We start from the raw sequence: 54,426 nt of genomic DNA, 5'->3' as shown, positions 1-54,426 counted from the left end.
CACGCAACAGACAATCTAGACGCACACCATCCCTCAACCCGCCACACCCCCCCAAAACGGAAGAGCCCGTAACTGCAACCGATCTCGACGGTGGGAGCGGTGGGAAGCGACTCAGCCAACCCGGCTGCGCACCCAGTCGAAGACATCCGTGGCCTCGCTGCGCCCACCGGGCCGCAGCAGCAGGAAGAAGGTGGCATGGGCCATGGCGTCCCGAATCGGCACGACGACGCGGTCCGAAGCGAGCGCCGACAGGGCAGGCGCGTCGGAGACGAAGTGGGGCAGCGGAGAACTCTTGACCAGTTGTTCGAAAACGCCGCGGTCCTCCTGCACCACGAACTGGGAGTGGGGCAGGTAGCGGTCACAGCGCTCGCGCCAGAAGCCGATGTCTGCCAGGAGCAGGAAGGTCTCGCCGTCCAGCTCCGCGGCCGTCACCTGCTCGCGGTTCGCGAGCGCGTGCTCAGCGGGCAGGGCGACGGCGAGGTTCTCCACCATGAGCCGGGCCGAGCGCACGCTCGGCAGCGGATGGGGACGCAGCGAGATGCCCAGGTCCAGCTCGCCGCTCACAACGCCCTCCTCGACCTCCTCCCTGCCGAGACTCTGCGAGGTGAGCACCAGGCCGGGGAAGCGTTCGATGATCAGCGAGGTCAGCCGCCACAGCGGCGCGGGTGCGACCGCACCCACGCGCAGCGCCCGGGTGCGGCGGGCGACGTCGTCGAGGGCGGTGCGCATGGCCTGCTCCTCGCGCAGGATCCGCCCGGCATGCTCCAGAGCCACACGGCCCGCCTCGTTGAGCACCAGGCGGCGCCCCGGGCGGTCGAAGAGCGACTGGCCGAGCTCTGCCTCCAGACGCTGCAGCGAGCGGCTGAGGGCCGGCTGGGACAGGTGCAGGGTGCGCGCGGCGGCGCTGAGGGTGCCCTCCCGCGCGATCGCCTCCAGCTGGCGCAGCTGCTCGAAATCCACCAGTCCCCTCCCTCTGCTTATGCACGTAGCGCATCAAGAGTTCCGATATTGGCATTTTACATCCGCGCCCCTGGGGCGAAGACTTATGCACAGCGGGACGGCATTGAGCTGGTCCCGAAGCAAGTCCCAGGAGCGCATCAATGACCACCATCCCGTCCTTCACCATGAACAACGGCATCGACATCCCGGCGCTGGGCTACGGCGTCTTCCAGATGACCTCCGACCAGGTGCGCGAGCACCTGCCGCAGGCCCTCGAGCTGGGCTACCGGCACATCGACACGGCTAACGCCTACTTCAACGAGGTCGCCGTCGGCGAGGTGGTGCGCGATGCGATCGCCGCAGGCACCGTGAAGCGTGAGGACCTGTTCATCACCACCAAGTTGTTCCCGCAGTCCTACCCCTACGCGCAGGCCGTCAAGGACATCGACGCCACCCTGGAGCGCCTGGCTCTGGACTACGTTGATCTGCTGCTGTTCCACCAGCCCTACGGCGAGTACACCTCCGGTTGGAAGGCCATGGAGGAGGCCGTGGCCGCGGGCAAGGTGCGCTCCATCGGCCTGTCCAACTTCCCCATCGCCAAGTTCCAGGAGATCCTGGACGTCGCCGGCATCAAGCCGGTCGTCAACCAGGTGGAGGCCCACCCGCGCTGGAACCAGCACGAGCTGAAGGCGCAGATGGACCGGGCCGCCGGGGCCGAGGTCCTGGTGGAGGCCTGGTACCCGCTCGGCCACGGTGACAAGACCCTGTTGGAAGAGCCCGCGATCACCGCGGCCGCACAACGCACGGGCGCCACTGCCGCCCAGGTGATCCTGGCCTGGCACCTGGCGGAGAAGAACATCACCTTCCCCAAGACCCTCAACCCCGCCCACATGGCCGATAACCTCGCCGCCCTCGACGTGAAGTTGACGGAGGCGGAGATCGCTGCGATCAACGAGATCCCGCAGGCCCCCTACTACGTGATCCCGGACGAGCCGCCCGCCTTCACGACGACGGTCATGGACTACTCCCAGCAGGCCTGACCCGTCCGAGCCTGGCCGGTCGTCACGGCGTCGGCCAACCGCCGAGATCGGCCCCCCAACCACTCAAGACCCGCATCAGGAGAGAAACCCATGACCACCACCGTCCCCACCAAGACCCTCAACAACGGCGTCGAGATGCCCGTGCTCGGCTACGGCGTCTTCCAGACCCCGCCCGATGAGACCGAGCGCTGCGTGAGCGAGGCCCTCGAGGTCGGCTACCGGCTCATCGACACCGCCCAGGCCTACGGCAACGAGGAGGGCGTCGGCGCGGCCGTCGCGAAGAGCGGCCTGCCGCGCGACGAGGTGTTCATCACCTCCAAGATCTGGGTGTCCAACATGAACTACGAGCGCGCCACCGCCTCCATCGACGAGTCGCTGGAAAAGCTCGGCACCGACCACATTGACCTGATGCTGCTGCACCAGGCGATGGGCGACTACCCGGGCGCCTACCGGGCCATGGAGGACGCCTACAAGGCTGGCAAGCTGCGCGCCATCGGCGTGTCCAACTTCTACCCCGAGCGCCTGGTGGATGTGGCCGCGCTGGCCGAGATCACGCCGGCGGTCAACCAGATCGAGACGCACCCCTTCCGCCAGCAGGACGCCGCGCACGCGGTCATGGCCGAACTCGGCGTGGTGCACGAGGCGTGGGCGCCCTTCGCCGAGGGGCAGAACAACATCTTCGCCAACCCGGTCCTCGCCGAGATCGGCGCCAAGTACGGCAAGAAGCCCGGGCAGGTGATCCTGCGGGCGCTGATCCAGAAGGACGTCGTGGTCATCCCGAAGTCCACGCACCGCAACCGCATGGAGGAGAACTTCGACGTCTTCGACTTCGAACTGACCGAGGAGGACCTGGCGACCTTCTCCGCCCTGGACGACGGCACGCTGCCGCGCATCTTCGACCACTACGACCCGAAGGTCGTGGGCTGGCTGCTGCGCGACATGGTCAAGCAGCAGATCGGCGGCGGCTCGCTGTACTGAGCCCCTCCCCGGTCCCGTTCTGGCGGCCAGGGACCGCCCGGCCCGGGCCATTCCGCTTCCTTTCCACACCGATCCTTCATTACATCCAAAGAACCCATGACCACCATTGACGAACTGAAACAGTCCTATCTGCCCTTCGGCGAGGAGAACACCCGCTTCGCGGCGCACTTCAGCGGCAAGAGCTACCTGGGCGTACTCACCCTCGAACAGGTCCCGGCCTTCACCGTCTCCTTCGAGGCCGGCTGCCGCAACGACTGGCACATCCACCAGGCCACCTCCGGCGGGGGTCAGATCCTCATCGCCACCGCCGGCCGCGGCTGGTACCAGGCGTGGGGCGAGCCGGCCCGTGAGCTGAAGCCCGGCGACGTCGTCAACATCCCCGCCGGTCTCAAGCACTGGCACGGCGCCGCCGCCGACACGGCCTTCCAGCACATCGCCCTGGAGGTCCCCGGCGAGGGCACCGTCACTGAGTGGTGCGAGCCCGTCTCCGACGCCGATTACCGGGCATTGGCCTGAAATACCCATTAAACCCACTTCACTACTCGCAGGAGGAACCACCCACCATGGCTGAGAAGCAGACCGCCGGCCGCGACCGCCTGGGCGACCTGGCCCCGCAGTTCGCCGCTCTCAACGACGACGTGCTCTTCGGGGAGGTCTGGGCGCGCGAGGAGCAGCTCAGCGCCCGCGACCGCTCCATGATCACCATCGCCGCGCTCTTCTCCGCGGGACTGTACCCCCAGTTGAAGAGCCACCTCGCGCTCGGCAAGGCCCACGGCATCACCAAGGAGGAGGCCGTGGAGATCGTCACCCAGTTGGCCTTCTACTGCGGCTGGCCCAAGGCCTGGAGCACCTTCCCCATGATCGACGAGATCTGGGGCGACGACGAGGCCTGAGCCCCGCGAGCCCGGCACAGGCCACGGGGCTGCCGGCCAGGCGGCCCCGGTTCATCCACCACCGACCAGACAGGCACATCCTCACCAATGAGCAACCCCATCGTCATCGCCCGCCAGGGCGCCTTCCAGGCGGGCGGAACCGTCCAGACCGCCCCCGGCACCTTCGACGCGGTCACCGGCCAGCTGGCCGAGGCCGGGCAGACCCGCCACTCGGACCACGCGCACGTCTTCTACCAACTGCCCGAGGACGCCAACGGCCACAAACTGGTCTTCCTGCACGGATTCGGCCAGTCCTTCTCAGGTTGGCAGTCCACCCCGGACGGCCGCGAGGGCTGGGCAGACTTCTTCCTGCGCCGTGGCTACGGCATCTACCTGGTCGACCAGCCGCGCCGCGGGCAGGCCGGCCAGTCCTCCGTGCCGGTGGAGATCACGGCCACCCCGGACGACCAGAACTGGTTCACCCAGTTCCGCATGGGGCGCTGGCCCGAGTTCGCCGAGGGCATCCAGCTGCCCACCGACGACGAGTCCATGGACCAGTTCTTCCGCCAGATGACACCCGACACCGGCGAGTTCGACATCCCGGTCATCACGGATGCCCTGGTCGCCGTGCTGGAGAAGTCCGGTCCGGCCACCTTTGTCACCCACTCGCAGGGCGGTATCCCCGGCTGGTTCATCGCCGCCGCGAGCCCGAACATCGAGTCCGTCGTGGCCATCGAGCCCGGCAGCTTCCTGTTCCCGGAGGACGAGTGCCCGGAGCCGATCACCACCGAGTATCCGGTGGCGGCGGCCGGCATCCCGGTCCCGGCGGAGCAGTTCGAGGCGCTGACACGGTTCCCGATCCGCGTCTACTACGGGGACTACATTCCCGCCGAGGGCGTGGACGAGGAGGTGCCCGCCAACCAGTTCTGGCGCGGCGTCCTGGCGATCGCCCGCGAGTTCGAGCGGGTCGTGAACGCCCATGGCGGCGACTGCGAGGTCGTTGTGCTGCCGGAAGAGGGCATCCGCGGCAACGATCACTTCATGTTCCAGGACCGCAACTCCGATGAGATCGCCGCGCATATCCACGCCTGGCTCGACTCGAAGGGGCTGGCCTGACCGCCCTCGTCCGGCCGGGATCCGCTGATGCTGACGCGCCGGAGGCTCTGCCGCACCGCCGCAACCGTGGTGGCCGCACTGGCGGCCACCACGGGCTGCTCGCGTACGACGCCATCGGCCGCGCGGACGGCGGCGGCCAGCGCGACGGACACGGCAGGCGCAGGAGGTGACTGGGCCGTGAACAGCAGCACGCTCATCACGGATGTCATCGACAACCCGCTGTTGGAGGACTACGGGCGCTTCCTGTTCCCCATCACCTTCAACACGCCCCAGCCGGGCGACACGCTGGCAGACGTGCCCGACCTGCTCACCTGGTACTCCCATGTAGACACCGCCACCACGGTCGACGTCATAGGCGACCTACTGGAGCGCCGGGCGGGTGGGGAGACGGTCTTCTACAGCATCTACACCGAGGCCGAGCGGGCGAGCGACCCCAGCCTTGAGGACACCGGCCTGTTCGTCTTCCCCGCCCGGGGAGCGGCGGAGGGCACCCGGCCGCGCGTGGCCGTCTGCAACGCCGGTGGGGGCTTCGCCTACGTGGCCTCCATCCACGACTCCATGCCGCACGCCCTGTGGCTGTCCCGCCACGGCTACACGGCCTTCACGTTGCAGTACCGGCCGAACGCCCAGACCGGCTGCGAGGACCTGGCCCGGGCCATCTCCTTCATCCATGCCCACGCCGATGAGCTCGGTGTGAACCCGGAGGGCTACTCGCTTTGGGGCGGCTCTGCGGGTGCGCGCCTGGCCGCCTATCTGGGGTCCTACGGCCCCGCCCGATTCGGGGGCGACGACGTGCCCGGCCCCGGCGCCGTCGTCATGCAGTACACGGGGCACTCGGACCTTTCGGGCGCGGAGCCGGCGACCTTCGCCTGCGTGGGCACGGCGGACGGCATCGCGTCCTGGCGGACCATGCAGGCCCGCACGGACGCCATCGCGGCCGCGGGCACCCCCACCGAGTTCCACGCCTACGACGGCCTGCCGCACGGCTTCGGGCTCGGCATCGGGACCGTCGCCGAGGGCTGGATCGAGGACGCCGCCGCCTTCTGGCAGGCGCAAATCGACGCGTCCGCCGCCGGACGGGGCTGAGCCTCACCCCGGGTGAGGTGGCCCGAGTCAACAGGAGACGAAGACATGAGGAAAGGAATGATGCACGCCATGACCCGACGCACCTTCGGCCGCGGAGCCGGCCTGCTGGCCGCCGCCGGCGCCCTAAGCGCCTGCACGGGCAACCGGGACGGCGGCGGCACCGTCGGCCCCTCCGCCGACCTCGCCGCGGTACGCGACTACGTCAAGCTGGACTCCTCCCCCACCTTCAGCGGCGTCGACTTCGATCATGTCAGTCCCGACCCCGCCACCGTCGAGGGAACCGTGGCGACGGCGACGGTCGACCCGGCCCGCAGCCAGTGCCTGTTCCTGTGGGAGGAGGCGGGCGCGCCCGCCACCACCGCCCCCAGCGGTTCGGGTTACGACCCGGCCAGTTTCCGCCCCACGGTGACGAGCGTGCCCGCGGCCGGGGACACGGTCAGGGGCGCCGTGCTGCTGTGCGCCGGCGGCGCCTTCGCCCTGCGCGGGGACAACTCCGACTGCTACCCGACCGCCGCGGAGCTTTCCGCACGCGGGTATCACTGCTTCGTGGTCGACTACCGGGTGCGGCCGTACACGCAGGCCGAGGCCGGGGTGGACCTGGCCCGCGCCATCCGCTTCGTGCGCGCCCACGCCGACGACTACGGCCTGCCCAGCCCGCAGCACATCGCCCTGGGCGGCTACTCCGCCGGCGGCATCCTGTGCGGGGAGACGATCCTGAACTGGTCGGGAAGCACCTCCCCCGCCGAACTCGACGCCGACTACAGGCCGGACGCACTCGACTCCGTGAGCGCCGACGCCACCGCGACGGCGATGATCTACTCCTTCTACGGGCGATTGTCGGTGGCCGAGCTCGCCCCGGACCGCCTGACCGGCGTGGTGCCGACCTACTACTGCTATGGCACCCGCGACCCGTTCTACGACCAGTTCGAGGCGCAGGTGGAGGTCATGGCCGCCCGGGGAGCCACGGTCCACGCCCGCGTGCTCGACGGCTGGCCCCACGGCTTCGGCGCCGAGGGCGGCTGGATCGAGGAGTACGACGACTTCATGCAGCGGGCCTTCGCGGACGCCTGACCGCCCTCAGCGCTATAAGCGCGGCCGCCTCCGACATCACCGAACAACCACGAACCACACATTTCCACAGAACTCTGCAGAAGGAACACTGCCATGTCCGACACCCGCACCGTCCTCGTCATCGGCGCCACCGGCCAGGTGGGCCGCGTCGTCGTCGCGGAGGCCCTGGCCCGGGGGCTGAGCGTCCGGGCCCAGTCCCGCAACGCCGCCCGGGCCGCCCGCTCCCTGCCCGCCGGGGCCGATATCGTCGAGGCCTCCCCCACCGATGCCGCCTCACTGGCCGCGGTCCTGGACGGCGTCGACGTCGTCATCCTCACCCACGGCGGGGATGCCGACCTGGAGCACAACTATTACGCCGTCATCCCCGCACTGTTGGAGGCCCTGACCGATCGGCCGGAGGTCTACATCAGCCTGATGACCTCCATGTACATCTCCCACCCGTCCGGCGAGTCCTGGGACTGGAAGCGCCGCGCCGAGCGGCTGGTGCGCGCCTCCGGGCACCCGTACACGATCGTCCGGCCCGGCTGGTTCGACTACCAGGGACCTGACGACACCCAGATCGACCTGCGCCAGGGCGACCTCGTGGAGGGGCAGCCCGGCGTGGACCGCCACCACATCGCCCAGGTGCTTATCGAGGGCGCCCTGAACCCCTCCGGAGAGCACCGCACCGTGGAGGTCTTCTCCCGGCCGGGCGCACCGGTCACCGACTTCGAGGCGCTGTTCGCCGCGACTCAGCCGGACACCGAGGCGGGCCGCGGCGCGCTCGACCAGGACCTCGTGCCGCTCGCCGATGAGCCCGCCCGCGTGCAGGCCGACATCGACCGCCTCGACGCCTGACCGCACGATCCAACCAACTCCGAGGAACGAGACTCCCATGATCCTCTTCGTCAACGGCAGCCCGCACCGCGACGGGCGCACCGCCCAGATGGCGGCCGACCTGCTCGCCGGTCTCGACTACGAGACTCTCGACCTGGTCGACTACCGCATCGAGCCCCTGTACTCCGAGCGCGCGGTCGGCGACCAGTTCGAGCAGGTGCTGGCACGGCTCCTGGATGCGGACGTCATCGTGCTCGGCACGCCCGTGTACTGGCACTCGCTCGGTGCCCTGCCCCGCACCCTCCTTGAGCGCATGTATGGAGCACCGTCGGTCGAGCTGGCTGGCCGGAGGCTCGCCTTCTTCACCCAGGGTGACCAGCCTCGCGCGGAGCCCGGGATGGGTGCGACGACGTACACGATCACCCGCTTCGCGGGCCTTTACGGCCTAGACCTGATTGGGACCGCCTTCGGCGCGGGCGACCTGCCGGCCCTGCGCAAAGCCATAGAGGCGGCAGTATGAGTAGCCGAACGCAAAGCAGGGAGTATGCCGACTCTTCCGGGGCGGCCCTGTACTGAGCGCCCGGCAGGCCGCCCGTTATGCCCCACTGGCGGGCGGCCTGCAACCACGGCGAGCGCCTACCGCGGCAGCGACCGGGTGAGACCGGTCAGATAGATCTCGACGAAGTCCGCGAGTTCGCCGCAGAATCCGCCCTCGGGCAGAGGCATGCCGGCGGCCTGCATCGCCTGCATCTGGGTCGGGGCCCCGTGCAGGTGACCATGCAGGGCGGCGGCGTGATAGACGAGCGCCCGATACGCCGTCGATGCGGCTTCCACGCCCAGGCCGGGTACCTGCCGCTGGACGACGGCGATTGCGCCTTGGACGTCCGTCTCGAGATCACGCTTGAAGGCGGTCAGCACGTCCAGGGGCACGTTCGTCTCGATGACGGAGGTGAGCAGCGTTTGGTAGCGCAGGTAGTCGTGGTGTCGATCCGTCACCTCGGCCCACCGGCGCGCGAACTCGGCAACGGGCAGTGGCTCGGCCGTCACGGCGGGCGCCGGAAAGGCACGGGCGATCGCTCGAACATAAGCGGCACTGCGGTCCCGGTACAGGTCCAGGAAGATCTCTTCCTTGGTGTGCGCGTAGCGGTAGAGATTTCCGCGGGACCACCCGAGCTCCTTGGCAATGGAGGCGAGCGTGACGCCATGAAACCCCTGAGCGGCGAAGAGGCGGTCGGTGGCGGCCTTGATCTCCTCCAGACGCTCGGCCTTGTGCTCGGCGCTGTAGGCACGCTGATAGTCGGCCATACCCCTCCTCGCTGCTCCTTGCCCGTTCACAGCCCCGGGTCATCCGTTGCTGCCATCACACTATCCGGGCTTGTCCCGCATTGACAAGTGACGGTCCGTCACGTAGCTTTCTTCTACGACAAGTGACGAACCGTCACTTGTGACTATGTTCCGCTACTCGAAACGGAGACAACTTTGGACACCCAGAAGGTCGTCTTCACCAACAAGGACCTGAACCTGCGCCTGGCGGGCCTGCTCCGCCTGCCCACCGACTTCGACCTGAGCCGGAACTACCCCGCCATCGTCGTCACCGGCCCGATGCTCTCCGTCAAGGAGCAGGCGCAGAGCGTGTACGCCGAACGGCTGACCGAGCTCGGCTACGTCACCCTCGTCTTCGACGGCGCCTACTTCGGCGAGAGCGAGGGCACCCCGCGCCAGCAGGAACTGCCCGACGTCAAGGAGACCGATATCGAGGGCGCAGTCGACTTCCTCCAGTCCCTGCCCTTCGTCGACGACGACCGCATCGGCGGCCTGGGCATCTGCGGCTCTGGCTCCTACATGTCGGTGGCCGGGGTCAAGGAGCCGCGACTGAAGGCGATCACCGCCATCGTCCCCGCCATCTCCGACATCTCCACCTCCGCCATGGCCGGCTTCTTCAAGCCCGAGGACGAGGTACGGGCCGCGAAGGCCGCCTACGAGAGCGGCGAGGGCGAACTGGAGCACCTGAACTTCATGCCGCGCGCCTTCGATGAGGGCGCCGCCTACTACTACACCGCCCGCGGCACGCACCCGCGCTGGAGCAACGACGTCGTCGCCTGGAGCCAACTCGAGCTGGTCTCCTACAACGTGCCCGAGATCATGAAGGACATGACCAAGCCCTACCTGGTCGTCACCGGCGAGAACGCCTGGAGCCGCCAGGCCTCCACCGAGGTCTTCGAGGCGGTGCCGGGCGAGAACAAGCAGATGCACGTCATCGGCGAGGCCGGCCACTTCGACATGTACGACCTGGCCCCCTACGTCTCCAAGGCCTTCGGCTTCATCGAGCCCTTCTTCGCCGAGAACCTGTGACGGTCTCGAGGTGAGCCATCAGGCGGAGACGGCGCCATGCCGCTGAAGCGACGGATGCTGCTGCGCTCCGCCGTCGGGGTGATCTCACCGCTGCTCCTGCTTTCGCTCGCGGACTGCGCGGGCAGAAGCAGGAGCAGCACCGTATCGGCCGAGCCCTCCGATGAATCCAGCGCAGGAGAGGAGCCACCGAGTATGTCGACGCCGCAACACGGCGGATCGACTCCCATCCCGACCGACGGAGCCCTGGGGACCCTGGTGGAGGGAACCATGGTCGATCGCGGCTTCGTCGTCGACGACTTGCTGCAGGGCTCCCCTGCAAGCGATATCCACTTCAGCCTGCACGTCCCGGACTCCTACGACGGCGACACACCTTTCGCCCTGTACGTCGCCTGCCCCGGCTGGGGGGGGGGCCTGTGGTTCCAGGGCGTGGGCGCTCACCTGGGCGAGGACTTCGCCTTCGTCGCCAACGACTACGTGCCGGACATGATCATCGCCTCCCCGCAGTTGGAGGACTGGGGTGAGACCTCCGCCCGCCAATGCATCGCCCTGACCCGCTGGCTGATGTCCGCCTACAACATCGACGCCTCACGCGTGTACCTGTCCGGCTACTCCGGCGGCGGCGAGACGATCTCACTCGTGATGGGTCTGGAGCCCGCCCTGTACCGGCGGGCCCTGCATCTATGCTCCCAGTGGGACGGCGACCTGGATGCCCTGGCGGCCTCGCGCGTGCCCATGCGCATGTCCACCGGGGCCAATGACGACTACTACGGCTCCGCACCGGTGAGCCGCACCTACGCCCAGCTGCGGGAGAAGTACCTGGCCGCGGGCCTGAGTCAGGAGGGGATCGACGAGCTGGTCGTGCTGGACGTGAAGCCGGACGAGTACTTCGAGGGCCACACGGACTTCTACGGCGAGCACGGCGGCGGGCTCGAGCTCTTCCCGCACGACGCCGAGGTCATGGGCTGGTTGTTCCAGTAGCCCACGTAGGGCGCGCCACCTATAGGGTTGTGCCGACGGCCGCCGTCGAGCAGCGGCGTCTTGAAAACGGAGGGGACGAGAATGCGTACGCGGCACCTGGGAACTCTGGAGGTATCCGAGATCGGCATGGGTTGCATGGGCCTGTCCCACGGCTACGGGCACATCCCGCCGGAGGCGGAGTCGGTCGCGGCGATCCGCGCCGCTCATGACGCCGGCTGCACCTTCTTCGACACCGCCGAGGCCTACGGACCGAACCTCGATCCGGCCAACCGGGGCCACAATGAGCGCATCGTCGGCAAGGCGGTCGCCCCCTTCCGGGACGACGTCGTCCTGGCCACCAAGCTGCATCTGCCGACCGAGGAAGTGCGGGCCGACGGCGTGGTGGACACGCTGCGCCACCACCTGGTGGCCTCCCTGGCGCGCCTGGGTACCGACTGCGTCGACCTGTACTACCTGCACCGTGTCAACCCCGAGGTGCCGGTTGAGGAGGTGGCCGACGGCATGGGCCGTCTCATCCAGGAGGGGCTGATTCGCGGCTGGGGCCTGTCCCAGGTGGATGTGCCGGTCATCCGCGCCGCCCACGATGTGACACCCGTGACCGCCGTGCAGAACATCTACTCCATGGTTGAGCGCGGCATTGAGGCGGAGGTTCTGCCGTACTGCGCCGAGCAGGGTATCGGCGTCGTCCCCTTCTCCCCCATCGCCTCCGGGCTGCTGTCCGGGAAGGTCACCACGGCCACACAGTTCGAGGAGCACGACGACGTGCGCAACCTGGTGCCGCAGCTGCGGCCCGAGAACCTGGCCGCCAACCGGCCGATCGTGGACCTGCTGGCACGCTTCGCCGCAGAGAAGGGCGCCACCAGCGCCCAGATCAGCCTGGCGTGGATGCTCGCGAAGTGGCCGCATGTGGTGCCGATTCCGGGTTCGAAGCGCAAGGAGCGGATCCTGGAGAACCTCGGCGCCGCGGATGTCTCGCTCACAGGCGCGGAGCTGGACCGGCTGGAGGCGGCGCTGGACGCCGTCGAGGTTCACGGGCACCGCGGCTTCGACGAGTCCGAGGGGCGCAGTTTTCTACGCGGCTCTCGCTGAGGCCGACGGCGCCCTACTACACCGAGGAGAATCCGTGCACTACCTGATCGACGAGTCACTGACTCCGTGCGCCCCGGAGGATCTGCGCAACACGGACAGACAGTTCGTCGCCGTGCTGACTCCCGATCAGTGGACCCAGCGCCGCAGCACCTTCGAGCTGGGCATCGACATCGACCCCGACCCCGACGTCGCCCTGGGCACTCAGGCCGAGGTCAACTACGACGCGATCACCGGCACGATCTTCATCCCGGATCGCACGTCGCCCGATGCTCCGGAAAAGCGCTTCGCCTTCGCGCTGGACGAGAAGGGCGTGGTCCTCATCGACGCCCAGGAGACGGCCGCGGGACTCGTGGCGGCCATCGCCGCCGCACGTCGCTGGCGTCGACCGGGGCTGGAGCGTTTCCTGGCCGACTTCCTCATGCAGATCATCAAGGACGACGCGGCCCTCCTGCGCGGCTACGAGCGCGAACTCGACCGCATGGAGGACGCGATTCTGGCAGACACGGCCGCGGGCGCCTCGGAGCGCATCAACGATATGCGCTCCGAACTACGCGACCTCGACACCCACTACAACGACCTCATGGACCTGACCCAGGTCCTAGAGGAGAACGAGAACGGCTTCTTCCGCGAGGAGGACCTGCGGTACTTCCGCACGGTCTACGGCCGACTCGACAAGCTGCGCGATCAGGCGTCCTCCCTGCGCGACCAGGCCCTCCAGATGCGTGACCTGTACAAGATGCACCTGGACGTGCGGCAAAACCACATTATGGCGGCGCTCACGATCGTCACCGCGATTTTCGCGCCGCTGACGCTCATCGTCGGCTGGTACGGGATGAACTTCGAGCACATGCCCGAGCTCGCGTGGCCGTGGAGCTATCCGGCCGTCGCGGTCCTGAGCGTTCTGGTGGTCATCGGCTGTATCGCCTTCTTCAAGCACCGCAAGTGGCTGTGACAGCCGTAAACGGCGCTTCCGGGAGGCACTGGCAGGGACTCCCGAAATCGGAAAGACCGGCATAGCCTGCCGGAGGCGGCGCAGTGCGGCGCCGACGGCCGCGACGCGTTACCCGTGCCAGTCCGGGCACGCCACTCTCGCCGGTCTCGGTGCAAAGCCACCAGGACAGAAGGCCGAATCAACATCAAGCAAAGCCGGAAACCGGAGGAAATCACCATGACCACCATCGCCATCATCGGCGGCGGCCCGGGACTGGGCCGCGCCGTCGCCCGCCGCTTCGGGCGGGAGGGCTTCGACGTCGCCCTGATCTCCCGCAGCCGCCAGCACCTGGACGAGCGGGTTGCCGCCCTGAGTGCCGACGGCATCAACGCTCGCGGCTACGTCGCCGACGGCCGCGACGGCGAGGCGCTGGCCCGGGCCCTGGCCGACGCCGCCGGTGAGCTCGGCCCCATCGAGGTGCTCCAGTGGAGTCCCGTGCCGGCCCGCGAGTTCATGAAGCCCGTGCTGGAGACGAGCGCCGAGGACCTGGTCGGCCCCATCGAGATGTCCGTCTACGGCCCCGTAAACGCGGTGCGCCAGGTATTGCCGGGCATGCGTGAGCTCGGCCGCGGCACGATCCTGCTGATCAACGGAGGCTCCGCCGTCCGCCCGGGACAGAACGTCACGGGCACCTCGGTCGCCTTCGCCGGGGAGAGCGCCTACGGGCAGCTCCTCCACGACGCGCTTGCCCCCGAGGGGATTCACGTCGCCCAGCTGATCATTCCGCGCGGCATCGGCGGCGGCGAGCCCTCCCACGAGCCGGAGGCCCTGGCCGGCCGCATCTGGGAACTGCACGCACAGCACGACGGCGACTTCCGCACCTTCGTGGAGCCCATGGAGGCCTGACCCCGACCATGCACGCCCGCCGGGTCCACGAACCACGCGGCAGCGTATGCGCCGACGTCGGCCCCGCCCGAACGCTTGCCCGTAGGGGAAGCCAGGCGGCGTAATGGCGAGGCGCCACCGGGCGGCAACCGGTTGGCTCCCCGATGCAGACGGCTCAGTTGAACCACCTGCCGAGGGCATACACAAGGACACCAATGGCCCGGATCAGATGAGCGAGAGACTCGAACACTTCGCTCACCTGCCGGGCCATTCCCTTGCCCTTGCGGACTTTGGCATGTCGGTCCCCTCAGCTTGGACACGGCTCCGACCTCCTTCTCGGCCAAGGACATGGATTGTTCCGAGAGGAGGTGCCGAAGAAGGCGCTTCTGACGCGGAATCACCTTCAAGAACACGCCCAGTTGGACCGCCCACACCCCGTTGGACCGCCCACGCCCCGTTGGACCGCTGTAACCGGCGGCTACGGCGGTCCAACGGGGGAACAAGGGTCCAACGGGGGAACAAGGGTCCAACCGGGGGAACAAGGGTCCAACCGGGGGAACAGGGGTCCAACGGGCGGGTCGGCGGCCGCGCACGCCAACACCCAAGACACCCAACCGCACGCAGACATCCAACCACTCACACAACCAGCCCTTGCACGCTCCGAGACGACGCAACGCCCGCGGGCTCCTAGGGTTATCGGCACCTACCGTCAGCCTTTCAACGCCATCATTACCGCCAGTGACGGTAAACTTTGGCGGTGATCGGCGTCTCATACGATCGGACGCCGTCGGACCGACAGGAAGCAGATGGCTTATACGCCCCCCTTCACCCGCACGCCCGCAATCGACAACTTATGCATGGAGATCGCGGAACTCGTTGGGACGCTCGGCCCCGCTTCCCCACTGAGCACGAGCCCGCAGCTGCACCGCGAGCTGCGCATTCGCACGATCCACTCCTCGCTGATGATCGAGGGCAATGTCCTCTCAGAAGACGCCGTCACGGCGATCATCGACGGCAAACGCGTGCTCGGGCCATCCCGGGAGATTCGTGAGGTCGAGAATGCCCACCGCGCCTACGAAATCATGGACCAGTTGGATCCATACTCGATCACCGATCTCCTGCGGGCCCATGGCGTGATGATGGACGGGATCATTGAAGACGCCGGTCGGCTGCGCAATGCAAATGCCGGTGTCTTCGACGGCGATCGGCTCATCCATGCGGGCACGCCCGCCGCCTACGTGCCCGAGGTCATGGCCGAGCTGTTCGACTGGATGCGGCACACCGACCTCCACCCGCTGCTCGTTTCCTGTGTCTTCCACTACGAGTTCGAGTTCATTCATCCCTTCACCGATGGCAATGGCCGGACCGGGCGGTTGTGGCACACATTGCTGCTGGCCCGTTGGCGCCCAGTCCTGAGGTGGCTGCCGATTGAGACGGTGATCCGCGACCGGCAGCGGGAGTATTACGCGACGCTCGCCCATTCGAACGCCGTGGGCACCTGCGAGGACTTTGTCGCCTTTATACTCACCGTGATCCGCCAGGCGCTGATGCCGTATGCGAAGCCCTCTGCGCAAACTGTCGCGGACAGCCGCGAGGAGCAGGCGCTGAGCCTCTTTTCGGGGAGCCCGACGGCGACCGTCGCCGACCTGGCCGACCTCCTCGGCTGCTCCCGCCGGACCGCCGAACGTGTCGTCGCCGACCTGCGCGCCTCGGGCCGCCTGCGGCGCGAGGGTAGCGCCCGGGCGGGCCGCTGGCGGGTCACGGACGCGGACTAGACCTTGGCTGCGTGGCCCTCATGGGCGCAGGCGGCCCCGTCTGTGCGAAGTCGCGTAGGTCCAAAACGCGGGCCCCTCACACGCGCGGGACGCGGTCCAGGGTGGGCTCGCCGATGCGGGTGTCGGGGTACTCGCGCACGCGCTTGCGCCGGTGCATGGCCACGTAGTGGCGCTCCACCTCGCCGGTGTACACCTGGCGGGGGCGGCCGATGCGCTTGGCCGGATCGTTCATCATCTCCCGGTACTGGGCAATCCAGCCGGGCAGGCGCCCGAGCGCGAACAGCGGCGTGAACATCTTCGTTGGGAAGCCCATCGCCTGGTAGATGAGTCCCGTGTAGAAGTCGACGTTCGGGTACAGGTTGCGGGAGATGAAGTAGTCGTCGGATAGGGCGACCTCCTCCAGCTCCATGGCGATCTCCAGCTTGCGGTCTCCGTCCTTGGAGCCCAGGCGGGCCAGCACCTCGTGGGCGGTTGCCTTGACCAGGGCTGCGCGCGGGTCATAGTTCTTGTAGACACGGTGCCCGAAGCCCATCAAGCGCACCCCGTCCTCCTTGTTCTTGACCTTGCGGACGAACTCGGTGGTGCTCATGCCCTCGGACTGGATCCGATCCAGCATGCGCAGCACGGCCTCGTTGGCGCCGCCGTGCAGCGGCCCGGACAGGGCCCCCACACCCGCGGCCACTGATGCGTACAGGTTGGCGTCGGAGGAGCCGACCAGGCGCACGGTGGAGGTGGAGCAGTTCTGCTCGTGGTCGGCGTGCAGGATCAGGAGCATGTCCAGGGCGCGGACGACGGTGGGGTCGATGTCGCTGGCCTGGTAGGGCATGCCGAAGGTCATGTTGAGGAAGTCCTCGACGTAACCGCGCTTGGGGTCGGGGTACAGCAGCGGCAGCCCGATGGCACGGCGGGCGATGTAGCTGATCATCGTGGGCATCTTGCTCAGCAGCAGCACGGTGGCCAGCTCGGTCTCGTAGGGGTCGTGCGGGTTGAGGGTGTCCTCGTAGTAGGTGGCCAGGCCCGCAATGCCCGCCTGAAGGATCGCCATGGGGTGTCCCGAGGAGGGGAAGGAGGTGAAGAAGCTGCGGAAGTCTTCGTGCAGGAGGCGGTGGCGGCCGATGCGCCGCTCGAAGCGCTCGAAGGTGTCCGGGTCGGGCAGCTCCCCGTTGATCAACAGGTAGGCGACCTCCAGGAAGGTGGAGGACTTGGCCAGCTCCTCGATCGGGTAGCCGCGGTAGCGCAAGATGCCGGCAGCGCCGTCGATGTAGGTGATCTCGGAGGTGCAGGCAGCCGTGTTGGTGAAGCCGGGGTCGAGCGTGACCAGGCCCGTGGTCCCCAGCAGTTTGCCGATGGCCAGTCCGTCGGAGCCGTCGGTGGCCAGGGCACGAGGCAGTTCCAGGCTGGTCTCGCCGACGGTGAGCATCCCGGGGGCGTCCTGGGCGCTGAGGTCAGTGGGCGTTTCGGTCATGAGTGTCTCCTTGTTGGCGACGGCGGGCCGCGGGAGCGGCCCCGGACCTGTCTGCCCGGAACCATACCGGCAGGCGACCGCCGTCGTCGCGCCGGGTCCGAAGGTGCGCGGGACGACGGCGCGGCACCCGCCATCCGGACGGGGGCGCCGGCCGCCTCAGCCGGCGAACAGGGCGGCCGCGTCGGGGGCGTGCAGGCGCCGCACCGCGGCGGCCACCCGCTCGTCGGTGTCGGTCAGGGACATACGCACATGCCCGGCGCCGGCCGCGCCGTAGAAGTCCCCGGGGGCGACGACGATCCCCAGTTCGGCGAAGGCGCCCACCAGATCCCAGGCGCTCATGGACGCCGACCCGCTCAGCCACAGGTATAGGCCGGCGACCGAGTCGGGGTCGTTGACCAGGCCGACGGCGGCCGTCGCCTCCAGCAGCGCCTCACGCCGGGCCCGGTAGACGGCCTGTTGCGCCACCACGTGCGCGTCGTCGGCGAGGGTGGCGGCCAGGGCGGCCTGCACGGGCGCCGGCGGCAGCATGCCGGTGTGGCGGCGCACCTCGGTGACGGCGGCCACCAGCGTCGGGTCGCCGGCGAGGAAGGCGGCCCGGTAGCCGGCGAGGTTGGACTGCTTGGACAGGGAGTACAGGGCGAGCAGGCCGGTGAGGTCGGGGGCGCCGTCGGGGCCGGTGCCGGTCACGCGGGCGTCGAGCAGGCTGGGGACGCCGTCGGTGGCCCAGGGCTGTTCCCAGGCGAGTTCGGCGTAGCACTCGTCGGACAGGACGACGACGCCGCGCGCCCGCGCCCAGGCGACGATGCGGGCGAGCTGGTCGACGGAGAGGACGTGCCCGTCGGGGTTGCCGGGACTGTTGAGCCAGATGGCAACGAGGCGGCCGTCGGGCAGATCCCAGGAGTCGGGGTCGGCGGCGGTGTCGACCGGGACGGGGGTAGCGCCGGCCAGGCGGGCACCGACGTCGTAGGTGGGGTAGGCGGCGCGTGGATGGGCGATGAGGTCACCGGGGCGGGCGCCGAGCTGGAGCGGCAGCTGGGCCACGGACTCCTTGGAGCCGATGGTGGGGATCACGGCGGCGTCGGTCAGGCCCGTGACGCCGCGACGGCGCCGCATCCAGTCGATGATGGCGGCGCGCACCTGCGGTGTGCCGTCGGCGGGCGGGTAGCCGGGGGCGTTGGCGGCGGCGGCGAGGGCCTCGCGGGCGATCGCCGGGCTGGGGTCCACGGGCGTGCCGATGGACAGGTCGACGACGCCGCCCGGGTGTTGGGCGGCCCGCTGCCGGTAGGGGCGCAGGGAGTGCCAGGGGAAGTCGGGCAGCGCGAGCGGGCGGGGCAGGGCAGCCGGAGCGGCGGAGCCGGGGCCGGCGGGCGTGGAGGCGTTCACGCCGCCATTGTGTCGCGTTCTCGCCTCCGCGGCAGCGCTCCGGCAAACCGCGGCGTAAGGCGTCTCATCTTCCGATACCTTGCTCCAGCGCGCCCTCTATGGATTCGGGGAGTCCCAATACTGGGTCAGTCCTCGTCATCGGGGGCGGTGACGTCGCCGTCGCGATCCAGGGCCGGGTCCTGGGTTGCGCCGCCGGTCGGGTTGGACGCGGACTCCTCCCCGCCCTCGGTCACCGACCCGGTGTCGGCAGCGGCGTCACCGGAAGCGGTGCTGTTCGACCCCGAGGTCTGGAAGTCGATGTCGGGAACGATCGTCTCGGGACGGTATACGACTCGGTAGTGATACGGGTCCACGACCGACGCGTCGGTCTGCTCGACGAAGTAGGTGACGTTGTCGCTCAGGCCCAGGAAGTGCTTCTTGAACAGGTAGCCACCGTCCTCGTCCTTGCCGACCAGGCAGATGACCTCCAGCTGGCTGTCCTCGCTGTCGGCGGTGATGGAGCAGTACCCCTCGATCTCGAGGAGGTACTTGTCGGTGATGCCGTTGAAGAACACGATGCGGCGGTTGATCTCGAAGTTGTCAGAGGCTTTCGAGATGTTGTTGGACGCGGTCTCGGCTGCGTCGGAACAGGCAGTCAGCCCCAGCGCGGCGACGGCTACCAGGGGCAGGGCGATGAGCTTGCGGAGGGTGTTCTTCATTCGTTGCTCTCCTTGTAGGGGTGGCAGGCTCAGTAGCCGTTGGCGGCCTTCCAGTCCTCATTCTGGGGCTCCAGGGCGGCGATCATGGGATCGTCGTAGTCCTGCGGGCCGACGTTCTGCGCGCCGCCCGGAGAGCCCAGGCCCTTGAGGGAGAAGAAGTCAATGTTCGCCCGGGTGTAGTCCTCCCACTCGTCGGGCACGTCATCCTCGTAGAAGATCGCCTCGGTGGGGCACACCGGCTCGCAGGCGCCGCAGTCGACGCACTCGTCGGCGTTGATGTACAGGCTGCGTTCGCCCTCATAGATGCAGTCGACCGGACACTCGTCCACGCACGCACGATCCTTGACGTCCACGCAGGGCTGAGCGATCACGTAGGTCATTGACTGCTTCCTCTCTGTATCCGGGCGTACCGCGCGGGGCCGCGGCCGGGTGCATCTGCGCCCCCAAGTATCTCCCCGCCGCGAGGCCGGACCCAATAGCCGCGCAAGATGTCAAGCAAATACGCCGATTCCAGCCCGCCGGGCGCCCCTCTTTGCGTCACGCACCAAGTGCGAATTGCGCCCGCTGACCGCGGACCACCGGCCCCCGACGCGCCTTTCCCCGGCCCCGCACAGCCCGACGCCGCCTGGCTCAGCTGCACACCACGGGGTTGTCGGAGTCGTAAGCGGTGGTGAGGACGTCGTCGGGCAGGCGCTCGCCGTCGTGGCTGCGGGTGCGGGTAACGGTGACGTCGAATCCCTGGGTGCCGCCGCCATAGGGCTCACAGCCCGGCCCGGAGCCGTGCACGGTGGCGTAGGGCCGGTAGTTCGTGTGCTCCCCCTCGGTAATGGTGACCTCGTAGTAGGGGGTGGACCACAGCCGTACGTGCACCTCCCCGTCGCCGGCCCAGGCCTGCACCAGCACCGTGTAAGGCGTCGAGTTGCGCCATTTGACGTCCTTGACGCCGGTCCAGATGGTGGCCTCCCGGCCGGCCGGGTAGCGGGTGAACCAGTAGGTGTGGGGCCAGTGCTCCACGTCGTCCATGCCGGCCTCGAAGCCGGCGTTGAACACGGTGGTGCCCACCTGGGACAGGCCGCCGCCCATGGCGTCGGTGTGCTGCCCGTCGGTGACCACGCCGGCGTAGGTGTAGCCGTGTTCCAGATCGACCGGGCCGAGGGCGTCGGTGGTGGAGAAGGTCTCCCCCGGGGCGACGAGGGTGCCGTTGATCATCTCGGTGCCGCGCTGGAGGTTCTGGTCGCGCCCGTACTGGGAGAAGTAGGGGGTGGAGAACTCGCCGACGATCTCGGCTATACCCCACTCCTCCTCCGGTGTGGCGACCTCCGGCTGTAGGACGGCGACGGTAGCGGTGGCGGTGCGTGCCCCGCCGACCTCGGTGCCGGCGGCCAGGACGGCGTCGGCCAGGTCGCCCGCGTCGATGCCCGTGCCGGTGGTGGCGGCGTGGTAGACGGGGGCGGCGTCCGCGGCTGTGGCGGGATCGCCGTCGATGGTCCAGGTGGCGTCGGTGGCCGGGGTCTCGATGCCCTCCCCCAGGGCGGCGACGACGGCGTCGTGCAGCGCATCGGCGTCCAGGACGGCGGTCAGGGTGCCGTCGCTGGAGTCGATGGTGGTCATCGCGGCGAGCATCGCGGGCGTCAGCACGGCCTCGCCGGTGGCGGCCGCGGCGCCGGTATCTGCGGCGGTGACGGTGATGTCGGCGTTCAACAGGGGGCTCAGGACGGTGTCGATGAAGTCCTTGGCGTCGGCGTCGGTGATGGCCGGGTTGGCGGTGCCGGAGGCCAGGGCGATGCTGTCCGCACCCAGTGGCCAGGCGTCGGTCAGGGCGCTCACGCTCGCCGCCACATCCAGCCCGGTGCCGACCGAGCCGGGGGTGAGCACCGGGGTGGTGCCGTCCAGGGTGACGACGGCGTCCGCGGTGCCGGTGGCGAGCGTGTCCAGGCGGGTGTTGAGGGCGCGGGTGAGCGCGTCGGCGTCCACGGCTACGACTGCGTCGACGCGGGTGCCGGACAGCCGCCGCACCAGGGTTACGGGGTTGAGGGTGGGGCCGGTCAGGCGGTCGATGCTGGCGGCGGCGTCCACGCTCACGCCGGAGCGCGCGGGAACGAGGGTGTCGGAGGCGTCGTCGACGATCAGGGTGGCCGGCTGCTCGAGCTGGGCGCCGATGCCGGCTTCCACGGCGGCGACCGCCTCGGCACGGGTCATGCCGGAGACGTCTACGCCGGAGACGGCGGAGCCGGGCGCCAGGGTGCGGGTGGTCGCCCAGGCGAGCCCCAGCCAGGCGATGAGCAGGGTGGCGCCGAGCGCGGCCAGCAGCGGGCGCAGCACTGCGTGACCGGCGCGGGCGGCGGAGGCCGCAGAGGCTTCAGGGGCAGCGGCGGGCGAGCCGACGGCGGAGGAGGCGACGTCGTCGAGCGGGACCTGGTTCATGGGCGCACTCCCGGGTCGGGGCGGCGACAGTCCGGCGCCTCAGGCGCCGGCGCGACGGCGGCGGGCGGCGGCCTTGAAGCGCTCCTGCGAGTCGAGGATGACCTTGCGGATGCGCACGGCGTCCGGGGTGACCTCCACGCACTCGTCGTCGGAGGCGAATTCGAGGGCCTCCTCCAGGGTGAGCCGGCGCGGCGGTGTGAGTGCCTCGTAGACGTCGGCGGTGGAGGAGCGCATGTTGGTCTGCTGCTTCTCGCGCACCACGTTCACGTCCATGTCCTCGTCGCGAGGGTTCTCCCCCACGACCTGCCCCTCATAGGTCTCCTGACCGGGCTCGACGAAGAAGGTGCCGCGGTCCTGCAGCCGGATCAGGGCGTAGGCGGTGACGGCGCCGGCGCGGTCGGAGACCAGGGAGCCGGTGGTGCGGGCGGTGATCGGGCCCGCCCAGGGCTCGTAGCCCTCGGCGATGGAGGAGGCGATGCCGGTGCCGCGGGTCTCGGTGAGGAACTGGGTGCGCCAGCCGATCAGGCCGCGGGCGGGCACCAGGAACTCCATGCGGATCCAGCCGGTGCCGTGGTTGGTCATGGTCTCCATGCGGCCCTTGCGGGCGGCCATGAGCTGGGTGACGGCGCCCAGGTGCTCCTCGGGCACGTCGATGGTCATGCGCTCGACCGGCTCATAGCGCTTGCCGTCGACCATCTTGGTGACCACCTGCGGCTTGCCGACGGTCAGCTCGAAGCCCTCCCGGCGCATCTGCTCCACCAGGATGGCCAGCGCCAGTTCGCCGCGGCCCTGCACCTCCCAGGCGTCGGGGCGGGATGTGGGCAGCACACGCAGCGAGACGTTGCCGATCAGTTCGCGATCCAGGCGGTCCTTGACCTGGCGGGCGGTGACCTTGGCACCCTTGGTGCGGCCGGCCATCGGGGAGGTGTTGATGCCGATGGTCATGGAGATGGCGGGGTCGTCCACCTTGATCAGCGGCAGGGGCCGCGGGTCCTCGGGGTCGACCAGGGACTCGCCGATGGTGATGTCCTCGATGCCGGCGACGGCGACGATGTCACCGGCGTGGGCCTCCTCGGCGGGCTTGCGCTCCAGGCCCTCGGTGACCAGCAGTTCGGAGACGCGGGCGGAGGCGATGGAGCCGTCGTGGCGGGCCCAACCGACGGTCTGCCCCTTGCGCAGGGTGCCGGCATGGATGCGCAGCAGGGCGAGACGCCCCAGGAACGGGGAGGCGTCCAGGTTGGTCACGTGCGCCTGCAGGGGCGCGGACTCGTCGTAGGAGGGGCCGGGGATCCGCTCGATGATGGTGCGGAACAGGGGCTCGAGGTTCTTCGAGGCGGGCAGTTCGCCGTCGGCGGGCTTGACGGTGTCGGCGCGGCGGGCCTTGGCGGAGGCGTACACGACGGGCACGTCCAGCACGGCGTCCAGGTCGATGTCCGGGTGCTCGTCGGCCAGGTCGGAGGCGAGCGAGAGCAGCAGGTCGGTGGTCTCGGAGACGACCTCGTCCAGGCGGGAGTCGGGGCGGTCCACCTTGTTGACCACCAGGATCACCGGCAGGCTCGCCTCCAGAGCCTTGCGCAGCACGAAGCGCGTCTGCGGCAGGGGCCCCTCGGAGGCGTCCACGAGCAGCAGCACACCGTCCACCATGGACAGTCCGCGCTCGACCTCGCCGCCGAAGTCGGCGTGTCCGGGGGTGTCGATGACGTTGATGGTGATGCCTGCGGGCAGTCCCGCGTCGATGGCGGCCGGGCCGGCGTAGTGGACGGCGGTGTTCTTGGCGAGGATGGTGATGCCCTTCTCGCGCTCCAGCTCACCGGTGTCCATGATGCGGTCGGTCGTGTTCTCTTCAGTGGCGCGGTTGCCGAGGGCACCGGCCTCCCAGAGCATCGCGTCGACAAGCGTGGTCTTGCCGTGGTCGACGTGGGCGACGATGGCGACGTTGCGCAGGTCCTGGCGCACGGTCATATGGGCTGATTCCTCCCCTAGGCAAGCGCCCGCGGGCGCACAAACTCAGCAAGGGTACCGCCGCGCGCGGCGGCGGGCCATGACAGGCGCGACATGCCGCCTGTGCGGCCGCTCACCCGCGCCGCGGGGTGTGGGGTCAGAGAACCCCCGCCAGCAATGCCGCGGCAGCCGCGATTGCGACGCATACGGGCAGCGGATTCCATCGCGAGCTGATCCCGCCCGCGTCCGGCCGGGCGGAGGTCGCCTCGCGGCGTTCCTTATAGGCGAGGAGGAGTTCACCCGCAGCGTCGGCGTCCAGGTGTGCGCGAAAAACGGAGTCGCTCTCTCCCAGGTATTCCTCTGGGACTTCGCGGCGCACACGGGCGTCATGCTCCGTGCGGCGTGTACCGAGTAGCTCTTGCTCCCGCAACTCCTGGCGTCTGCGGAAGGATGTGGACAACCCACCTGCACGCTGCGCGGCGGAGGCCTTAACCGTATGGCCGGATCCGGTGATGATCTCCAGTCCCCAGCGGGTGCGGCAGGAATCCATCTCATCCCAGCCGAAAAGATGGGTGCGCCACGCGTTGCGCACGGTGATGCCGGCGTCCGCGACGGTAAGCTGCGGCGCCCACCACAAGCACCAAACCGCAAGCATCAGGAACAGGCCGCAGCCCAGGGCCTGCAGCCCGTTGCGGGTGCCGTCGGCCAGCCAGACCGTAATAACGGCCCAGGCCGTGCCGGCACCCGTTAGCAGAGTGCCGACACGACCCGGAAGTGAACGGATTACGACCGTGGGCAAAGCCCCGTGACTCCCTTACTCGGCTACGTAGCCGATGTTCTCGGGACGGTAGGAGGCCAGCCCCATGGCCCCGAAGTTCGCGAGGTTCTTCGGAACGGCGGTGAACTGCATGCGCTGGTAAATGGGCACGTTCATGACGTTCTCCCAAATGATGGCGTCGCACTCGTTGGCCATGCGGGCGCGCTCGTCCTCGTCCATCGTCGAGGCGATCTTCGCGATGTAGTCGTCGATCTCGGGAATGGACTGAGAGGTGAAATTCGACTCCGAGCCGGTGCCGTAGATCTGGCCGATGTTGGCAAGCGGGTACTGGGTCTTGACCCAGGTGAAGGCAGTGATCTCGTAGTTCTTAGGAATGATGTAATCGGGGAAGTACTTATCCGACTCCACGGTGGTGAGCTTCATCTCCATGCCCACCTCCTTCAGCTGGCTCTGCAGGAGGTTGCCCTCATTCTCCGTGGTCGGAGTGCCGGTCGGCACGGTGTAGCTGAAGGACAGCCGCTGCCCATCCTTCTCGCGGATGCCGTCATCGCCCTCGACCCAGCCGGCGTCCTCCAGAAGCTGCTTGGCAGCTTCCGGGTCGTAGGACCAGTCGCCGGAGTTGTCCTGGTAGCCCTCCTGGGAGGGCATGAAGAAGCGGTTGCCGAGCATGACCTTGTCCATCTCGATCGGCAGCCCTGCCAGGTCGGAGGAGGCGATGGCTTCACGGTCGCAGGCACGCATCAGGGCCTGGCGCACGGTCTTGTCCGACAGCGGACCGGAGGCAGCGTTGATGGTGAAGTGGCGCCACTGCAGACCGGAGTTGCTCCGGATCTCGGCGTCCTCGCGCCCGGCGGCCTGGTTGTAGACGTCGGCGGAGATGATGTAGTCGATGACGTCGATGGCCTTGTTCGCAAAGGAGGTCGCCTCGGCGGAGGCGTCCAGGGCGCGGAAGGTGACCTTGTCCAGCAGCGGGGCCTCGCCCCACCACAGGTCGTTGGGCACCAGCGTGACCAGCTGCTGGGACTCGTTGTAGGAGTCGACCTTGAAGGGACCGGCGAAGTAGTCGTTGTTGAACGCACCCGCGCCCGCCATCGACTCGTTGAAGGTCTTGGCGTCCGCCATCAGTTCCTTCGGGCTCACGCCTGCGAGCGCGTTGGTCCAGTCCGGGAAGACGGTCTTGAATGTGATCTTGGCGGTGCGCTCGTCGACGATCTCCACGGATTCGATGTCCGTCAGGCCGTCGGTGGAGGCCCACTGATACTCCGGGTCGTCGCCATGGGACAGGGAGGCCTCGATGTCCTCGGAGTCCATCGGGCGCCCGTTGCCCCAGACGGCCTTCTCGTTCAGCTCAATGGTGGCTACGGTCTTGCCGTCGACCTCTTCGGCCTCGTAGGTGGTCAGGAAGTTCGGGTTGGGGGTCGGAGCGCCGTCGTCACCCCAGTCGATGAAGTAGGGCGCGACGAAGTTCATGATCAGTCGTACGTCGCCGGTGTTGCCGTTGACGTGGGCCGAATTCCAGTTGGAAACAGCATTCTGTATGGCGAAGTTGAGCTCGCCGCCCTGCTGCAGGTCGGCGCGGTCCTTGCGGTTCACGGCCGCGTCGAAGTCGGCCTCATCACCCGTTCCGGCGGATGAGGTCGAGGTCGAGTCAGTGTTCCTGGCGCATGCGGCCAGAGCGGCCATTGCGGCCGCAGAGGCCGAACCGGCCAGGAACAGACGACGGTTGATGTTCATATGAAAGCTCCGATTCGAGATGGATCCGGATGGTTGGACACGGCGACGCTAAGTAGCCGCCGCAGTCAAGCCGTGGGCATGGTGTACATCATACGTTCACCTGCAGCAGTCGCATCCTGCTTGCGACGCCGCATGACATGCAGTTTCGCACTTGTTGGTCACGAATGCCTTGCTTCGGGCTTGGTACTCGCTGACGACGTCAGAACACAGCGGTGCGCTCGGGGTAGTAGCAGGCGACTTCGTGGTCCTCACCCTCGCGGGTGAAGTCCGGCATGCGCTCCAGGCAGGCCTTCCTCTGCTCGTCATTCAATTCACCCGCGAACTTGGGGCAGCGAGTGCGGAAGCGGCAGCCCGAGGGCGGGCTGGCCGGGGACGGCAGATCGCCCTCCAGGATGATGCGGCTGCGCGTGCGCTCCTTGGCCGGATCCGGAATTGGAATGGCCGAGAGCAGTGCCTGCGTATACGGGTGTGCGGGGGCTGAGAACACCGCATCGACGTCGCCGATCTCGACGATCTTGCCCAGGTACATGACGGCCACGCGATCCGCAATGTGTCGCACCACGGACAGGTCGTGGGCAACGAATAGGTAGCTGAGTCCCAGGGTCGCGCGCAACTCGTCGAGCAGATTGATGACCCCGGCCTGAATGGACACGTCCAGAGCGGAGACCGGCTCGTCCAGCACGAGCAGCTTCGGCTCGAGCGCGAGCGCCCGGGCAATGCCGATGCGCTGGCGCTGCCCACCGGAGAAGTTGCGGGGGTAGCGGTTGGCGTGGCTCGGTTCGAGCCCCACCAGTTTCATGAGCTCCTCGACGCGCGGACCGACCTGCTGCTTGCCCCAGCCATTGGCCCGTAGCGGCTCTGCGATGATGTCGTAAATGGGCAGACGCGGATCCAGTGACGCCATGGGGTCCTGGAAGACGACCTGCAGGTCGCGGCGAATCTGCTTGCGTTCCGCGCGGCGGATCGCCGCAGTATCCCTGCCCAAGACGACGATTTTGCCGTCCTGCGGCGCCTGCAGATTAAGCACCTCCATGAGCGTGGTGGTCTTGCCGCAGCCCGACTCGCCAACGATTGCCAGAGTCTCGCCCTCGCGCACGTCGAAGGATATGCCGTCCACCGCGTGCACGGTGCCGACGCGCCGCTTGAACACGGCACCCTTCATCAGGGGGAATTCCTTCACCAGGCCGTCTACCCGCAGCACCTCGGGTCGCTGCGGGTGGGGCAGATTCATGACATCGGCGGTCTTCAAGGAGGGGACCGGGAAGATGTCCGTGTAGTCGAGATTGTTCTTCTCGATCTCCGGGAAGCGACGGCAGGCGGACCTCTGCTGCTCAGCGGCGGTGGAGGCGGACAGCACGGCGTCGTCGCGGACGGCGACCAGATCGGGTTCGCCGTCTAGACACTCCGCGACCGCCATGGGGCACCGGGGCGCGAATGGGCAGCCGGTGGGCGCCTCCAGCAGCGAGGGCGGGTTGCCCTCAAGGGTGGCCAGGGCGGAATCCTTCTTGGCGTCGAGGCGGGGCAGCGACCCGAGCAGCCCAATCGTGTAGGGCATACGCGAGTGGTAGAAGATGTCGTCGACACCGCCGGTTTCGACGACCCGCCCCGCATACATGACGGCGACGCGGTCGGCCATGCCGGCCACGACTCCCAGGTCGTGGGTAATCATGATGACGCCGGCGCCGGTCTCCTTCTGCGCCGTGCGCAGCACATCAAGGATCTGCGCCTGAATGGTCACGTCCAGCGCTGTGGTGGGCTCGTCGGCGATGATCAGGTCCGGGTTGTTGGCGATCGCGATGGCGATAACGGCGCGCTGCCGCATGCCTCCGGAAAACTCGTTCGGATAGGCCTTGAACCGCACCTCCGGGTTGGGGATACCCACCAGATCTAGTAGTTCGACCGCCCGCTTGTTGGCATCGGCGTCGGGCATGTCCGGGTTGTGGACCTTCAGCGCCTCGACGATCTGGTCCCCCACCGTATACACGGGCGTGAGGGCGGACAGGGGGTCCTGGAACACCATGGAGACCTGGGTGCCCCTGATCTTGGACATGTACTCGTCGCTGCGCCCGAGCAGCTCGGTGCCGTACAGACGCACGGACCCGGAGATATCCGCGGTCTCGTCAAGCAGTCCCATGACAGCCGTTGAGGTCACCGACTTGCCGGAGCCCGACTCGCCGACGAGGGCAAGTACTTCCCCGCGCCTAACCGTCAGGTCGATGCCGCGTACCGCGTGGACCCGGCCATCCTCGGAGGGGAAGGAGACGTGCAGACCCGCGATTTCCAGCAGCGGGGCATCCGCCTCCCGATCGGGTAGCTGCTGCGACTTAGCGGCCGTAGCCCTTTCGCGTCGTGTCGCTATCATGCCTTGCCTCCGGACTTGGACGAGGGGTCGATGGCGTCACGCAGCCCATCGCCCATGAAGTTGACGCACACGAGCATGAACACCAGCACCGCGGCGGGTGCCAGGAAGATCCACGGGTAGGTGGTTGCGGAGCGCTGCCCCTCCGCGATCAGTGTGCCCAGGGACGTGTTCGGCGCTTGCACACCGAAACCGAAGTAGGACAGCGTCGTCTCGCTGAGAACCGCATAGGCGACGTTGAGCGTGGCGTCGACGATCAGCAGCGAGGCGATGTTGGGGATGATGTGGCGGACGATGATGACGGGGCTGGGTACGTTCATGAATCGTGCCGCATTGACGTAGTCGAGGTTCTTGACGCTGAGGGTCAGCGAGCGCACCACGCGTGCCGTGAGCATCCAGCCGAATCCGGCCAGCAGCACGATCAAAAGGGCAATCGATCCCTTGGCAGCCCCTGCCTTCTGGGACAGGATCGCGATGATGAGGAATGACGGCACCACCAGCAGCAGGTCGGTGGCCCACAGGGCGACCTTCTCCCACCAGCCGCCGAAATAGGCGGCGGAGGAACCAATGATCGCAGCGATTGTGGTCTGCAGCAGCGCCACGAACACCCCGATCATCAGCGACTTGCGCGTGCCCTCCACCACCATGGCAAAGACGTCGCGCCCGCCCTGGGTGGTGCCGAACCAGTGATCGGCACTGGGCGGCTGCAGGAAGGCCTTCGAGTCGACGTCGGTGAAGGACCACTGGCCAACATGGTTGCCGAAGATCGCCATCAGTGCGAGGGCCAGGATGCCAACAGCTCCGAATACGGCGGTCTTGTTGCGCAGGAAGCGGCGCAGAATGATGCGCCCGCGGGTAAGTCGCTTGGATTCCTTGGGGTTGTTGTCAAGAAGGTTGCCGCCGTCTGCGACGGTTACCGGCGCCTGGCCCGGCTGGTCCATGGCGGACTGCCCACCGCCGTCGGCCGGCTTGGCGATGGAGTCCATGCCGTGGTGGACGGCATCGGCTGGATTGCGAGTCGAGTCATGCATGTCGGTCAGCTCACTCTCACCCGTGGGTCAACGATCGCGACGAAGACATCGGACAGCAACGCGCCGGTCAACGTGCACAGGCCGGAAAACGCGACTACGGCCGTGATGCCGTTGATGTCGTAGCTCGAGATCGAGCTGATGGAGTATTCGCCCATGCCGTGCCAGCCGTAGACGCGCTCGGTGATGACCGCACCGGTGAACAGGCCGGCCATGGCGAATGCGAAGTAGGTGGCCATGGGAATCAGAGCGGTGCGCAGGGCGTGACGGGTGGCTGCCTGGTGCTTGCGCAGCCCCTTGGCGCGCGCGGTGCGCACGTAGTCCGCACCGAGGGTGTCGAGCATGAGGTTGCGCTGGTAGCGGGAGTAGGAGGCGATCGAGCCCAAGGACATGGAAAGCGTCGGTAGCAGCAGGTGCTGCGCCCGTCCCAGGAAGCCCTCACCCTCGCCGGTGAACTCAAAAATCTGGTAGCCGGTGGTCCGGTTGATGTGGACGGCGAGCACCTGCAGGAGGATCGCCAACACCATCGCCGGCGTCGAGATCAGGATCATGGCCAGCAGCGACACCGTCCGATCGGAGAGCTTGTACTGACGAGTCGCCGTCCAGGCGCCCAGAGCCACACCGCCGACCATACCGATCACGGCTCCCAGGAACACCAGCCGAACCGAGACCGCAATCTTCGTTCCCAGCAACGCGTTGACCGACTCGCCCTTCGGCGTCATACCCCAATTCCAGGAGGTGACTACCTCGCGGAGCCAGGTGACGTAGCGGCTCCATACCGGTAGGTCTGAACTGATGTTGTACTGGACGAGAGCGGCGTTGATCGCATCCCAGTTCAGCGTCGTATCCTCGCGGTTCCAGTTGTTGGCGGGGTCCAAGGACGCTGATGCCAGCAAGTACGCCAGCGACGTCGCTATGAACAACAGGATCGCGTAGTTAGCGAGCCTGCGCATTAGGTACGGAAACATGCGGTCTTCTCTTTGGCGGGCCGCCGGAGGGCCGGGCCCCGCGTGGGAGCCGATTCCGGTGCGGCTACGGACAGTGCCGCCCAGACGCAGCCACCCGCGGGCGACCTTGGGACCGAACGGACCGTCTCACGATACCCGCATTTCGAAACGCCCCTGACACCCAGGACGTCAAGGCCGGGGGTTATGTCCAACGATGGACGGCGCAGAACCGGCCACTACCGGCCGTGCGAGTAACCTCTGCCACATTCCTGCCGCTGGTCCGGCGGCAGGCCCCGGAACCGGACTACTCGCAGGCGAACCCGCCGCCCGCTCCGGGGAATCCGCGAGCGCCCAGCCGTGAACCATCGCCTCCGCGCGAGGCCACGGCGTGCGCCCGCGGCAGTGGGCGGGCACACGCCGTCGTCGGGCGAGGTCTCAGTTGGCGGCGCGGGCGTCCCGGCGGCGGAACAGGGCCGCCACCACGGCGCCGGAGAGGTTGTGCCAGATGGAGAAGACCGCGCCGGGCAGGGCGGCCTCCGCAGTGAAGTACTGGGCGGCGAGACCGGCGGCCAGGCCGGAGTTCTGCATGCCGACCTCAATGGCGGTGGTGCGCGAGGCCTTCTCGTCGTGGCTGGTCACCCGGCCGATCACGTAGCCGAGCAGGTAGCCCAGGCAGTTGTGCAGGGCGACCACCAGCAGCACCAGCGCTCCGGCGGAGGCGATCTTGTCGGCGGAGCCGGAGACCACGGCGATCACCACGTAGCAGATGCCGAGCACGGAGATCCAGGGCATCGCGGGCAGCAGCGGCTCCACGAAGCGGCCCAGGAAGGCACGAATCAGCAGGCCGCCGATGACGGGCACCAGCACGATCTTCACGATCGACATGGCCATGGAGCCGGCGTCGACGGGCATGTACTGGCCGGCAAGCCACTGGGTGAGCAGGGGTGTGAGCAGCGGGGCCAGCAGCGTGGAGATCGAGGTCATGGTCACCGACAGCGCCACATCACCGCGGGAGAGGTAGGAGATGACGTTGGAGGAGGTGCCGCCGGGGGCACAGCCGACCAGGATGACGCCGGCGGCCAGGGCCGGGTCCAGTTGGAAGATGCGGGTCAGGGTCCAGGCGATGAGGGGCATGACCACGAACTGGGCGGCCACCCCCACCAGCACCGGCAGGGGGCGGCGCACCACCAGGGCGAAGTCGGGGACCGTCAGGGTCAGGCCCATGCCGAACATGATGATGCCCAGGGCGTAGTTGGTGCCGGCGGACAGCGGGCTGAGCGCCTCGGGGGCGAGCATCGCGGCGGCGAAGGCCAGCAGGATCAGCAAGGGGAAGACCGTGACGGCGATGTAGGCCGAGCGGTCCTCGTCGTTGCGGCGGGGAGCCGGCGTCGGGTCGGCGGGTTGGGAGGAACTGGGGGTTTGCGCTGGGGAGGTCATGATTCAGTCCTATCGCTGCCAACCGTAATGCGAACGGCCGGTCTCAGGATCCTGGAGTGGGGCGAGTCAGCGCAGCGCCTCCGGGCGGACCACGAAGGCGGCCGCGAAGGACTTCAGCAGGTCACCCACCACGAACGGCGCCAACCCCATGACGAACACCGCGCTCCACGGCGCGCCGGTTGCGGCCTTGAGCCACAGCAGGCCGGGCACATACACCAGCGCGGAGGCCGCGAGCATGAGTCCCACGCGCACCGCCGCCGCCCGCAGGACCGCCGGCGTACCGCGGCCCACGGCGACCGTTCCGGCGCGGCCGGCGAGCAGCGCGGCGAGCCCGTAGCCAAGCACGTACCCGAAGGAGGCGGTGATACCGCCGCTCCAGCCCGCGAGCACCGGGGCTCCGAGGGCGGCCGCCGCGGCGAACAGGGCCACGGCCGCCAGGCCGCGCCGGGAGCCGAGCACGCCGCCCACGCCGAGGGCGGCCAGTGTGCCGAGGGTGACCGGCACCGGGGTGAAGGGCAGTGGCAGGGCGATCTGACCGATCAGGGCGATGGCGGCGGCGCCACCGATGATGAGCGCCGCCTCGCGGGCGACGCGGCGGGCCAGGGGCACCGCGGCGGGAGCGGTGCTGGAGCGGACGGCAGGGCGCATGTTTGTGCTCATGCCACCACCGTAGAGGCGCGAGGGCCCGCAACGCACCGCCGTTTGCCGCTCGGATCCGCGAGCGCAACTTGTGGGATTCCTCCAATTCCCTATTAATGGCTAGCCCACACGTCAAAGGCCTTCCCCACTCGCCCGTGCAACCGCCGCTTACACGCCCACGCCGGTACCCGCGGCACACCGCGGCCGCTAGACGAGGTACGCCTGTCACGGAATGCACCACTTTCAACCGCAACCGCCCCTGGCGCGCCGCATCGAGTCGCATGATTCTGCGGTGAGCGCGGAGACCCCTCAGGAAGCAGACGCAGAAAGAGGTGCATTCCATGACAAGTGCCGGCCTCAAGCGCGCCACACACGCCGCAAGGGGCCCTGCGAACCGCGGCGTCAGGAGACGGTGACGTCGCCGGACGTGGTGCCGGTGGCGGTGCCGCCGTTGGTGGTGTTGACGGTGATGGCGGAGGTGCTCCCGGCGGTGATGGCGCCATCGAAGCTGGTTGCGTCCAGGGTGAGGGTCAGGGTGCCGCCGTTAGAGCCGGAATTGCCCCAGCGGTCCTCGTCGGCGGTGGCCAGGCCGCCGGTGGTCTCCAGTGTGCAGCCGGTGAGCGTGGCCTCGGCGGTGGTGTTGGTGACGTAGAGGATGGGCACGTCCCGGCTGCAGGTCAACGACACATTCGTCAGGGCGAGGGTGGAGGTCTCGGTGGCGGCGTCGGAGTCGGCGGCGTCCCCGGACATGGACTGGTACAGCATGACGCCGGCGGTCTCCGAGTCGGTGGTGAACGTCGAATCGGAGACGGTGGCGTGGTTCTTGCCCTCGACCACGATCGCCTGCCCCTGACCGGAGGTGCCGGTCAGGCCGGAGACGGTGATCTCACCGGTGGAGTAGATGCAGGGCGAGCCGTCGCCGGCGGTGGTGAAGGTGTTCGTGCCGTCCACCGTCACGGTGCCGGAGCCGCGGTCGGTGGCGACGGCGGCGCAGTGGGCGCCCTCGGTGGTGATGGTCAGGTTGGCGCCGGTGATCGCCCCGGCGTAGGTGGCGTGCAGGCCGCGGGAGGACTCGCCGGTGGTGGCGATGGCGGAGGCGGTGACCTCGGCCGTGGCGCCGTCGGTGGCGACGACGGCGTTGGCGCCGGAGGCGTCGGTGGTCAGCGTGGTCTGGTCGATGCTGGCGCTGCTGCCCTCACCGACGACCACGATCGCGGAGTTGAGCCCGTAGAAGCTGTAGGAGTCGTCCACGCCGTGCTCGCCGTCGGTGGAGGCGTCGCCCGACTTGTTGACGCGGGCGTTGGTGACGGTGAGGCTGCCGCCGTTGACGACCAGGAAGACGGTCTCGTCGCCGCTGGCGGATTCGAAGGTGCCGCCGTCGATGGTGGCCGCGATGCCGTCGACGAGGTAGGCGCCGCTCAGGGTGATCTCCTTGTCGCCGATCGAGCCGGTCCAGGAACCGCCCGACAGGGCGGTGTTCGACTCGGATGCCTCGTGGTACTCCGGGCCGACGGCGGCCTCCACGTCGGCGGAGGTGGCGGTGGTGTCCGCGTCGGCGGCCGCCTCGGTGGTGGCTGTGGCGGTGGAGGCGGAGTCGTTGGAGGGGCCGCAGGCCGTCAGCACGCCGACCGTGGCCAGGCCGAGTCCGCCCAGCAGCACGGAGCGGCGCCGCATGCAGAAGCGGTCGTCGTCGAGGTCGGCGGTGTATTCGGTGGTACGGCTGAGACGCATGGGGATCTCCTTCAGGTGTGCTGCCGGCGCCCGACGACGGTGCGCATGTTCCACCGCCGCCGCGGCATCGGCTTGCTGGTCGCCGACCAGTCTGGTGATCCCAGTTATGTGCCGCCTGTGTACCCCGTAGGGCTCCGGCGTGAATGCCACGAGGCCGCAGCGCTGCGCTAGCGTGCTGGCATGCCCGCTCTCCCCCGCCCTGCCGGCCCCGACGACGCCGCGCCCTTCGCGCTCGTGCCCGCCGCCTACGTGCTGTTGCTGCGTCCCCGAAAGGACGCCTCCACAGCCATGGCCACGGAGGCACTCGGCGCCGGCCATCCCGTCGGCGTCGACCGCGCGCCCCGCTCCCCTGCCGGCTGGCCTCACGGCGCCGCCGCTACCGAGGTACTGCTGCAGCTGCGCCGCAACACCGGCTTCATGGACGGGCACTGGGCCGCCGGGATCGCGGGGCACGTCGAGCCCGGCGAGTCGGTGACCGCGGCGGCCGTGCGGGAAGGCGCCGAGGAGCTGGGCTTGGACGTCGCCCCCGGCGACCTGATGCCGCTCACCGCCATGCACCGCAGCAACGCCGTCGGCGGGCCGGCCCTCGAGCAGCGGGCGGACTTCTTCTTCACCCTGACTCGCTGGCGCGGCACACCCAACATCCAGGAGCCGGACAAGTCCGGCGCCCTGAGGTGGTTTGCGCTGGACGCACTGCCCGAGCCGGTCCCGCCGCACGAACTGAAGGTCCTGCGGCTGCTGGCCGCGGCGCTCGACGGCGGCCGGCCCGTGCCCGCGATCACCACCTTCGGCTTCGCGGGCAGGCCCGGCGCGTCTCAGCCCTGACGGGCGGCGATGGAGGCGACGACGGCGTCGAGGGTCTCGGCCAACTGGACGTCGCGCCGGTCCACGGGGGTGAAGGTGGCCATGTCCGCCGTAGTGTCCGTGACGAGGATCAGCTGCACCGGCGGGTAGACCACGTGCATGCTCCAACTGCCCAGGACCGTGCGCCACTGCTCGACCGCCCGGATGGCGCCGTCGCCGGAGTAGCCGACGAAGCCGACGGTCTTGTTCTGGAACTCGGAGAACAGGTGATCGGTGGCGTTCTTGAAGGCGCCGGGGATGCCGTGGTCGTACTCGGAGGTGACGAACACGAAGCCGTCCTGGGAGTCGATGGCGTCTGACCAGGCCTGCACCCGCGGGTCGTCATACTGCTTGTTCGCCATCATTGGCGGAACCTGCGAGGTGAACAGGGGCAGGTCGAAGGACTTGACGTCGATGATGGTGTAGTCGGCGTCGCCGCGGGCGCGCGCGTGCTCAAGCACCCACTGGGCGATCTGCTCGCCGAGGCGAACCTCCCGCACCGAGCCGAGCACGATCCCGATCTTGGGCTTATTGGTCATAGATGTCTCCATTCAGGCCGTGGCCCGCCCGGGTTTGGGCGGTACGAGCCCCAAGAACAGCATGACCTCATTCGTGACGCCAACGAAACCAGACGTTGACATTGTCACAGCGTCGTCGTCCACCGCCCGGCGGCGGTCGCCGTCGGGCTCAGAACCCGAGGAATTCAAGGATGTCGGGCAGCTCCCGGCGGGCCTGCGCCAGGCCGGCCTCGTAGGCGCTCACCACGCGGTCGTAGCGCAGCTCACCGTTCTCGATCGCCATGCGGTCGGGCTGGAACAGGTAGACGCGCCCCTCGCGGCGCCCCTGCTCCAGCTCCTCAATGGTGCGGTTGTAGCCGTCGGGCCGGTTGATGATGGCCTCGGCAACCTCCGGCTGCCTGCGGAACATGCGCCGGTAGGCGGCGGCGCGCTTCTCGGCGGGCTTGCGGTAGCCGGCCGGCCGGGTGGAGACCACGAGCATGCGCTCGTAGCCGTCGGCCGCGGCGGCGTCGGTGGGGAAACCGCCGGTGGGGCCGAGCGCCCCGTCGAGGTAGGGCACGCCGTCGATGTGGACGGTGGGCATGAGCACCGGCATGGATGAGGAGGCCTGGCAGCGCACCAGCAGGTCCTCCATGACGTCCATGTCCTCCAGGCCCCAGTAGACCTCCTCGCCGGTGTCGCAGCGGAAGGCGCCCAGGCGCACGGTGGCCGCGGAGGACTTGAAGGTGTCCCAGTCGAAGGGGAACAGCTCGTCCGGCAGGGAGGTGTGCTGGTAGATGTGCTCGGAGTTGAAGTAGCCCTGGCCGCGGGCGAAGCTGCCCCACCCGCCCGCGTCGGGGTCGGTGGTCAGCCCGACGAAGGCCTCACGGGTGCGCCACAGGTCGCGGGAGACCATGTTGACGGTGTTGGTCGTGCCGGCGGAGATGCCGCCCACCCAGGGGAAGAACAGCCCCTCCTCCAGCAGCACCTGCACCAGCGCCGCGGTGTAGGTGCCGCGCATGCCACCGCCTTCGAATACGAGGGCGACGTCGTCGACGCGCCGGGTGATCGGGGCGGGCGTGTGCGCGGGGTCGCCGTACGGGACGGGGCGGGAGGGGGCGAGGGCGGAAGTGGTCATGATGTGCCAAGGCTATCGAGCCCGCGTGGGTGGGCGGCAGTGATCCCGACCGCACCCCTGGCCGTCGACGGTCGGCGCGCGTAGCGTGACGCCATGGCGAATCCACAGCTCCTTCAGCCCCTTTCTCTGCGCGGGCTCACGGCCCGCAACCGCCTCTGGCTCCCACCCATGTGCATGTACTCGGTCGAGAACCAGGACGGCATCGCCACCGACTGGCACGTGGTGCACTACGGCTCGCGCGCCCAGGGCGGCTTCGGCACCGTGATCGTCGAGGCCACCGGCGTCACTCCCGCGGGACGCCTGTCCCCCTACGACCTCGGCCTGTGGGACGACGCCCAGGTGGACGGCCACCGCCGCATCGTCGAGGCGATCCACGCCGGCGGCGCACTGGCGGGCGTGCAGCTGGGCCACGGCGGCCGTAAGGCGGGCACGCCCCCGTGGCGGCCCGACGTCGAGGGGGCCCGCTCCGGCACCCTGCCCGACTGGGATCTGGTGGCGCCGAGTGCGGTGGCCTACCCCGGCCACGCGGTGCCGCGCGCGCTGACCACCGCGGAGATCGCCGACACCGTGCAGGCCTTCGCCGACGCCGCCCGCCGCGCCGTAGCCGCCGGCTACGACGTGGTGGAACTGCACGGCGCCCACGGCTACCTGATCCACCAGTTCCTCTCGCCGCTGTCCAACACCCGCACCGACGCCTACGGCGGCTCCGCCGAGGGGCGGCGCCGCTTCGCCCTGGAGGTGGTTCGGGCGGTGCGCGCGGCCATCGGGGAGGACAAGGTCCTCGACATCCGCCTGTCTGCCACCGACTGGACCGAGGGCGGGATCACCGGGGATGACACCGCCGAGTTGGCGCGGCAGCTGGTGGCGGCCGGCGTGGACGTGCTGCACGTGTCCACCGGCGGGAACGCGCCCGCCCAGGTGCCGGCGGGCCCCGGCTACCAGGTGCCCTTCGCCGCCCGGGTCAAGCAGGCCGTGGACGGCATGACGACGCCGGGCGGAGGGCAACCGCAGGTGGTCGCCGTCGGCATCATCGACTCCGGCATGCAGGCGGAGCAGATCCTGGTGGCCGGCCTGGCCGATGCCGTCGCCGCCGGGCGGGCGGCCCTGCGCGACCCGTACCTGCCGGTGCGCTGGGCTCACGAGCTGGGCGTGAACGACTGGCAGGCCGCGTATCTGCCGATCCAGTACTGGCGCGGCGCCTGGCGCTGAGCCGCCGGTGCGCGCTTGAAGGCAGGCGGTGCCGGGCGGCTGCGTTGAGCGGCTGCCCGGCACCGTCGTCTTGTGGCGCGGCCGGTGGTCGGCGCGGCTAAGCGGGCGGGGCCGGGCGGCGCACCGCCCTCTGGGGTTCAGGCGCCCTGCCAGTAGGCGTGCATGGCCCGGGCGAGGCGGACGCCGTCGGAAACCGCGCACATCTCCCGCTGGGAGTGCATGGACAGCAGCCCCTGGCCGACGTCGACGGTGGGGATGCCCAGGCGAGTGGCGGTGAGCGGGCCGATCGTGGTGCCGCAGGGCACGGCGTTGTTGGACACGAAGTCCTGGCTGGGGACGTGCGCGGCGCGGCAGGCGCGCGCCCATGCGGCTACGGCGGTGGCGTCCGTGGCGTAGCGCTGCTGGGCGTTGATCTTCAGCAGCGGCCCGCCGCCGAGGACGGGGCGCACGGCGGGATCGTGCAACTGTGGATAGTTCGGGTGGGCGGCGTGGCCGGCGTCGGCGGAGACGCACACCGAGCGGGCCAGCAGCGCCGCGTAGGCGTCGCCCGTGACCCCCATGGCCCCGGCGAGGCGGGACAGCACGGTCTGCAGGAACGGGCCGGCGGCACCGGTGCGGGTGCCGCTGCCGACCTCCTCATGGTCATTGGCGATGAAGACGATCGGGCCGGCGATCCCGGCGTCTGCACCCTCGTGCGCCAGTGCCTCCAGCGCCACCAGGGCGGCGTGCACGGAGGAGAGGTTGTCCAGGCGGGAGGAGGCGAGGAACTCGCCATTGCGGCCGAAGCGGGCCGGCGCCTCGGTGGGGTAGGTGAGGATGTCGCAGAAGGCCAGGTCGGCGGGGTCGATGCCGGCCAGCTCGCACAGGTAATGCTCGGGCGCGTCGGGGCCGGGCAGGGCGGACGCGGCGTCATTCCCGGCTCCGGCCGCGTCGGTTGCGGCGCCCGCCGGGGCCGTGTCGGCGGCCACCGCCGCATCGCTCGTTTTGCCGCTCGTCAGGGTCCACAGCGGCAACAGATGGGCCTGCTTGTCCAGGTGCAGGGACTCGTTCACGCTGCGGTCCAGGTGCGGGGCGACCTGGGCGACGCGGGCGATGGGGCCGGTGCGCACCAGGTGGGTGGTGCCGTCGAAGGTGGTCAGGCGGCCGGCGAGGCCGAGTTCGCGGTCCAGGAAGGAGTTCAGCAGCGGCCCGCCGTAGACCTCGACGTTCAGCACCTGCACGCCGTCGCGCACCATGGCGGCGTGAGGCTTGAGCCGCAGGCCGGGTGAGTCCGTGTGGGCGCCGACGATCCGCAATCCGGCGGCCGCGTCCAGGCGCTCGGGCAGCAGCCAGGCGATGATGGCGCCGTCGCGGCGGGTGTAACCGCGGCGGGGCAGGTCGGTTCCCCAGGGCTCGCGCTCGTCCACGGCGGTCAGGCCCACGGCGTCCAGGCGGCGGGCGACCTCCGCGGTTGCGTGATAGGAGGTGGGTGAGGCGGTGACGAAGTCGATGATGGAGTCGGCGTAGGCGTCGTCGTCGCGCAGCGCGGGCGCGGTTTCGGGGTCTGTCATGGGCCCAGTATGGGCCCGGCGGGCGAGGCCACCGCTGAAGAATGTCCAAATCCGGCAGGAACGTCGGGCGCGCACTCTCTGACCGCCGATAAAACGGCTTGATTCCAACGATCCGGAAACGGCTCTTGGCCGCTTCGGACCCGTTTATGCCGAATCCGGACATTCGGCCCCGCGCCTTCACATGTTGGTGGTGGCCCGGGCGGTGCCGGTCGCGGTGATGGTGAAGCCCGCTGCGGGGATTACGCCCCAGGGCAGGAAGGGCGGCTGGGAATGCGCGGTCAGGGTGACGACGGCGGTGGTGCCGTCGGGACTGGCGGCCTCGGTGATCTGCACCCCGGTCAGCTCGACCGGTTGTCCGGCCAGGTCGGCGGCGGCCGCGGCCCGCACGCCCGCAGCCGACAGCGTGCCGGGGCCGGCCGTGGTGGAGTCTCCGGCGAAGTAGGAGGCGTCGTCGATCGCATCCGCGGCGGCGACCGCGGCCGAGTCCGCCAGCGAGGTGAGGGTCTTCAGGTCCAGGTAGACGGCGCTGGCGGAGGCGAGCGCCAGAATCAATGCGGCGACGACGGCGACCAGCCCGACGCCCAGCAGCAGGGTCTGCCCGTCCTCCGCGGCGGCCGTCCGGCGCACCCGGGCGGCGGCGGCCCGGCAGCGCTTCCGCGCGATCATGGTGCGCCTCCCTTGCTGACGGCAAGGGTGACGGCGCGCTCGGCATCCACGACGACGACGTCCCGCCCCACCCCGGCCGACGCGAGCACCGGCAGGTCCACGCCCGCCTGTACGCGCACCACCGCCCCGGTGCAGGCGGCGTCCGCGCAGCCCACGCTCAGGGCGGTGGCGGGGTCGGTGTCAACGCCCTGATCCGACAGCGCCAGACCGACCGCGGTGCGGGCGTGGGCGATGGCGGCCTCCCCCGGCTCGACCTCCAGGATGCGGCTGGCGGCGTCGGCGGCGGAGGCCACGGCGAAGGAGGCGGCCTGCACTTGGGCGAGGGCGACGAGCAGGTACACCACGGGCACCACCAGCACCACCGTCCACCCGATGAACTCCACCGCGGCGTTGCCGGCCTCCGGCTCGCCGCGCCGTCCGGCCCGGCGGAGGCGCGGGCCGGGGGCCCGGCGACCAGACCAACGCCTCCCCGACGGCTCGACCGGCGTGTGCGGTCGGCTTTGCGCGCGCCGGTTCATGGTTCGTCTCCGTCCACGCCCACGAGGACGGCCTCGTCGACGGCGTGCCCAGTGACGTGCAGCGTCCCGCCGGGGCCGAGCAGGCCCAGCACCGGCAGTGGGGCGGTCACGTCCACGCGTACCACCGCCACGCCGTCGACCCGGGTGCGGGTGACGTTCACGGCGTCGACGTAGCCGTCGGCGAGTGCCGCGTCGGCCAGGGCGCGCACACGCGCATCCGCCTCGGCGGTGGTGCCGCCGACCAGCGCGGCGCGGCGGGCGCCCTCTCCGGCGGCATCGGTGAGCAGGTTGCGCACGTGCAGGCCGAGGGCGAGCTGGAGCAGCGCCACCGACACGGCGACGACGAGCACGCCGACGAGTACGAAGTCGACTACGGCCGAGCCGCGCTCGATGGCCATGCGGCGGGTATCCGGCCGGTGCCGGCCGCCGGGCCCGTACGCCTCACCGCGCCCGACGTGCCCGCGGGCGCACCGGCCCGGCCGTTCAGATGGCACCGGAGACCTTGGCGATGGCGTCGTTGAACACCTGGATCAGGGCCGGGCCGGCCACCGCCCACAGGGCGACGACCAGCCCCGCGGTCATGAGGGTGACCAGCACCCAGCCGGGGACGTCACCGCGCTCGTCGTCCAAGTGGTGGAGCCGGGTTTGCAGGCGAATACTGAGGCGCTTGAGAGTTTGCATGGGATTCTCCGTTTCCGTGGAGGGGGTGGTGGATGAGGGTTTGGCGGTGGGGAGGTTTCGGGCGGCCCGGAATCCGCGGGCGCGCGGCGCGACCGGCGCGGGGAGTCAGTTCATAGGCCGATCCGCAGCACAAACAGGCCCGGGAAGAGGGCGAAGACGACGGTGATGGGCAGGATCAGGAAGACGACGGGCACCATCTGGGCGATCTCGCGGCGCCCGCCCTCCTCCATCAGGGCGCGTCGGGAGGCCTCGCGGGCGTCGGCGGCCTGGGCGCGCAGCACGTCGGCCAGCGGGGTGCCGCGCTCCAGGGCGACGGCGATCGCCTCCGACAGGCGGGTGACCTGCAGGGAACCGACCCGCTGCTCCAGGTGGGCCAGGGCGGTGGACAGCACGGTGCCCGAACGAACGTCGGCGAGGGTGACTTCCAGTTCCTCCACGAGTTCGCCGTGCCCCACGCGCGCGACCCGCTCGATGGCCGCGATTGGCCCCTGCCCGGCCCCGACCACGAGCGCGAGCAGTTCGACGACGTCGGGCAGTTGCGCCTCGATACGCTCGCAGCGCCGGGTCACGGTGCGGGTGAGCCACCAGTCGCGGGCGGCCGCCCCGCCGACGCCGGCCAGCAGCGCCAGCACGATCAGCAGCGGCACGTTGACCCGCCGGAGGAGCGACAGCGCCAGTCCGCTCCCGGCGGCGACGGCGAGCCCGGCCACCGCCCACAGCAGTTGTTGGGTGCGCAGTTCCTCATAGGTCAGGCCGGTCCCGGAGCGGGCCAGGCGCCGACGCACCGAGTCGGCCGAGGAGCCGATCGCCTCCAGCAGGCCGCCCAGGCGGGTGACGGTGCCCAGCAGCACGGCGCTGACGGTCTGCCCGTCCGCGGCCGGCGCGCCGGCCAGTAGCCGCGAGGTGGCCGAGCGGGGGTGCACGTATGGCTCCAGGCGGGAGGCGAGGGTGGGGCGGTGGCGCCGTACGGCCTCGATGACGGAGAGGATGCCGCAGGCGGCGAGCAGCCCGGCCAGGGCGCCGGCGAGGCCGGGACTCATCGCAGCACCCGATCTTCCTCGGGCAGGCGCCCGAGCCGCAGCATGAGCCGGTAGGCGATCACGGTCACCACCCCGCCGACGGCGAGCATGAGGGCGCCGGTGGCGGTGGCGTAGGCGGCGGCCGCCTGGGGGCGGGTGGACAGCAGTGCCAGCACGATCCACGGCGCGGCCACTGCCACCCGCGCCCCGTTGACGGTCCAGGACTGGCGGGCCTCCAACTCGCCGCGGGTGCGCAGGTCCTCCCGCAGCATCCGCGACAGCGAACGCAATAGGGTGGTCAGGTCGTTGCCGCCGACCTCGTGCGCCAGCCGCAGGGCCTCCACGATGCGGTCGGCCACCGGGTCGGCGAAGCGGGCCTTGAGCCGGTCCAGGGACTGGTCGAAGCGGGCGGTGGTGGCGTAGTCGACGCCGAAGGCGCGCAGCTCCTCCCGGATCGGTTCGGGTCCGCGCTCACCGAGGTTGGCCAGTGCCTCGGGCAGGCTCATGCCGGCGCGCACGCCCGACACCAGCGTGTCGACGGCCTCCGGCCAGACCTCGCGCAGGTTGGTGCGGCGGGTGCGGGCTCGGGAGGAGACCACCAGCAACGGTGCGCCGGCGGCGATCGCACCGAAGGCCACCGCAATCGGCCAGGCGCGGGAGACTCCCAGGAAGACCAGTGCGACCACGAGTCCGAGCCCGAGACTGCCGGTGACGAACAGGGCGGGACTGGTGCGGCCGACGCCGGCCTGCACGAGCAGGTCCGCCAGGTGCCGTTGGCGGGCCGAACGCCACTGGGGCGGCTCGCTGGTCAGGGCGAGCCAGATCAGGATGATGCCGCTGCCGCCCAGCAGCCCGGCTACGGCGCCCATCAGGACCACTCCCCCGCGGCCCCCGCCGTCCCGGTACGCCCGCCGGCCCCGGCGCGCAGGCCCGGATGGGACTCCACTGCGTCACCGGTGAGCAGGGCGGCCAGGTCGTGGCCTGCGCGGGTATAGCGTTCGGCGGCGCGCGGCAGCCCCGGGCCACGCACCAGTCGGCCGGCGGCGTCGCGGTGGAAGACGTCGGACATCTCGATGGTGCCGTTCTCCACCCGCCCGGACAGGGCGGCGATCTCCCGCACCTGGCGGTGGCCGTCGGCGCCCAGGTCCAGGTGGACTACCAGGTCGACGGCGCCGGCCACCGTGGGGACGACGAACCCTGCGGAAACATTCTCTCCCGCCAGCAGCGGCAGCGTGCAGATCTTGACGATCGCCTCCCGGGCGGAGTTGGCATGCAATGTCGACATAGACGGCATGCCGGAGTTCATGGCGATCAGCAGGTCCAGGGCCTCCGCCTCGCGCACCTCGCCGACCAGCAGCCGGTCCGGACGCATGCGCAGCGCCTCCTTGACCAAGCGCCGCAGGTTGATCTCGCCGGCCCCCTCCAGGTTGGCGGCGCGGGTCTGCATGGCCACGCAGTCCCGGTTGCGCAGCGCCAGCTCGAAGACCTCCTCGCAGGTGATCACCCGCTGCCCGGCGGGGATGGCGCCGGCCAGGGCCCGCACCATGGTGGTCTTGCCGGCCTGGGTGGCGCCGGAGACGAGGATGTTCAAGCCGGCCTGCACGGAGGCGTCCAGGAAGGCGGCGGCGTGCGCGGTCAGTGACCCCATCCGCACCAGGTCGCTGGTGCGCGCGGCCCGAGAGGTGTGCTTGCGGATGTTGACCGCCCAGTGGTGGGAGGTGATGGGTGGGATGACCACGTGTAGGCGTTCGCCGCCTGGCAGTTGGGCATCCACGAAGGGGCTGGCCAAGTCCAGACGGCGCCCGGAGGCGCGCAGCATCCGCTCCACCAGGACGCGCAGCTCCTCATCCTCCAGCAGGGTGGTGGTCAGTTCGGGGCGGCCGGCGCGGGCGATGAACACGCGGCCGGGGGCGTTGCACCAGATCTCCTCCACCGTGTCGTCGTCCAGGTAGCGTTGTAGTGGGCCCAGGCCGGCCAGCGCGTCGACGGCGCGAGCACCGGCGTCGTCGGGGTCGGGCAGGGGTGGGACCAGGCCGGCGTCGGCGCGGGCGAGGTAGTCGGCGCTGGCCTCGGCGACGAGGGCCTCCAGGCCGGTGGCATCCGTGAGCGGGTCGACGCCGCGGCGGCGGACGAGTTCGCGGATTTCGGAGTGCAGCAGGGCTGCGGCGTCCATGGCGGGCCTAACGGTTGATGGTTGCTTGGGCGCTGGCGGGGCGCTCGCCAGCGGGTGTCTTGTGTGGCGCTGACTCGGCGTTGAGCAGTGCCACGCCGTGACCATAGGTCACAACTGCGCATCGACGCCACTCCGTCTCGGCGGCCTGTGGAAAACTCCGGCCGCCGGCGCGGGGGCGTCGATGGTGACGGCCGTCTGGCAATCGCCTGAATGGTGGGCGGCCGCCGGGGCGCGGCGCCACCCCGTCCGGCGGGTTCCTCGCTTACGGTGGAGTCATGTCACAGCCGCCCGCCGGACCGTCCACCCCCGCTTCCGCCTCCGAGTCGCCTCGCGCCGCCGCGTCGGGTGGGTCTGCACCCGACGCGGAGTCCGCCCGCGAGCGCTCGCCACTGGCCCTGGCGGCCCTGGCCGCGGTGGCCGTGCCCGGGCTGGACCCCGCGCGCCTGGCCCTGCCTCAGGAGCGCTCCGCCGACCTGCGGGTGGTCGGCGTCGTCGACACCCGGGGCCGCCACTGGGAGGTGCTGGAGACTCACGCGGACGCAACCGGCGCGACCCTGGAGGCGGAGGCCGAGGTACTGCGACGCATCGGGAGGATCGTCGACGACGGTCGACTGTCCTTCGATGTGCCCCGCCCCGCCGGTACGCTGCGGCTGGAAGGCAGTTACATTCAGGTGCGCTCCCACCTGGAGGGGCGGCCCATTGACGTCGATTCGCTGCGCCCGGGGCCGGGATTGTCCGCGGGGCTGGGCAAGGCGCTGGGCGAGTTGCACGACCTGCCCACCACGGTGGTCTCCGAGGCGGGCCTGCCCGTCTACGACGCCGACGACGTGCGCACCCGTTGGTTGAACCTGCTCGACGACGCCGCCGGGACCGGCAAGGTGCCGCCGTCGCTGCTGGCCCGGTGGGAGGTGGCGCTGGAGGACACGGCCCTGTGGCGCTTCCGGCCGGTGGTGGTGCACGGTGACCTGGCGCCGGAGAACGTGCTGACGGCGGGCGGCGCGGTGGTGGCCGTGCGCGGGCTGGGCCAGGTGCATGTGGGCGACCCGGCCGAGGACATGGCGTGGGTGTACGCCTCCGTGCCCGTGGACTGCCTGGACTCGATCGAGTCCGCCTACGACTTGGCGCGCACCGAGGGCGTGGACCGGCACCTGCGCGACCGGGCGGAGCTGGTCAGTGAACTGAGCCTGGCCGAGTGGCTCAGGCACGGGGTACGTTCCCACAGCGAATCGATCATTGACGACGCCGTGGCGATGCTGACGGACCTGGCAGACCAGGTCGGGGATGAGCCGCTGGTGGAGCAGATCGGCCCGCGCCTGGCGCCCGTGGCCGGGGTCAAGGAGCCGGCGGAGCCAGAGGCCACCACCAGCGAGGTCAAGATGGTGCTGGTCGAGGAGGACGCCGACGAAGACGCCGACTACGAGGGCGTCGACGACGGTACCGATGCAGAAGCCGATGGGGACGGCTCAGACGCCCATTGAGCCTGCAGGTCCAGGCTGCGCCGAATCTCCTCCAGCGAGAGGAAGGCCTCCTCGCCCAGTTCGTCGACTTCTCCGCCGTCCGCGACGTAGACGTAGGCGGCGCGGATCTGGTCGGTGGGGATCTGTTTCTTCGCGGCCCAGGCGTGCACGTACACGCTGAGCTGGTCCACCGGCACGCGTTGGTGTCCGGTCTTCCAGTCGACCACCAGGAAATGTTCGCTGCCGGGGCGCTGGAAGATGGCGTCGATGCGGCAGCGCAGGGTGGTGTCGCCGAGGGTGAGTTCAAGGGAATCCTCAGTGGTCACCAGCTCGTAGCCGTTTAGCAGCGGATGCTCGGCGGCGACCTTGAGCCAGCGCTCTACACGCTTGCGGTCGGAGTCGGCGAGCGTGTCCGGGACGCCGGCGTCCTCCAGGCTGAACAGCGGGCCCTGGCTGGTCAGGCGTTGGGCGATGGCGTCGTGGAAGACGGTGCCTAGACGGCCGGTGGATTGCGGCTGGGACGGCAGGGGGCGGCGCAGGTCGAGTGCGAAGCCGTCCCGGTCATCGCGCAGCGCGGCCAGCCGGGTGGCGGCCAGGTGGGCGGGCTGGCGGACCGTGGGCGTTTCGGCCGCGGCGGCGTCGCGCTCGGCCAGCAGCAGCCGGGCGTCCTCCCACCAGCGGGCGACGCGCCCGTCGGTGGCGCCCTCCCCCGCCGGATGCCCGCCGCGGAGGGCCTCGCCCGCGGAGGCTGCGGTGGGGGCCGCCATGGCGCGGCCGACGGCCTCGGCGACGGCAATGCGCGCGGCCCGCTCCGAGCCAGGGGCGGCCGGGTGCGTAACCGGCCAGGGGGCCTCCTCTACAAGATTGGTCAGCGGATTGACTGCCTCAGGATCTCTCTCGGTAAATCCAGGGGGGAACTCACCGACCAGCTCGCGCCGCCGTAGCTCGGCCATGAAACGCGACATGGGGTTAGGTTTACTAGCGGTCTTCGCCAGGTGAGATCCGGTCAACAGCACCTCATAGCGTGCCCGCGTGATAGCCACGTAAGCGAGGCGACGTTGTTCGGCGATCGTGTTGCGCCCCAAAGCGAAGAGGTATTCATCCAGACGGTCACTGATCGTCTGCTTGTCATCCTTGCTAAGCGCTGCGCCTTCGCTGAGCCCGGCAGCGAGGTCACCGAGCTTGAATGGCGGTAACTGGTCCGCGTCCGCTCGCAGCGGGTGTGGAAACTCATCCTGGTATCCCATCCAGGACTTGTCTATCAGCCTACCGTCTGCAGACGGGGCGATTTTATAGTGGGGAAATGACTTCTCAGACATACCTATGACGGCGACCCGATCCCATTCCAGCCCTTTAGCGGCATGTATGGTCAAGAGCTGTATGGCACCGGGGCTCGGTTCGACTTCAGGGACATCCAAGCCGTCTTCCTTCTCTTCAAGTAGATTGAGCAACTCCAGGAATCCCGATACTGTGGGGACGTCGGCATCGGTGGTGTACTGCTCGGCAACTTTACGGAAGGCATCCAGAGCACGCCGTCCCATCGGATCACTCACCCGTGCGGCAAGTTCGATATCCATTCCCAGGGCCTGTTCGGCCACCGCCACCAAATCTGGCAGAGGCAATGCAAGTGCGCCGCGTACCCGGCGCAGAGCCCGGGCAATCCGCAACGCGGCCTGACGTCCAGACTCACTGAGACCGGCCACAGCTGTAGACGGCTGAACCGGAGCACGCCGGGAGAACCGATTGTTGTGGGCGCCGCCGGCGTCATCAAGGCGGGCGAGCTCCTCTATCGCCTCTGAGAGGGCGACATCCTCTGCCCGCTCCGCAGCAGGCCCTTGGGCGTTATTCTCAGCAGATTTCACAACGCCATGCTCAACGCCCATTCCTGCACCGCCTGACCGGTCGCGACGGCGAGCCAGTTCACGTGCGAAGCGCTGCAATGCTCGCAGGTCGGCAGTGCCGATGTCGGCACCCACGAGCAGTCGCATCAGCCAGTCACCACGTTCTGGGTCGGCGGCCACAGCCAAGAGAGCACGCATGTCTGCAACCTCGGGAATGGTCAACAAACCACCTAATCCCACCACCTGGTAGGGCACTCCCCAATTCTGCAGAACTCTCGCCACTACATCGAGTTGACTGTGGGTTGGCGCCAAAACAGCAAGTTGCGCCTTGGGACTCCATGACTCGCGCATGAATTCGGCAACCGTCTCGGCCTCCTGCAATGGATCGGCAAGGAAGGCACCTACTACCCGTCCCGCACCGAGGCCCGCTTCGGCCGTTCGCTCCTGCAACTCACAGACATCGATGTGCTTGACTTCCGCGTCACCCGGCTGGTACTCGTGGCTGCGCAGAGGACCCGAGACGACGTTAGCGGCGGCAAGGATTGCCGAATCATTTCGCCAAGCGGTGGACAGCTGCAGCACCGGCGTCTCGACTTCGGGGTTCCCGCCACCGGCGACGGCCTGCACGCCGGAGGGGTTGAAGCGGTCGTGGAAGGTGTCCAGCGCGCCGGCGCTGGCACCGCGCCAGCCGTAGATGGCCTGGTTCGGGTCGCCGACGGCGGTGACGCCCTGGCCCGCGAATAGGGCGGAGAGCAGCCGCACCTGGGCGACGGAGGTGTCCTGGAACTCGTCCAGCAGCACCGCCGGGTACTGCGCGCGCATGACCGCCACGGCGTCGGGCACCTCTTCGGCGATGCGGCAGGCCAGCGCTAGCCGGTCGCCGAAGTCGACCAGTCCGTGCCGGCGCTTGTAGTCGCGGAAATCTTGTACCGCCTCCAGCACTCCCAGCCAATTCTTCATACGCTCCGGCGCTTTGCGTATCACATCTTTACCCGGCCTGGAGCCGCCCACACCGCCTGCGTTGGCCAGACCATCGAAAAGCTCGTATAGATCGGTCAACTGCTCGCGGGCGTCCTCAATGCTGAGCAGATTCGTGGACAGGGCGTTGTCCGCGTCAAGCACGGTCTTGACAGCCGTGGAGAGCTTGTCGATGGGCAGCGGGTCGGTGCGCCGCTCGAGAATGTCGGTGACGATCTGCCACTTGCGCGCCTCGGTGATCAGGGTGGCGTCCGGGTCGGCGCCGACGTACAGGCCGTATTCGCGCACGAGCGAGCCGGCGAAGGAGTCGTAGGTGGCCACGGTCGGCTCCGGTACGTCGTCGAGGCCGGTGATGTCACCTTTCTCGGCCAGCTGGGCAAGACGGACGGAGACGCGCTCGGCCAACTCGGCGGTGGCCTTGCGGGTGAAGGTCAGTCCTAGCACCTGGTCGGTGCGAACGGCACCGGTGGCGACCAGGTGGACGACGCGCTGGCTCATGGTGGCGGTCTTGCCGCTGCCGGCGCCGGCAACCACCAGCAGGGGCCGCAGCTCGTAGCCGATGATCTCCGACTGCTCCGCGGTGGGGCGGGGCAGGTCGAGCTTCTCGGCGAGGACTTCGGGGGTGAGGTCGGCAGCGCTCATGCCACGGTCCTCCTTCCTTCGGGGTTGACGGGGCAGCTGGTCTTGAGGGAGCACCATTGGCAGTGGTTCCCGCTGCGGGCGATAAGGCTGGCACCCGAGACGTCCCGTGCGGCGCGGGCGAGCAGCTCCACGTCCCACTCCTCTCCGGTGTCCGGATTGGGGCTGGACTCGAGCACCATTCCGCTCGGCAGGATCTTCGGGCCGGGATCAGTACCGCGTGGCTTCACACCGAGGAAGGCGAGCCCAGTGCCATCAACCTGGTAGCCGAGGGCGGCCAGCGCCATGCGATAGGTTGCAAGCTGCGCGTTACGCTTGGGCACATCTAGCTTGCCACTGCCGGTCTTGAAGTCGATGACGCGCACGCGCTGCCCCTGCCCGGCGGGCAGCACACCGTCCGCGGATGAGTCGGGCGGGGTGCCGTCGAGGAACTCCAGGCGGTCGATGCGCCCGCGTATGCGCACCGGTATCCGCTCGCCCGCGGCCACGGGCCCACCGCCAATGGCCCCGGCCTCAGCGTCAACTGCACGCCCGCCGTCGGCGCGCGCCTGGGGCTCGCCATCCCCAGCAGCGATGCCTACCTCTTCGCCATCGTCGGGCACCGGCAGATCCAGGTGGACGTCTACCGTCTGCTCCACCAGGGCGGGGGCGGTGACCGACCCAAGGTAGGCGTCGAGCCGGTCGATCATGTCGCGTACGCGCTGCCGCGCGAGGTTGCCGAGCCAGGTGTCCGGGTAGCCCAGCTCCGGCAGCGCGTCCTCCAAGGCCTGGCGCAGCACCTCTCCGCGCAGTCCCTCCCGTTCGGCGCGCTCGGCCAGGCCATGCACGAGCATGCCGATCCTCTGGGCATCGCTGGTGCCGGTACCGCCGCCGTTGCGCTGGAGGAACCATTTCAGCGGGCATTGGCTGATCGCGTCCACGTCAGAGGGGCTGATGCGGATCTCTTGGCCCGCGCCGACCAGGGGGGCGGTGGAGGTCGGCTGCCCCAGGCCGGCCCAGTTGGCGGGGTCGGCGGCGCTGACGCCGTCGCGGGCGAGCGCGGCCAGCAGCTGTTCGGCCTGCCGGCCGCGGGCGCGAGCACCGGCGTCGGCCCGCTCCAGGCGGCCGGCTACAGCTGCGGCGCGCAGTTCCCCCACGAGGCCCGGCAGGGTCAGGTCGGCAACATCCGGCCGGGGCTCGAGCTCGCCGTCGTCGTTGAAGAGCGTCTGCCCGGTCGCCTCGGCGACCTCGAGCAGGAAGGAGGAGGGTGCGCAGTCTCCGTCCAGCGCCGCGGTGACGATCAGGCGGCGGCCGGAGCGGGAGATGGCGGACAGGAACATGCGCCGCTCGTCGCCGCGGACCTGGCTGCGAGCCTCGGTCGGGTCCTGGTCGGCCGACCGTCTGCCGTCGGCCGCAAGCGGGAGACGGCCGGTGACGGCATCGACCAGCAGGCCGGAGCGGGTCAATCCGTCGCGCAGCCGCAGGTCGGGCCACGCGTCCCGCTCCACCCCGGCGACGACGACCACCTCCCACTGGGCTCCGGCCGCGGCGGCGGGGGTCAGGACGGCGACGCCGGGCGGGCGGATGCCCTGCGGGGCCACCGTGTCCGAGGGCAGTACCTCCGCCGCGAGCTCGTTCAAGAAGTCGCCTGCCGCAGCACCGGGGTGGCGCTCGGCCCACACCTCGGCGCGTTTGAACAGCACGGTAACCACGTCCAGGTCATGTTCGGCCGCCTCGGCCGTGAGCGCGGCGGCGCGCGTGGCATGCGGCGCCAGCGCCATGGCGCGCCACGTCTCCGCACAGTCCGAGGCCTGCCAGGCCGCCCACATGAGCGCCTCGGCGTCGATCAGGCGTTCCTCTTCCCGGGCGGCCTCGACCACGTCCCGCAGGGCGGCGACGACGCGCGCCGCGCGTTCCAGCCGCATGGCCTGCTCGGCGAGGGGCTCGTCGGCAAGCTCGCGGACCAGTGCGGTGGCGGCCGCGGGGGTGGCCAGGACGCCGAGCAGGTTCTCATCCCGGCCGGCCTCGGCGGGGCGGTCGGCGCACAGGCGACGACGCAGCCGGCGCAGGTCCAGGTTGGTCAGCCCGATCAGGGGGCTGGTGAGCAGGTCGAAAGCAGTGGCCCACTCGGGCGGGGTGTCGGCGTCTCCGAGGGTTCCGGCCAGTGCGGCACGACAGGCGTTGATGATGGCGGCCGCGGCCGGCTCGGCGCGCAGCAGCACGGCCGGGGTGGTGGAGGCCAGAGGTACGCCGTGATGACGTAGTTCGCGGCTGACCGCGCGGGCGGTGCCCGCGGAGCGGACGATCACGGCCATCTGGTCCCAGGCGGTGTTGTGGTGGACGTGCTCGCTGCGCAGGATGCGGGCGATCTGGGCGGTCTGCTGGAGCGGGCCGGAGGCGATGAGGGTCTCAACGCCACTGGGAGGAGCCGGATGAAGCTCGGTGCCGACCGCACTCCCCTCATCCGGTGCGCCTCCGCATCCCGCTTCGTCATCTTCGTCTCCCCCACGGTTCGCCTGTGGGGCAGCGGGAGCAGCGGCGGAGCGGTCGGCGAATGCACCGGCGGCAGCCGTACCGTTCGCGTACTCGGGGTGTCGGTGAGTGGCGGTGCCGGTGATGGGGATGCGGTCGGCCTGCGCAGCCCAGACCCGGGCCAGCTCGGGTGTACCGCGGTGGACCGTACGCAGCATGAGGCGCTCGGCGGCGAGCCCGGAGCGGTCCTCGGCGGCATTGAGCAGGCTGGGGTTGCCGCCGCGGAAGACCTCGACGGCGGCGTCTGGATCCCCCAGGGCGACGATCTGGGTGCGGTGGCCATCGGAGTCGGGCCCGGAGAGCGCTACCAGGAGGCGGGCAGTGGCGGCGGTGCAGTCCTGGTAGTCGTCGACGATGACGACGTCCGGGACCGGACGCGGCACACGCACGCCGTCGGCGTCCCAGGTGTCCAGGACCTCGCGGGCGCGGTCCTGCAAGCGGGCCGAGTCCATCTTGCGGACGGTGGAGCGGTTGGCGGCGCTGGGGCGGCCCTGCGCGTCCCAGGTGCGCAGCAGTGGGGCGGCGTACCGCCAGATGGGGACGTTGAGCTCGGCACCGAGGTCGGCGAGTTGCTCGGCGGTGACGCCGAGTTCACCGGCACGGGCCAGCAGGTTGCGCAGCTCGGTGCGGAAGGCACGCGACTCGACGGCCTCGGCGGGCAGGTCCCCCCAGCCGGCGCCCGGCACCAGCCCGGCCAGCGCGGCGTCCTCCTCCGCCCCGGCAAGCAGGACCGGGGCGGGCAGCGGGTCGGGACGCTGGGTGAACGAGGTCGTCAGGATCGTCAGGGCCAGGCCGACGGGTGTGCGTACCCGGACCGTGCCGGAGGAGGCGCCGGCGAGGCTGAGCAGGTGGGAAGCGCGCTCACGCAGGCGGTCGGCGCGGGCGCGCGTGGGGGCCAGCAGGAGGGCCTCCTTGTGGCGGTCGGTCACTGCCTCGACCAGCAGGCGCAGGGCGGTCGTGGTCTTGCCAGTGCCCGGGGCGCCCAGGACGACGAGATTCGCGCCGTCTGCTGCACGGGCGAGCACCCGGGCGGCGGAGGCGTCCGGCTCGGGCAGCGGGGGCTGCGCGAGCGGGGGTAGGAGGCGGGGGGCGCCGGTGGGGCTGGTCATGTGCCCATCTCACCACGGGGGTCCGACATGAATGGAACGCCCTTAACGTCGTCTGAGTATCGGTCTTCGCGCGACGGTCTTGGACGTGTCGCGGCGGTCCCTTAGCCCCGTCCCGGTCGCGGACTTAGACGCGCGACGGTGGCTTGCTGTCCGCGCGGCGCGAAACGGCCCGGATTGTGGTGGGCCGGGCAAGCCTTTGCGACAGCAAGGCCCATAGGATCGGGCCAGACACCCCACCGCGGGCCGTTGCCTTTACAGGTTTTGCGACCCGAGTCCTGGACACAAGGAGTACCCATGCAGGTCACCATCGGAATCAAGCACTCGACTCGCGAACTCCAGCTGGAGACCTCTGCCTCCCAAGAGGAGGTCCTCGCGGCCGTGGCTGACGCCGCCACCTCCGCGGTCACCCTGACCGATGACAAGGGTCGCAAGGTGTTCATCCCGGCGGGTTCGCTCGCCTACATCGAGATCGGCGAGGCCTCTCCCCGCCGCGTCGGCTTCGGCATCTGACTCACGCCTTAAGCGCGGCGCCGCGTCGGCTTCAGCGCCCGATTCAAGCCTCTGTGTCGGCGCTCGTCCATGGAGACGGGCGCCGACCTTTGTGTACCGGGGTCGGTCGGCGGTCGGGCGCGCCGCCTGCGCCGACCGGCGGGAGGTATGTCCCGGGGTCTTCACTCGGCGTTTTTCGACCCTGGGGTGCGTTTAACGACCCCGGGGTGGTCGTGGAATGTACCCCAAGGTCGTAAAACGTCACTAGGGCCAGCCGGCCGGCACAGCCAGGCGGCCCGCGGGCTCCACCGACCGCACGCCCCGGGTTTTCCACAGGCACCACGGGCCAGGTAGCAACAACAACAAGGGTCACGGTACGGTTGCGCAACGTCGGCACACCGCCGACACCCCCACCCGGGCCCTCAACGAGGAGGCCACCCCCAACATGCCCACACACCCCAACAAGCCACACGCCAGCCCACGCCACCAGACGGATGCCGCCGCACACCCGCACGCCCCGACACCCGCACGCCGAGCCGCCGCGCTAGCCATCTGCCTCACCCTCCTGGGCGCAGGCTGCTCAAACGCCACCAACCACACCACCTACACCCCCACC

At 69.6% G+C, this 54,426-nt stretch carries 47 protein-coding genes; 19 read left to right on the top strand and 28 right to left on the bottom strand.

The window, feature by feature from the left end; translation table 11 throughout:
* Positions 1-111: 111 nt before the first annotated feature.
* Positions 112-960, bottom strand: a complete 849-nt coding sequence (locus BN1056_RS03750; RefSeq protein WP_210579177.1) for a LysR family transcriptional regulator — start codon at positions 958-960, stop codon at positions 112-114.
* Positions 961-1,100: 140 nt separating this feature from the next.
* Here BN1056_RS03750 and BN1056_RS03745 point away from each other — a divergent pair, with 140 nt between their 5' ends.
* The 9 genes from BN1056_RS03745 to BN1056_RS03705 all read left to right on the top strand — a co-directional run bounded on the left by BN1056_RS03745 (position 1,101) and on the right by BN1056_RS03705 (position 8,438).
* Positions 1,101-1,979 carry an aldo/keto reductase gene (locus BN1056_RS03745; protein ID WP_210579174.1) on the top strand — a complete coding sequence of 293 codons (879 nt, stop codon included), beginning with the start codon at positions 1,101-1,103 and terminating at the stop codon, positions 1,977-1,979.
* Between the two features lie 90 nt (positions 1,980-2,069).
* Positions 2,070-2,957, top strand: coding sequence for an aldo/keto reductase (locus BN1056_RS03740; RefSeq protein ID WP_210579172.1), 888 nt, complete (start codon positions 2,070-2,072; stop codon positions 2,955-2,957).
* A 96-nt stretch (positions 2,958-3,053) separates the two neighbouring features.
* The gene (locus tag BN1056_RS14590; RefSeq protein ID WP_244671487.1) at positions 3,054-3,473 is read left to right on the top strand and encodes a cupin domain-containing protein; all 420 of its coding nucleotides are present in this window, start codon (positions 3,054-3,056) and stop codon (positions 3,471-3,473) included.
* Between the two features lie 47 nt (positions 3,474-3,520).
* Complete coding sequence (locus BN1056_RS03730) at positions 3,521-3,850, top strand: carboxymuconolactone decarboxylase family protein (protein ID WP_210579170.1); 330 nt, start codon at positions 3,521-3,523, stop codon at positions 3,848-3,850.
* 87 nt (positions 3,851-3,937) lie between these two features.
* Positions 3,938-4,945, top strand: coding sequence for an alpha/beta hydrolase (locus BN1056_RS03725; RefSeq protein WP_210579169.1), 1,008 nt, complete (start codon positions 3,938-3,940; stop codon positions 4,943-4,945).
* Between the two features lie 177 nt (positions 4,946-5,122).
* Positions 5,123-6,031 (top strand): alpha/beta hydrolase, encoded by a 909-nt coding sequence (locus BN1056_RS03720; RefSeq protein WP_210579166.1) that lies wholly within the window; start codon positions 5,123-5,125, stop codon positions 6,029-6,031.
* Positions 6,032-6,076: 45 nt separating this feature from the next.
* The gene (locus BN1056_RS03715) at positions 6,077-7,102 is read left to right on the top strand and encodes an alpha/beta hydrolase (protein ID WP_210579164.1); all 1,026 of its coding nucleotides are present in this window, start codon (positions 6,077-6,079) and stop codon (positions 7,100-7,102) included.
* A 93-nt stretch (positions 7,103-7,195) separates the two neighbouring features.
* Positions 7,196-7,939, top strand: a complete 744-nt coding sequence (locus BN1056_RS03710; RefSeq protein WP_210579162.1) for an NAD(P)H-binding protein — start codon at positions 7,196-7,198, stop codon at positions 7,937-7,939.
* A gap of 37 nt (positions 7,940-7,976) precedes the next feature.
* Positions 7,977-8,438, top strand: a complete 462-nt coding sequence (locus BN1056_RS03705; protein ID WP_210579160.1) for a flavodoxin family protein — start codon at positions 7,977-7,979, stop codon at positions 8,436-8,438.
* Positions 8,439-8,554: 116 nt separating this feature from the next.
* Here BN1056_RS03705 and BN1056_RS03700 read toward each other — a convergent pair whose 3' ends face one another.
* On the bottom strand, positions 8,555-9,223 hold the full coding sequence (locus BN1056_RS03700; RefSeq protein WP_210579159.1) for a TetR/AcrR family transcriptional regulator: 669 nt from the start codon (positions 9,221-9,223) through the stop codon (positions 8,555-8,557).
* A gap of 174 nt (positions 9,224-9,397) precedes the next feature.
* On the opposite strand from BN1056_RS03700, the gene BN1056_RS03695 reads away from it, so the two are divergent.
* From BN1056_RS03695 to BN1056_RS03670, 6 genes are all read left to right on the top strand, one after another.
* A complete protein-coding gene (locus tag BN1056_RS03695; protein WP_210579157.1) occupies positions 9,398-10,270 on the top strand; it encodes an alpha/beta hydrolase in 873 nt (290 codons plus the stop codon).
* A 36-nt stretch (positions 10,271-10,306) separates the two neighbouring features.
* Positions 10,307-11,248, top strand: a complete 942-nt coding sequence (locus BN1056_RS03690; RefSeq protein ID WP_210579154.1) for a prolyl oligopeptidase family serine peptidase — start codon at positions 10,307-10,309, stop codon at positions 11,246-11,248.
* An 81-nt stretch (positions 11,249-11,329) separates the two neighbouring features.
* Positions 11,330-12,337: an aldo/keto reductase gene (locus BN1056_RS03685; protein ID WP_210579151.1), complete on the top strand. Its 1,008-nt coding sequence runs from the start codon at positions 11,330-11,332 to the stop codon at positions 12,335-12,337.
* A 34-nt stretch (positions 12,338-12,371) separates the two neighbouring features.
* Entirely contained in the window at positions 12,372-13,289 is a 918-nt protein-coding gene (locus tag BN1056_RS03680; RefSeq protein WP_210579149.1) for a magnesium transporter CorA family protein, read from the top strand.
* A gap of 216 nt (positions 13,290-13,505) precedes the next feature.
* The gene (locus tag BN1056_RS03675) at positions 13,506-14,174 is read left to right on the top strand and encodes an SDR family NAD(P)-dependent oxidoreductase (RefSeq protein WP_210579148.1); all 669 of its coding nucleotides are present in this window, start codon (positions 13,506-13,508) and stop codon (positions 14,172-14,174) included.
* An 836-nt stretch (positions 14,175-15,010) separates the two neighbouring features.
* On the top strand, positions 15,011-15,928 hold the full coding sequence (locus BN1056_RS03670; RefSeq protein WP_342343930.1) for a Fic family protein: 918 nt from the start codon (positions 15,011-15,013) through the stop codon (positions 15,926-15,928).
* A 76-nt stretch (positions 15,929-16,004) separates the two neighbouring features.
* On the opposite strand, the gene BN1056_RS03665 is transcribed toward BN1056_RS03670, so the two are convergent.
* From BN1056_RS03665 to BN1056_RS03600, 14 genes are all read right to left on the bottom strand, one after another.
* Positions 16,005-17,393: a citrate synthase gene (locus tag BN1056_RS03665; protein WP_210579145.1), complete on the bottom strand. Its 1,389-nt coding sequence runs from the start codon at positions 17,391-17,393 to the stop codon at positions 16,005-16,007.
* A 156-nt stretch (positions 17,394-17,549) separates the two neighbouring features.
* Positions 17,550-18,776, bottom strand: a complete 1,227-nt coding sequence (gene dapC, locus BN1056_RS03660; protein WP_273043108.1) for a succinyldiaminopimelate transaminase — start codon at positions 18,774-18,776, stop codon at positions 17,550-17,552.
* Between the two features lie 125 nt (positions 18,777-18,901).
* On the bottom strand, positions 18,902-19,474 hold the full coding sequence (locus tag BN1056_RS03655; RefSeq protein WP_210579143.1) for a beta-sandwich lipoprotein: 573 nt from the start codon (positions 19,472-19,474) through the stop codon (positions 18,902-18,904).
* 29 nt (positions 19,475-19,503) lie between these two features.
* Complete coding sequence (gene fdxA, locus BN1056_RS03650; protein WP_073327350.1) at positions 19,504-19,854, bottom strand: ferredoxin; 351 nt, start codon at positions 19,852-19,854, stop codon at positions 19,504-19,506.
* 250 nt (positions 19,855-20,104) lie between these two features.
* The gene (locus tag BN1056_RS03645; protein ID WP_210579140.1) at positions 20,105-21,898 is read right to left on the bottom strand and encodes a VanW family protein; all 1,794 of its coding nucleotides are present in this window, start codon (positions 21,896-21,898) and stop codon (positions 20,105-20,107) included.
* 39 nt (positions 21,899-21,937) lie between these two features.
* Positions 21,938-23,860, bottom strand: coding sequence for a translational GTPase TypA (typA, locus tag BN1056_RS03640; RefSeq protein WP_210579139.1), 1,923 nt, complete (start codon positions 23,858-23,860; stop codon positions 21,938-21,940).
* 136 nt (positions 23,861-23,996) lie between these two features.
* Complete coding sequence (locus BN1056_RS03635) at positions 23,997-24,638, bottom strand: PH domain-containing protein (RefSeq protein WP_210579137.1); 642 nt, start codon at positions 24,636-24,638, stop codon at positions 23,997-23,999.
* Positions 24,639-24,653: 15 nt separating this feature from the next.
* Positions 24,654-26,351: an ABC transporter family substrate-binding protein gene (locus BN1056_RS03630; RefSeq protein ID WP_210579136.1), complete on the bottom strand. Its 1,698-nt coding sequence runs from the start codon at positions 26,349-26,351 to the stop codon at positions 24,654-24,656.
* A gap of 199 nt (positions 26,352-26,550) precedes the next feature.
* Positions 26,551-28,713, bottom strand: a complete 2,163-nt coding sequence (locus BN1056_RS03625; protein ID WP_210579135.1) for a dipeptide ABC transporter ATP-binding protein — start codon at positions 28,711-28,713, stop codon at positions 26,551-26,553.
* Complete coding sequence (locus BN1056_RS03620; protein WP_210579182.1) at positions 28,710-29,696, bottom strand: ABC transporter permease; 987 nt, start codon at positions 29,694-29,696, stop codon at positions 28,710-28,712. Before BN1056_RS03620 ends, BN1056_RS03625 begins: the two co-directional genes overlap by 4 nt.
* 50 nt (positions 29,697-29,746) lie before the next feature.
* A complete protein-coding gene (locus BN1056_RS03615; RefSeq protein ID WP_210579134.1) occupies positions 29,747-30,706 on the bottom strand; it encodes an ABC transporter permease in 960 nt (319 codons plus the stop codon).
* A 414-nt stretch (positions 30,707-31,120) separates the two neighbouring features.
* On the bottom strand, positions 31,121-32,122 hold the full coding sequence (locus tag BN1056_RS03610) for a bile acid:sodium symporter family protein (RefSeq protein ID WP_210579133.1): 1,002 nt from the start codon (positions 32,120-32,122) through the stop codon (positions 31,121-31,123).
* Positions 32,123-32,188: 66 nt separating this feature from the next.
* Positions 32,189-32,782 carry a biotin transporter BioY gene (locus BN1056_RS03605; protein WP_210579132.1) on the bottom strand — a complete coding sequence of 198 codons (594 nt, stop codon included), beginning with the start codon at positions 32,780-32,782 and terminating at the stop codon, positions 32,189-32,191.
* Positions 32,783-33,163: 381 nt separating this feature from the next.
* Complete coding sequence (locus BN1056_RS03600; RefSeq protein ID WP_210579131.1) at positions 33,164-34,492, bottom strand: autotransporter outer membrane beta-barrel domain-containing protein; 1,329 nt, start codon at positions 34,490-34,492, stop codon at positions 33,164-33,166.
* A 180-nt stretch (positions 34,493-34,672) separates the two neighbouring features.
* On the opposite strand from BN1056_RS03600, the gene BN1056_RS03595 reads away from it, so the two are divergent.
* Positions 34,673-35,317, top strand: a complete 645-nt coding sequence (locus BN1056_RS03595; RefSeq protein WP_210579130.1) for an NUDIX hydrolase — start codon at positions 34,673-34,675, stop codon at positions 35,315-35,317.
* On the opposite strand, the gene BN1056_RS03590 is transcribed toward BN1056_RS03595, so the two are convergent.
* Positions 35,308-35,874, bottom strand: a complete 567-nt coding sequence (locus tag BN1056_RS03590; protein WP_073327365.1) for an NADPH-dependent FMN reductase — start codon at positions 35,872-35,874, stop codon at positions 35,308-35,310. The two genes, BN1056_RS03595 and BN1056_RS03590, sit on opposite strands and share 10 nt — an antisense overlap.
* A 148-nt stretch (positions 35,875-36,022) precedes the next feature.
* On the bottom strand, positions 36,023-36,970 hold the full coding sequence (locus BN1056_RS03585) for a patatin-like phospholipase family protein (RefSeq protein ID WP_210579129.1): 948 nt from the start codon (positions 36,968-36,970) through the stop codon (positions 36,023-36,025).
* Positions 36,971-37,063: 93 nt separating this feature from the next.
* Between BN1056_RS03585 and BN1056_RS03580 the strand changes: the two genes are divergently transcribed.
* Positions 37,064-38,179 carry an NADH:flavin oxidoreductase/NADH oxidase gene (locus BN1056_RS03580; protein ID WP_210579128.1) on the top strand — a complete coding sequence of 372 codons (1,116 nt, stop codon included), beginning with the start codon at positions 37,064-37,066 and terminating at the stop codon, positions 38,177-38,179.
* A 137-nt stretch (positions 38,180-38,316) separates the two neighbouring features.
* Here BN1056_RS03580 and BN1056_RS03575 read toward each other — a convergent pair whose 3' ends face one another.
* The 8 genes from BN1056_RS03575 to BN1056_RS03540 form a co-directional block, all read right to left on the bottom strand.
* Positions 38,317-39,729: a M18 family aminopeptidase gene (locus BN1056_RS03575; RefSeq protein ID WP_210579127.1), complete on the bottom strand. Its 1,413-nt coding sequence runs from the start codon at positions 39,727-39,729 to the stop codon at positions 38,317-38,319.
* A 177-nt stretch (positions 39,730-39,906) separates the two neighbouring features.
* Positions 39,907-40,395 (bottom strand): glycosyltransferase, encoded by a 489-nt coding sequence (locus BN1056_RS03570; protein ID WP_210579126.1) that lies wholly within the window; start codon positions 40,393-40,395, stop codon positions 39,907-39,909.
* Positions 40,392-40,913: a peptidase T4 gene (locus BN1056_RS03565; protein WP_244671486.1), complete on the bottom strand. Its 522-nt coding sequence runs from the start codon at positions 40,911-40,913 to the stop codon at positions 40,392-40,394. Before BN1056_RS03565 ends, BN1056_RS03570 begins: the two co-directional genes overlap by 4 nt.
* Positions 40,910-41,311 (bottom strand): TadE/TadG family type IV pilus assembly protein, encoded by a 402-nt coding sequence (locus BN1056_RS03560; protein WP_210579125.1) that lies wholly within the window; start codon positions 41,309-41,311, stop codon positions 40,910-40,912. The genes BN1056_RS03565 and BN1056_RS03560 overlap by 4 nt, the downstream gene beginning before the upstream one ends.
* An 85-nt stretch (positions 41,312-41,396) precedes the next feature.
* A complete protein-coding gene (locus BN1056_RS03555; protein ID WP_073327381.1) occupies positions 41,397-41,594 on the bottom strand; it encodes a hypothetical protein in 198 nt (65 codons plus the stop codon).
* 110 nt (positions 41,595-41,704) lie between these two features.
* Positions 41,705-42,634: a type II secretion system F family protein gene (locus BN1056_RS03550; RefSeq protein WP_210579123.1), complete on the bottom strand. Its 930-nt coding sequence runs from the start codon at positions 42,632-42,634 to the stop codon at positions 41,705-41,707.
* Positions 42,631-43,482, bottom strand: coding sequence for a type II secretion system F family protein (locus BN1056_RS03545; RefSeq protein WP_210579121.1), 852 nt, complete (start codon positions 43,480-43,482; stop codon positions 42,631-42,633). The genes BN1056_RS03550 and BN1056_RS03545 overlap by 4 nt, the downstream gene beginning before the upstream one ends.
* Positions 43,482-44,786: a TadA family conjugal transfer-associated ATPase gene (locus BN1056_RS03540; protein WP_210579118.1), complete on the bottom strand. Its 1,305-nt coding sequence runs from the start codon at positions 44,784-44,786 to the stop codon at positions 43,482-43,484. The genes BN1056_RS03545 and BN1056_RS03540 overlap by 1 nt, the downstream gene beginning before the upstream one ends.
* A 275-nt stretch (positions 44,787-45,061) precedes the next feature.
* On the opposite strand from BN1056_RS03540, the gene BN1056_RS03535 reads away from it, so the two are divergent.
* A complete protein-coding gene (locus BN1056_RS03535) occupies positions 45,062-46,264 on the top strand; it encodes a phosphotransferase (protein WP_210579116.1) in 1,203 nt (400 codons plus the stop codon).
* Here the strand turns inward: BN1056_RS03535 and BN1056_RS03530 are convergent.
* The gene (locus BN1056_RS03530) at positions 46,201-49,704 is read right to left on the bottom strand and encodes an ATP-dependent helicase (protein ID WP_210579113.1); all 3,504 of its coding nucleotides are present in this window, start codon (positions 49,702-49,704) and stop codon (positions 46,201-46,203) included. The two genes, BN1056_RS03535 and BN1056_RS03530, sit on opposite strands and share 64 nt — an antisense overlap.
* Positions 49,701-53,321 carry a UrvD/REP family ATP-dependent DNA helicase gene (locus BN1056_RS03525; protein ID WP_210579112.1) on the bottom strand — a complete coding sequence of 1,207 codons (3,621 nt, stop codon included), beginning with the start codon at positions 53,319-53,321 and terminating at the stop codon, positions 49,701-49,703. The genes BN1056_RS03530 and BN1056_RS03525 overlap by 4 nt, the downstream gene beginning before the upstream one ends.
* Positions 53,322-53,615: 294 nt before the next feature.
* Between BN1056_RS03525 and BN1056_RS03520 the strand changes: the two genes are divergently transcribed.
* Entirely contained in the window at positions 53,616-53,831 is a 216-nt protein-coding gene (locus BN1056_RS03520) for a DUF3107 domain-containing protein (protein WP_073327391.1), read from the top strand.
* The last annotated feature ends 595 nt before the right edge of the window (positions 53,832-54,426 follow it).

The organism is Actinomyces succiniciruminis (assembly GCF_900002405.1).
GTDB lineage: Bacteria > Actinomycetota > Actinomycetes > Actinomycetales > Actinomycetaceae > Actinomyces > Actinomyces succiniciruminis.
Note: the sequence above shows the minus strand (reverse complement) of the source record. Positions and strands in the feature narration are given on the sequence as shown.

What these genes read in the sequence shown, in the direction of transcription:
- BN1056_RS03615 (WP_210579134.1), bottom strand. Translation starts at nt 30,706, where the DNA reads ATGTTTCCGTACCTAATGCGCAGGCTCGCTAACTACGCGATCCTGTTG.
- BN1056_RS03605 (WP_210579132.1), bottom strand. Translation starts at nt 32,782, where the DNA reads ATGAGCACAAACATGCGCCCTGCCGTCCGCTCCAGCACCGCTCCCGCC.
- BN1056_RS03700 (WP_210579159.1), bottom strand. Translation starts at nt 9,223, where the DNA reads ATGGCCGACTATCAGCGTGCCTACAGCGCCGAGCACAAGGCCGAGCGT.
- BN1056_RS03530 (WP_210579113.1), bottom strand. Translation starts at nt 49,704, where the DNA reads ATGAGCGCTGCCGACCTCACCCCCGAAGTCCTCGCCGAGAAGCTCGAC.
- BN1056_RS03705 (WP_210579160.1), top strand. Translation starts at nt 7,977, where the DNA reads ATGATCCTCTTCGTCAACGGCAGCCCGCACCGCGACGGGCGCACCGCC.
- BN1056_RS03730 (WP_210579170.1), top strand. Translation starts at nt 3,521, where the DNA reads ATGGCTGAGAAGCAGACCGCCGGCCGCGACCGCCTGGGCGACCTGGCC.
- BN1056_RS03555 (WP_073327381.1), bottom strand. Translation starts at nt 41,594, where the DNA reads ATGCAAACTCTCAAGCGCCTCAGTATTCGCCTGCAAACCCGGCTCCAC.
- BN1056_RS03595 (WP_210579130.1), top strand. Translation starts at nt 34,673, where the DNA reads ATGCCCGCTCTCCCCCGCCCTGCCGGCCCCGACGACGCCGCGCCCTTC.
- BN1056_RS03690 (WP_210579154.1), top strand. Translation starts at nt 10,307, where the DNA reads ATGCCGCTGAAGCGACGGATGCTGCTGCGCTCCGCCGTCGGGGTGATC.
- BN1056_RS03745 (WP_210579174.1), top strand. Translation starts at nt 1,101, where the DNA reads ATGACCACCATCCCGTCCTTCACCATGAACAACGGCATCGACATCCCG.
- BN1056_RS03600 (WP_210579131.1), bottom strand. Translation starts at nt 34,492, where the DNA reads ATGCGTCTCAGCCGTACCACCGAATACACCGCCGACCTCGACGACGAC.
- BN1056_RS03685 (WP_210579151.1), top strand. Translation starts at nt 11,330, where the DNA reads ATGCGTACGCGGCACCTGGGAACTCTGGAGGTATCCGAGATCGGCATG.
- typA (WP_210579139.1), bottom strand. Translation starts at nt 23,860, where the DNA reads ATGACCGTGCGCCAGGACCTGCGCAACGTCGCCATCGTCGCCCACGTC.
- BN1056_RS03520 (WP_073327391.1), top strand. Translation starts at nt 53,616, where the DNA reads ATGCAGGTCACCATCGGAATCAAGCACTCGACTCGCGAACTCCAGCTG.
- BN1056_RS03670 (WP_342343930.1), top strand. Translation starts at nt 15,011, where the DNA reads ATGGAGATCGCGGAACTCGTTGGGACGCTCGGCCCCGCTTCCCCACTG.
- BN1056_RS03620 (WP_210579182.1), bottom strand. Translation starts at nt 29,696, where the DNA reads ATGGACTCCATCGCCAAGCCGGCCGACGGCGGTGGGCAGTCCGCCATG.
- BN1056_RS03655 (WP_210579143.1), bottom strand. Translation starts at nt 19,474, where the DNA reads ATGAAGAACACCCTCCGCAAGCTCATCGCCCTGCCCCTGGTAGCCGTC.
- BN1056_RS03610 (WP_210579133.1), bottom strand. Translation starts at nt 32,122, where the DNA reads ATGACCTCCCCAGCGCAAACCCCCAGTTCCTCCCAACCCGCCGACCCG.
- BN1056_RS03625 (WP_210579135.1), bottom strand. Translation starts at nt 28,713, where the DNA reads ATGATAGCGACACGACGCGAAAGGGCTACGGCCGCTAAGTCGCAGCAG.
- BN1056_RS03710 (WP_210579162.1), top strand. Translation starts at nt 7,196, where the DNA reads ATGTCCGACACCCGCACCGTCCTCGTCATCGGCGCCACCGGCCAGGTG.
- BN1056_RS03540 (WP_210579118.1), bottom strand. Translation starts at nt 44,786, where the DNA reads ATGGACGCCGCAGCCCTGCTGCACTCCGAAATCCGCGAACTCGTCCGC.
- BN1056_RS03585 (WP_210579129.1), bottom strand. Translation starts at nt 36,970, where the DNA reads ATGACCACTTCCGCCCTCGCCCCCTCCCGCCCCGTCCCGTACGGCGAC.
- BN1056_RS03725 (WP_210579169.1), top strand. Translation starts at nt 3,938, where the DNA reads ATGAGCAACCCCATCGTCATCGCCCGCCAGGGCGCCTTCCAGGCGGGC.
- BN1056_RS03665 (WP_210579145.1), bottom strand. Translation starts at nt 17,393, where the DNA reads ATGACCGAAACGCCCACTGACCTCAGCGCCCAGGACGCCCCCGGGATG.
- BN1056_RS03580 (WP_210579128.1), top strand. Translation starts at nt 37,064, where the DNA reads ATGGCGAATCCACAGCTCCTTCAGCCCCTTTCTCTGCGCGGGCTCACG.
- BN1056_RS03590 (WP_073327365.1), bottom strand. Translation starts at nt 35,874, where the DNA reads ATGACCAATAAGCCCAAGATCGGGATCGTGCTCGGCTCGGTGCGGGAG.
- BN1056_RS03570 (WP_210579126.1), bottom strand. Translation starts at nt 40,395, where the DNA reads ATGATCGCGCGGAAGCGCTGCCGGGCCGCCGCCGCCCGGGTGCGCCGG.
- BN1056_RS03740 (WP_210579172.1), top strand. Translation starts at nt 2,070, where the DNA reads ATGACCACCACCGTCCCCACCAAGACCCTCAACAACGGCGTCGAGATG.
- BN1056_RS03535 (WP_210579116.1), top strand. Translation starts at nt 45,062, where the DNA reads ATGTCACAGCCGCCCGCCGGACCGTCCACCCCCGCTTCCGCCTCCGAG.
- BN1056_RS03715 (WP_210579164.1), top strand. Translation starts at nt 6,077, where the DNA reads ATGAGGAAAGGAATGATGCACGCCATGACCCGACGCACCTTCGGCCGC.
- BN1056_RS03645 (WP_210579140.1), bottom strand. Translation starts at nt 21,898, where the DNA reads ATGAACCAGGTCCCGCTCGACGACGTCGCCTCCTCCGCCGTCGGCTCG.
- BN1056_RS03675 (WP_210579148.1), top strand. Translation starts at nt 13,506, where the DNA reads ATGACCACCATCGCCATCATCGGCGGCGGCCCGGGACTGGGCCGCGCC.
- BN1056_RS03545 (WP_210579121.1), bottom strand. Translation starts at nt 43,482, where the DNA reads ATGGGCGCCGTAGCCGGGCTGCTGGGCGGCAGCGGCATCATCCTGATC.
- BN1056_RS03565 (WP_244671486.1), bottom strand. Translation starts at nt 40,913, where the DNA reads ATGAACCGGCGCGCGCAAAGCCGACCGCACACGCCGGTCGAGCCGTCG.
- BN1056_RS03550 (WP_210579123.1), bottom strand. Translation starts at nt 42,634, where the DNA reads ATGAGTCCCGGCCTCGCCGGCGCCCTGGCCGGGCTGCTCGCCGCCTGC.
- BN1056_RS03575 (WP_210579127.1), bottom strand. Translation starts at nt 39,729, where the DNA reads ATGACAGACCCCGAAACCGCGCCCGCGCTGCGCGACGACGACGCCTAC.
- BN1056_RS03630 (WP_210579136.1), bottom strand. Translation starts at nt 26,351, where the DNA reads ATGAACATCAACCGTCGTCTGTTCCTGGCCGGTTCGGCCTCTGCGGCC.
- BN1056_RS14590 (WP_244671487.1), top strand. Translation starts at nt 3,054, where the DNA reads ATGACCACCATTGACGAACTGAAACAGTCCTATCTGCCCTTCGGCGAG.
- BN1056_RS03560 (WP_210579125.1), bottom strand. Translation starts at nt 41,311, where the DNA reads ATGGCCATCGAGCGCGGCTCGGCCGTAGTCGACTTCGTACTCGTCGGC.
- BN1056_RS03525 (WP_210579112.1), bottom strand. Translation starts at nt 53,321, where the DNA reads ATGACCAGCCCCACCGGCGCCCCCCGCCTCCTACCCCCGCTCGCGCAG.
- fdxA (WP_073327350.1), bottom strand. Translation starts at nt 19,854, where the DNA reads ATGACCTACGTGATCGCTCAGCCCTGCGTGGACGTCAAGGATCGTGCG.